General features: G+C 59.7%; 55 protein-coding genes and 2 pseudogenes (2 of these 57 running past the window's edge). 22 read left to right on the plus strand and 35 right to left on the minus strand.

Annotated features, from left to right (window positions below):
- Window positions 1-372 carry the 5' portion of a hypothetical protein gene (locus WMQ00_RS02385; RefSeq protein ID WP_340440632.1) on the minus strand. 27 nt of this gene lie to the left of the window's left edge, so only the first 372 of its 399 coding nucleotides appear in the window; its start codon is at window positions 370-372; the stop codon falls past the left edge of the window.
- Between the two features lie 36 nt (window positions 373-408).
- Here WMQ00_RS02385 and WMQ00_RS02390 point away from each other — a divergent pair, with 36 nt between their 5' ends.
- Both WMQ00_RS02390 and WMQ00_RS02395 read left to right on the plus strand, forming a co-directional pair.
- Window positions 409-1614 (plus strand): amidohydrolase, encoded by a 1206-nt coding sequence (locus WMQ00_RS02390; RefSeq protein ID WP_340440633.1) that lies wholly within the window; start codon window positions 409-411, stop codon window positions 1612-1614.
- Window positions 1615-1714: 100 nt separating this feature from the next.
- Window positions 1715-4105 carry a glycogen/starch/alpha-glucan phosphorylase gene (locus WMQ00_RS02395; protein ID WP_340440634.1) on the plus strand — a complete coding sequence of 797 codons (2391 nt, stop codon included), beginning with the start codon at window positions 1715-1717 and terminating at the stop codon, window positions 4103-4105.
- Between the two features lie 71 nt (window positions 4106-4176).
- Here WMQ00_RS02395 and WMQ00_RS02400 read toward each other — a convergent pair whose 3' ends face one another.
- Complete coding sequence (locus WMQ00_RS02400; protein ID WP_308767323.1) at window positions 4177-5436, minus strand: alkaline phosphatase; 1260 nt, start codon at window positions 5434-5436, stop codon at window positions 4177-4179.
- Here WMQ00_RS02400 and WMQ00_RS02405 point away from each other — a divergent pair.
- Complete coding sequence (locus WMQ00_RS02405) at window positions 5338-6681, plus strand: IS256 family transposase (RefSeq protein WP_023021258.1); 1344 nt, start codon at window positions 5338-5340, stop codon at window positions 6679-6681. The genes WMQ00_RS02400 and WMQ00_RS02405 overlap by 99 nt on opposite strands.
- A 36-nt stretch (window positions 6682-6717) precedes the next feature.
- Window positions 6718-7445, plus strand: a pseudogene (locus WMQ00_RS02410) (IS1634 family transposase); the annotation flags it as partial.
- Window positions 7446-7475: 30 nt separating this feature from the next.
- Here the strand turns inward: WMQ00_RS02410 and WMQ00_RS02415 are convergent.
- The 15 genes from WMQ00_RS02415 to hisD form a co-directional block, all read right to left on the minus strand.
- Window positions 7476-8366 (minus strand): cation diffusion facilitator family transporter, encoded by an 891-nt coding sequence (locus WMQ00_RS02415; RefSeq protein ID WP_005328806.1) that lies wholly within the window; start codon window positions 8364-8366, stop codon window positions 7476-7478.
- Between the two features lie 293 nt (window positions 8367-8659).
- Window positions 8660-10075 carry a pyruvate kinase gene (gene pyk / locus WMQ00_RS02420; protein ID WP_340440656.1) on the minus strand — a complete coding sequence of 472 codons (1416 nt, stop codon included), beginning with the start codon at window positions 10073-10075 and terminating at the stop codon, window positions 8660-8662.
- 159 nt (window positions 10076-10234) lie between these two features.
- Entirely contained in the window at window positions 10235-11188 is a 954-nt protein-coding gene (lgt, locus tag WMQ00_RS02425) for a prolipoprotein diacylglyceryl transferase (RefSeq protein WP_340440635.1), read from the minus strand.
- A gap of 45 nt (window positions 11189-11233) precedes the next feature.
- Window positions 11234-12064 carry an indole-3-glycerol phosphate synthase TrpC gene (locus tag WMQ00_RS02430; RefSeq protein WP_198491659.1) on the minus strand — a complete coding sequence of 277 codons (831 nt, stop codon included), beginning with the start codon at window positions 12062-12064 and terminating at the stop codon, window positions 11234-11236.
- 84 nt (window positions 12065-12148) lie between these two features.
- Window positions 12149-12787: a TIGR02234 family membrane protein gene (locus WMQ00_RS02435; protein ID WP_340440636.1), complete on the minus strand. Its 639-nt coding sequence runs from the start codon at window positions 12785-12787 to the stop codon at window positions 12149-12151.
- A complete protein-coding gene (gene hisI, locus WMQ00_RS02440; RefSeq protein ID WP_340440637.1) occupies window positions 12784-13146 on the minus strand; it encodes a phosphoribosyl-AMP cyclohydrolase in 363 nt (120 codons plus the stop codon). The genes WMQ00_RS02435 and hisI overlap by 4 nt, the downstream gene beginning before the upstream one ends.
- A complete protein-coding gene (gene hisF, locus WMQ00_RS02445; protein ID WP_239204304.1) occupies window positions 13143-13913 on the minus strand; it encodes an imidazole glycerol phosphate synthase subunit HisF in 771 nt (256 codons plus the stop codon). Before hisF ends, hisI begins: the two co-directional genes overlap by 4 nt.
- A 30-nt stretch (window positions 13914-13943) precedes the next feature.
- On the minus strand, window positions 13944-14726 hold the full coding sequence (locus WMQ00_RS02450; protein WP_023021251.1) for an inositol monophosphatase family protein: 783 nt from the start codon (window positions 14724-14726) through the stop codon (window positions 13944-13946).
- Window positions 14727-14729: 3 nt separating this feature from the next.
- Window positions 14730-15518, minus strand: a complete 789-nt coding sequence (gene priA, locus WMQ00_RS02455) for a bifunctional 1-(5-phosphoribosyl)-5-((5-phosphoribosylamino)methylideneamino)imidazole-4-carboxamide isomerase/phosphoribosylanthranilate isomerase PriA (RefSeq protein WP_340440638.1) — start codon at window positions 15516-15518, stop codon at window positions 14730-14732.
- 14 nt (window positions 15519-15532) lie between these two features.
- Window positions 15533-16165 (minus strand): imidazole glycerol phosphate synthase subunit HisH, encoded by a 633-nt coding sequence (hisH, locus tag WMQ00_RS02460; protein WP_340440639.1) that lies wholly within the window; start codon window positions 16163-16165, stop codon window positions 15533-15535.
- Window positions 16166-16168: 3 nt separating this feature from the next.
- The gene (locus WMQ00_RS02465) at window positions 16169-17419 is read right to left on the minus strand and encodes an MFS transporter (RefSeq protein ID WP_340440640.1); all 1251 of its coding nucleotides are present in this window, start codon (window positions 17417-17419) and stop codon (window positions 16169-16171) included.
- Complete coding sequence (locus WMQ00_RS02470) at window positions 17416-17583, minus strand: hypothetical protein (protein ID WP_005324605.1); 168 nt, start codon at window positions 17581-17583, stop codon at window positions 17416-17418. The genes WMQ00_RS02465 and WMQ00_RS02470 overlap by 4 nt, the downstream gene beginning before the upstream one ends.
- 5 nt (window positions 17584-17588) lie before the next feature.
- On the minus strand, window positions 17589-18191 hold the full coding sequence (gene hisB, locus WMQ00_RS02475; protein WP_340440641.1) for an imidazoleglycerol-phosphate dehydratase HisB: 603 nt from the start codon (window positions 18189-18191) through the stop codon (window positions 17589-17591).
- Window positions 18188-19318 (minus strand): histidinol-phosphate transaminase, encoded by a 1131-nt coding sequence (locus tag WMQ00_RS02480; protein WP_340440642.1) that lies wholly within the window; start codon window positions 19316-19318, stop codon window positions 18188-18190. Before WMQ00_RS02480 ends, hisB begins: the two co-directional genes overlap by 4 nt.
- Window positions 19319-20629 (minus strand): histidinol dehydrogenase, encoded by a 1311-nt coding sequence (hisD, locus tag WMQ00_RS02485; protein WP_340440643.1) that lies wholly within the window; start codon window positions 20627-20629, stop codon window positions 19319-19321.
- Between the two features lie 126 nt (window positions 20630-20755).
- Between hisD and WMQ00_RS02490 the strand changes: the two genes are divergently transcribed.
- The gene (locus WMQ00_RS02490) at window positions 20756-21652 is read left to right on the plus strand and encodes a YbjN domain-containing protein (RefSeq protein WP_239207542.1); all 897 of its coding nucleotides are present in this window, start codon (window positions 20756-20758) and stop codon (window positions 21650-21652) included.
- 9 nt (window positions 21653-21661) lie between these two features.
- Here the strand turns inward: WMQ00_RS02490 and WMQ00_RS02495 are convergent, their stop codons facing one another.
- Entirely contained in the window at window positions 21662-22174 is a 513-nt protein-coding gene (locus tag WMQ00_RS02495) for a hypothetical protein (protein ID WP_239207541.1), read from the minus strand.
- Window positions 22149-22934, minus strand: coding sequence for a hypothetical protein (locus WMQ00_RS02500; RefSeq protein WP_200288888.1), 786 nt, complete (start codon window positions 22932-22934; stop codon window positions 22149-22151). Before WMQ00_RS02500 ends, WMQ00_RS02495 begins: the two co-directional genes overlap by 26 nt.
- A 161-nt stretch (window positions 22935-23095) precedes the next feature.
- Between WMQ00_RS02500 and WMQ00_RS02505 the strand changes: the two genes are divergently transcribed.
- From WMQ00_RS02505 to WMQ00_RS02525, 5 genes are all read left to right on the plus strand, one after another.
- The gene (locus WMQ00_RS02505) at window positions 23096-23635 is read left to right on the plus strand and encodes a TetR family transcriptional regulator (RefSeq protein WP_023021240.1); all 540 of its coding nucleotides are present in this window, start codon (window positions 23096-23098) and stop codon (window positions 23633-23635) included.
- A gap of 21 nt (window positions 23636-23656) precedes the next feature.
- Entirely contained in the window at window positions 23657-25855 is a 2199-nt protein-coding gene (gene glgX / locus WMQ00_RS02510) for a glycogen debranching protein GlgX (RefSeq protein WP_232212598.1), read from the plus strand.
- A gap of 13 nt (window positions 25856-25868) precedes the next feature.
- Window positions 25869-27200, plus strand: a complete 1332-nt coding sequence (locus WMQ00_RS02515) for an exonuclease domain-containing protein (protein ID WP_023021238.1) — start codon at window positions 25869-25871, stop codon at window positions 27198-27200.
- A 76-nt stretch (window positions 27201-27276) separates the two neighbouring features.
- On the plus strand, window positions 27277-27894 hold the full coding sequence (locus tag WMQ00_RS02520) for a hypothetical protein (protein ID WP_023021237.1): 618 nt from the start codon (window positions 27277-27279) through the stop codon (window positions 27892-27894).
- A gap of 10 nt (window positions 27895-27904) precedes the next feature.
- Complete coding sequence (locus WMQ00_RS02525; RefSeq protein ID WP_023027873.1) at window positions 27905-28903, plus strand: GTP pyrophosphokinase; 999 nt, start codon at window positions 27905-27907, stop codon at window positions 28901-28903.
- Window positions 28904-28913: 10 nt separating this feature from the next.
- On the opposite strand, the gene WMQ00_RS02530 is transcribed toward WMQ00_RS02525, so the two are convergent.
- The 4 genes from WMQ00_RS02530 to ilvA are packed head-to-tail and all read right to left on the minus strand — an operon-like array spanning window position 28914 to window position 31455.
- Window positions 28914-29303 carry an RNA-binding S4 domain-containing protein gene (locus WMQ00_RS02530; RefSeq protein WP_023021235.1) on the minus strand — a complete coding sequence of 130 codons (390 nt, stop codon included), beginning with the start codon at window positions 29301-29303 and terminating at the stop codon, window positions 28914-28916.
- Window positions 29304-29546 (minus strand): hypothetical protein, encoded by a 243-nt coding sequence (locus tag WMQ00_RS02535; protein WP_200288887.1) that lies wholly within the window; start codon window positions 29544-29546, stop codon window positions 29304-29306.
- Window positions 29547-29548: 2 nt separating this feature from the next.
- The gene (locus tag WMQ00_RS02540; RefSeq protein ID WP_200288886.1) at window positions 29549-30187 is read right to left on the minus strand and encodes a YigZ family protein; all 639 of its coding nucleotides are present in this window, start codon (window positions 30185-30187) and stop codon (window positions 29549-29551) included.
- On the minus strand, window positions 30187-31455 hold the full coding sequence (ilvA, locus tag WMQ00_RS02545; RefSeq protein WP_023021232.1) for a threonine ammonia-lyase IlvA: 1269 nt from the start codon (window positions 31453-31455) through the stop codon (window positions 30187-30189). The genes WMQ00_RS02540 and ilvA overlap by 1 nt, the downstream gene beginning before the upstream one ends.
- A gap of 171 nt (window positions 31456-31626) precedes the next feature.
- On the opposite strand from ilvA, the gene WMQ00_RS02550 reads away from it, so the two are divergent.
- Window positions 31627-31956: a hypothetical protein gene (locus tag WMQ00_RS02550; protein ID WP_239207538.1), complete on the plus strand. Its 330-nt coding sequence runs from the start codon at window positions 31627-31629 to the stop codon at window positions 31954-31956.
- A gap of 114 nt (window positions 31957-32070) precedes the next feature.
- The gene (locus WMQ00_RS02555; RefSeq protein ID WP_023021230.1) at window positions 32071-32349 is read left to right on the plus strand and encodes a hypothetical protein; all 279 of its coding nucleotides are present in this window, start codon (window positions 32071-32073) and stop codon (window positions 32347-32349) included.
- A 49-nt stretch (window positions 32350-32398) separates the two neighbouring features.
- On the opposite strand, the gene WMQ00_RS02560 is transcribed toward WMQ00_RS02555, so the two are convergent.
- Together WMQ00_RS02560 and dnaE are read right to left on the minus strand one after the other, a co-directional pair.
- Window positions 32399-33589 carry a cobalamin-independent methionine synthase II family protein gene (locus tag WMQ00_RS02560; RefSeq protein ID WP_200288885.1) on the minus strand — a complete coding sequence of 397 codons (1191 nt, stop codon included), beginning with the start codon at window positions 33587-33589 and terminating at the stop codon, window positions 32399-32401.
- 72 nt (window positions 33590-33661) lie between these two features.
- Entirely contained in the window at window positions 33662-37234 is a 3573-nt protein-coding gene (gene dnaE, locus WMQ00_RS02565; protein WP_316326365.1) for a DNA polymerase III subunit alpha, read from the minus strand.
- Between the two features lie 45 nt (window positions 37235-37279).
- On the opposite strand from dnaE, the pseudogene rarD reads away from it, so the two are divergent.
- Window positions 37280-38130: pseudogene (gene rarD, locus WMQ00_RS02570) on the plus strand (EamA family transporter RarD).
- Here the strand turns inward: rarD and WMQ00_RS02575 are convergent.
- The 5 genes from WMQ00_RS02575 to lspA are packed head-to-tail and all read right to left on the minus strand — an operon-like array spanning window position 38117 to window position 41426.
- Window positions 38117-38386: a hypothetical protein gene (locus tag WMQ00_RS02575; protein WP_023021226.1), complete on the minus strand. Its 270-nt coding sequence runs from the start codon at window positions 38384-38386 to the stop codon at window positions 38117-38119. The pseudogene rarD and the gene WMQ00_RS02575 sit on opposite strands and share 14 nt — an antisense overlap.
- A 13-nt stretch (window positions 38387-38399) precedes the next feature.
- Window positions 38400-39422 (minus strand): HNH endonuclease signature motif containing protein, encoded by a 1023-nt coding sequence (locus WMQ00_RS02580; protein WP_340440644.1) that lies wholly within the window; start codon window positions 39420-39422, stop codon window positions 38400-38402.
- 60 nt (window positions 39423-39482) lie between these two features.
- Entirely contained in the window at window positions 39483-40019 is a 537-nt protein-coding gene (locus WMQ00_RS02585; RefSeq protein WP_200288883.1) for a hypothetical protein, read from the minus strand.
- Window positions 40016-40942, minus strand: coding sequence for an RluA family pseudouridine synthase (locus tag WMQ00_RS02590; protein WP_086587410.1), 927 nt, complete (start codon window positions 40940-40942; stop codon window positions 40016-40018). The genes WMQ00_RS02585 and WMQ00_RS02590 overlap by 4 nt, the downstream gene beginning before the upstream one ends.
- A complete protein-coding gene (lspA, locus tag WMQ00_RS02595; RefSeq protein WP_034655419.1) occupies window positions 40935-41426 on the minus strand; it encodes a signal peptidase II in 492 nt (163 codons plus the stop codon). The genes WMQ00_RS02590 and lspA overlap by 8 nt, the downstream gene beginning before the upstream one ends.
- A gap of 41 nt (window positions 41427-41467) precedes the next feature.
- Between lspA and WMQ00_RS02600 the strand changes: the two genes are divergently transcribed.
- Window positions 41468-42409 (plus strand): hypothetical protein, encoded by a 942-nt coding sequence (locus WMQ00_RS02600; RefSeq protein ID WP_200288882.1) that lies wholly within the window; start codon window positions 41468-41470, stop codon window positions 42407-42409.
- Here WMQ00_RS02600 and WMQ00_RS02605 read toward each other — a convergent pair whose 3' ends face one another.
- On the minus strand, window positions 42410-43060 hold the full coding sequence (locus WMQ00_RS02605; protein ID WP_200288881.1) for a hypothetical protein: 651 nt from the start codon (window positions 43058-43060) through the stop codon (window positions 42410-42412).
- 108 nt (window positions 43061-43168) lie between these two features.
- Between WMQ00_RS02605 and WMQ00_RS02610 the strand changes: the two genes are divergently transcribed.
- Window positions 43169-44056, plus strand: coding sequence for an asparaginase (locus WMQ00_RS02610; RefSeq protein ID WP_200288880.1), 888 nt, complete (start codon window positions 43169-43171; stop codon window positions 44054-44056).
- A gap of 4 nt (window positions 44057-44060) precedes the next feature.
- Here the strand turns inward: WMQ00_RS02610 and WMQ00_RS02615 are convergent, their stop codons facing one another.
- On the minus strand, window positions 44061-45449 hold the full coding sequence (locus WMQ00_RS02615; protein WP_340440645.1) for a DNA polymerase IV: 1389 nt from the start codon (window positions 45447-45449) through the stop codon (window positions 44061-44063).
- A gap of 158 nt (window positions 45450-45607) precedes the next feature.
- Here WMQ00_RS02615 and WMQ00_RS02620 point away from each other — a divergent pair, with 158 nt between their 5' ends.
- The 6 genes from WMQ00_RS02620 (at window position 45608) to WMQ00_RS02645 (ending at window position 51879) form a co-directional block, all read left to right on the plus strand.
- Complete coding sequence (locus tag WMQ00_RS02620) at window positions 45608-46588, plus strand: ABC transporter ATP-binding protein (RefSeq protein ID WP_200288878.1); 981 nt, start codon at window positions 45608-45610, stop codon at window positions 46586-46588.
- Window positions 46589-46597: 9 nt separating this feature from the next.
- On the plus strand, window positions 46598-47659 hold the full coding sequence (locus WMQ00_RS02625; RefSeq protein WP_200288877.1) for an ABC transporter substrate-binding protein: 1062 nt from the start codon (window positions 46598-46600) through the stop codon (window positions 47657-47659).
- A 3-nt stretch (window positions 47660-47662) separates the two neighbouring features.
- Window positions 47663-49327 carry an ABC transporter permease gene (locus WMQ00_RS02630; RefSeq protein ID WP_200288876.1) on the plus strand — a complete coding sequence of 555 codons (1665 nt, stop codon included), beginning with the start codon at window positions 47663-47665 and terminating at the stop codon, window positions 49325-49327.
- Entirely contained in the window at window positions 49317-49940 is a 624-nt protein-coding gene (locus WMQ00_RS02635; protein WP_200288875.1) for a metallophosphoesterase, read from the plus strand. The genes WMQ00_RS02630 and WMQ00_RS02635 overlap by 11 nt, the downstream gene beginning before the upstream one ends.
- Window positions 49941-50005: 65 nt before the next feature.
- Window positions 50006-50650, plus strand: a complete 645-nt coding sequence (locus WMQ00_RS02640; RefSeq protein ID WP_200288874.1) for a GntR family transcriptional regulator — start codon at window positions 50006-50008, stop codon at window positions 50648-50650.
- A complete protein-coding gene (locus WMQ00_RS02645; protein WP_023021214.1) occupies window positions 50647-51879 on the plus strand; it encodes an MFS transporter in 1233 nt (410 codons plus the stop codon). The genes WMQ00_RS02640 and WMQ00_RS02645 overlap by 4 nt, the downstream gene beginning before the upstream one ends.
- Before the next feature lie 69 nt (window positions 51880-51948).
- Here the strand turns inward: WMQ00_RS02645 and ileS are convergent, their stop codons facing one another.
- Complete coding sequence (gene ileS, locus WMQ00_RS02650; protein ID WP_239207531.1) at window positions 51949-55119, minus strand: isoleucine--tRNA ligase; 3171 nt, start codon at window positions 55117-55119, stop codon at window positions 51949-51951.
- Window positions 55120-55407: 288 nt separating this feature from the next.
- Here ileS and WMQ00_RS02655 point away from each other — a divergent pair, with 288 nt between their 5' ends.
- Window positions 55408-56409: an HNH endonuclease signature motif containing protein gene (locus WMQ00_RS02655; protein WP_200288872.1), complete on the plus strand. Its 1002-nt coding sequence runs from the start codon at window positions 55408-55410 to the stop codon at window positions 56407-56409.
- A gap of 49 nt (window positions 56410-56458) precedes the next feature.
- Here WMQ00_RS02655 and WMQ00_RS02660 read toward each other — a convergent pair whose 3' ends face one another.
- Together WMQ00_RS02660 and WMQ00_RS02665 are read right to left on the minus strand one after the other, a co-directional pair.
- Complete coding sequence (locus WMQ00_RS02660) at window positions 56459-56680, minus strand: zinc-binding dehydrogenase (RefSeq protein ID WP_200288871.1); 222 nt, start codon at window positions 56678-56680, stop codon at window positions 56459-56461.
- A 99-nt stretch (window positions 56681-56779) separates the two neighbouring features.
- Window positions 56780-56954, minus strand: partial view of a DivIVA domain-containing protein gene (locus WMQ00_RS02665; RefSeq protein WP_200288870.1) — the 3' portion only. The gene runs 1001 nt beyond the window's last position; only the last 175 of its 1176 coding nucleotides appear in the window; its start codon lies beyond the right edge, outside the window; it ends in the stop codon at window positions 56780-56782.

Raw genomic sequence — 56954 nt, forward strand, 5'->3', positions numbered from 1 at the left:
GAAGATAGCTGGCCGTTCATGCGCTAGCTCATCTTCCAGCAAGACGTGGTCTTTCGGCAGCACGGCATGCGGGGTAAGAAGGCGCGAGAGCACCATACCTAGCTGGTTAACCGAGCCGCTAACCCCCGTTACCGCAATGTCGTAGCGGTGCACGCTCGCGTCCTCAAGGTCGCGGTCCTCATGCTCATCGCGATAATTTTGCCGCAGCTGTTCTTCCAACCCCTCTGGAAACTGCGGTGCATCAGGGCGAGTAACCTCAGCGGAGGCTAATGAACCGCTTTCTACCAACTTGTTGGTGGCAGTGGTAAAGATATCCGCGACGCGCTCTGCTTGTGCGTTGGGAACCAAAACATCAAATTGAATAACCGGCATAGCGCTAACCCTACCCAATTCCTAAGGTGTGAAACCATGTCTGATTCTGCCCGCATCGCCCAGCTCGTCACTTCCCAGCAGGCCGATCTGGAGTGGCAGCAGGACTTTTATGAGGACCTGCACCGCCACCCCGAGCTTTCCCACGAGGAAGAGCGAACCGCCGGTCGCATCCGCGCCAAGCTCGCCGATTTTGACTGCGAGGTAGTAGAAAACATTGGTGGCTTCGGAATGGTCGCCATCTTCCGCAATGGCGATGGACCCACCGCTTTGCTGCGCGCGGATTTCGATGGTCTGCCGGTAGAGGAGGCCACCGGTGTTTCCTATTCCGCTGCCAATGGAAATATGCACGCCTGCGGACACGACATGCACACCACCGCGCTGCTAGGTGCCTGCGCGCTTCTCGACGCCTCCCGTAGTTCCTGGTCCGGCACCTTCCTCGCCCTTTTCCAACCGGCCGAAGAGTCCTCCATGGGGGCTAAATTCATGCTGGCCGATAACCTCATCGAACGCGTCCCGCGCCCCGATATTTGCCTTGGCCAGCACATCATGCCCGGCCGCGCCGGCACGGTTCGCCACACCGCCGGCCCGATCATGGCCGGATGCGACTCCCTGCGTATCCGCATCTTTGGCAAATCCGCCCACGCCTCCATGCCCCATAACTCCATCGACCCGACCTACATCGCGGCTATGATCGTCACCCGCCTCCAAGCCATTGTGGGCCGCGAGGTCGCCCCGCACGAGTTCTTTGTCATCTCCGTAGGCGAGCTTCACTCCGGCGATAAAAACAACATCATCCCCGACTCCGCCGAGCTGGTACTCAATACTCGCTACTATGATCCCGCGTTGGCAGAAAAGGTCTACCACTCCCTCGAACGCATGGTTAAGGCCGAGTGTGTCGCCTCCGGAAGCGAGCAGGACCCTACTTTTGAGTACTACGCCCACGGCGAGGTCACCGATAATGACGCCGCTGCCCATGCCCCAGTAGGCGAGGTTTTCGACGCCGCTTTTGGCTCCGACTCAGTCATCGCGGCCCCCTCCACCGCCTCCGAGGACTTTTGCTACCTGCCGCAGGCGTGGGGGGTACCTTATGTCTTTTGGCACATCGGCTGCACCCCGGAAGATGAGTTGCAGGATCCTCCGGTCAACCACCAAGCAACCTTCCTGCCTGACTATGCCCCCACCGTTTATGCCTCCACCCGGGCGGCATATGGTGCGGCAATGACCTACTTGGCCACGCCCTAGGTGCCCGAGACGCGTATTCTCATTCCCCCGCCTGCGGCGCAGGGCCAATGCTATTAAGCTGGCAGGCGTTTCGTGACTCCCCACAAACTTAAGGTTGAAAATGAGCCAGCCACGGCATTCTGCTTTCGAATCCACTGTTCCCTCCCATGTCCGCGCGGCCTCTGGCGTGAGCCCGCACAGCGCTTCCAACCGTAAGTTCTGGTCGGGCCTCTCCGGTGCCGTCATGGAGCAGATTGCCGATAATTGGGAGCGCACCCGTGCTGCCTACGCGGAAACGCGCCAACAGCACTACTTCTCTGCGGAATTCCTGCAGGGACGCGCGCTGCTCAATAACCTCACCAACTTGGGTCTTGTTGACGATGCCAAGACCGCGGCCAAGGCAACCGATCACGAGCTGAGCGATGTCCTCGAAGCCGAGCATGATGCCGCGCTCGGCAACGGTGGCCTCGGACGCCTTGCCGCCTGCTTCCTCGATTCCGCTGTCACTCAGGACTACCCCGTAACCGGCTATGGCCTTCTCTACCGCTACGGCCTTTTCCGACAGTCCTTTGAGAATGGCTTCCAGAAAGAACAGCCAGATGCGTGGATGGAAAACGGCTATGACTTTGTCATTCGCCGTGCCTCTGAACAGCGCCGCGTCCACTTCGATGACATGGACGTGCGCGCAATTCCCTATGACATGCCTATCACCGGCTACGGGACCGATAACGTAGGCACCCTGCGCCTATGGAAGTCCGAGCCCATCGATGACTTCGATTACGATGCCTTTAACTCCCAGCGCTTTACCGAGGCCATCGTCGAGCGCGAGCGTGTTATGGACATCTGCCGCGTGCTCTACCCCAATGACACCACGTACGAGGGCAAGGTATTGCGCGTGCGCCAGCAGTACTTCTTTGTCTCCGCATCCCTGCAAACCATGGTGGATAACTACATTGCCCAGCACGGCGAGGACCTCACCGGTTTTGCGCAGTACAACTCCATCCAGCTCAATGACACTCACCCAGTGCTCGCCATCCCAGAGCTCTTGCGCATATTGCTCGATGACCATGGTCTGAGCTGGGATGCGGCGTGGAAAATCGTCACCGAGACCTTCGCCTACACCAACCACACCGTGCTCGCAGAGGCACTGGAGAGCTGGGAAGTGTCCATCTTCCAAAAGCTGTTCTGGCGCATCTGGCAGTTGGTGGAAGAAATCGATCGCCGCTTCCGCGAAGATATGGCCCATCGCGGCCTGGATCAGGGTCGCATTGACTACATGGCGCCGGTGTCCAACGGACAGGTTCACATGGCCTGGATCGCCTGCTACGCCGCTTACTCCATTAACGGTGTCGCCGCCCTGCACACGGAAATCATCAAGGCCGATACGTTGGCCGAATGGCACGAACTCTGGCCGGAGAAGTTCAATAACAAGACCAATGGCGTCACCCCGCGCCGCTGGCTCAAGATGTGCAACCCCCGCTTAGCAGAACTGCTCACGCAGCAGGCTGGCTCCGATGCTTGGGTCACTGACCTCACCCAACTGGCCAACCTCGCTGATAAGGCCGAGGATAAGAACCTGCTTCGCGAACTCATCGCCATCAAGCAGGCCAACAAGCGCGACTTTGCTAACTGGGTAAAAGACCACCAAGGCGCCGAGGTTAATCCCGACTCCATCTTTGATGTACAGATTAAGCGCTTGCACGAGTACAAGCGCCAGCTGATGAATGCCCTCTACGTCCTCGACCTCTACTTCCGCATCAAAGACCAGGGCGAGACGGTGCCGAAGCGCACCTTCATCTTTGGTGCCAAGGCCGCACCGGGCTACGAGCGCGCCAAGGCGATTATTAAGCTCATCAACAGCATCGCGGAGCTAGTCAATAAAGACCCAGATACCAAGGACATCATCCGCGTCGTTTTTGTGGAGAACTACAACGTCTCCCCTGCCGAGCACATCATCCCCGCCGCTGATATCTCCGAGCAGATTTCTGTGGCTGGCAAGGAAGCCTCCGGCACGTCCAATATGAAGTTCATGATGAATGGTGCACTGACCTTGGGCACCATGGATGGAGCAAACGTAGAAATCGTCGAGGCGGTTGGCGAGGACAACGCTTATATCTTCGGCGCCCGCAATGAGGAGTTGCCGCAGCTGCGCGCCGAGTACAACCCGGGCGAGCTTTACCAGAGCGTGCCAGGCTTGGCCCGCGTACTGGATGCGCTTGTCGACAGCACCCTGGGCGCAAACAATGCCGGTATCTTCGGCGATCTGCGCGCCTCGCTTCTCGACGGCTTCGGGGAGCACGCCCAAGACCAGTACTACGTCCTAGGTGACTTCGCCGACTACCGCGAGACCCGCGACCGCATGGCCGCAGAGTATAAAGAGGACGAGCTTGCGTGGGCAAAGAAGGCGTGGCTAAATATCTGTTATTCCGGTCGTTTCTCCTCGGACCGAACCATCGCGGACTACGCGAACGAGGTGTGGAAGATCCAGCCGACCCCGATTTCCCAGCGCTAAGAAAAGGTCCTGCCCTTCGCTTCCACGGCGAAGGGCAGGACCTTTAGGTAAGGCGGTGTGCCTGATTCTGTTTAGCGCAGGTCCACGCGCTTGAGCTGCTCATAAATGGGCTTCAAGTCAATGTTAAGCACGCCCATCTGCGTAGCTAGGAAACCGAGTCCACCAACGACAGCGCCCAAGATTCCTAGGCCTGTAGCTAGGCCTGCGGCAAATTCCTTGCTGCTGCCTTCCTTGCCGGCGTCATCGGACGGGTTGGCAGCGTCTTCTGGCTGCTCTGGGTCGTCTGCTTGGCCGGTGCCATCGTTCCACCACTCATCAAAGGTCAAGTTGGCTACCAGGGTGTTGTCGATGTAGTCACCGCGGACCGAATCGGTCCCAAAGATACGGGCCATGATGTCCCCGGAGCCGGCGCCCTTGAAGAAGAACGGCACCAACTGGTTGGTGTGCTGACCGGAGTACCAACCGTGGCGAGCAACCTTGCCCTTCTCACCTTCCATAGCGTTGAAGCGGTTATCCGCCTCAGGGTTATCCTCAGTCGGAGCCTCGTTCGCACCGGAGAGATAGCCGGTTTCGTGGTCTGCGGTAACAACCAGCAGGGTCTCCTCCCAGGAAGAATTCTCCTCGACCCATTTGATGGCGGCATCGACCGATTTGTTGAAGTCCTGGGTTTCTTCGATATCGCGCACCGGGTTATTGCCGTGTCCGGCCCAGTCGATGGCACCACCCTCGATCATGACGGAGAATCCATCTTCATCCTGTCCCAGTGCGTTGAGTGCGCCGGTGGTCATGGTGGGGAGATCCACGACGTCGTTAAGCGGATCAGAGTACGGCTCCTTCGCCTCGCCAGAGCGGGAGTTCTGCAAGGTGGATCCTACCTGTGCGATACCCCAGTACTTCTGATCCGGCTTGACGTCGCCTTCCGCCATCTTCTTGAAGTCATCGTTGGACTCAAAGTAGTTCCAGTCGGTCTCGCCAGCGGAAAGCTTGGCGTAGTCCTCCTCATACATGAAGCTGTAATCCGGAGTATCGACCTTTTGGTGGTCATTGTCGTAGAACGGGTGACCAGCTGCCATGACCACGTCGAGGTCGCTGCCAAGCATCTCGCGGCTGATGTCCGGCAACTTATTGCGGTCCATGTTGTGCGCGGCCCACGCCGCCGGAGTGGCTTCGGAATAGAGAGTGTCTGATGGTTTGTGTGTGGGTTCCCAACCTGCATAAGGAGATAAGCCAGAATGACTACTGTGACAAGACGAGATCCGGCTGATAAGGCCAAGATTGATGCGATTGAAAAGAAGTTGCTTGCTAACCCAGAAATCGCGAAACTGATTGATGACCTAGGCACGTCCACGACGGATGCCAATGACCTGGTTCGCGGCATGTTACAGGCCTCGATTACCAGAGGCCTCAACGCTGAAATGGATGCCCACCTGGGCTACGAGTCTGGCGACAGGAGCGCTAAAGCTGCTGCTGGGACAGACAATCACCGCAACGGGTCGTATCCAAAGACTGTGGATTCTAACTACGGGCCAGTTGCCGTTGATGTCCCGAGAGATCGGGCTGGAACATTCTTGCCAACTATGGTCCCTAAAGGTTCTAGGCGCTTGACTGATGTCGATGACATGATTGTCAGCTTGTACGCCGGTGGGATGACAATTAGGGATATCCAGCATCATATGGCAACGGCGATGCGTGTTGATATTTCTCATGAGACGATTTCCGCAGTCACCGATGCCGTCCTCGATGAGGTCATGGTCTGGCAAAACCGCCAGCTAGACGAGTTCTACCCGGTCATTTTCCTGGACGCGCTGCGCATTAAAATCCGCGATGGCGGTCTAGTGGTCAATAAGTCCGCGTACATGGCAATCGGCGTGGCTCTCGACGGTATCAAGCACTTTTTGGAATCGTGGATTGCCAAAGAAGAAAGCGCTTCATCCTGGGCGCAAGTATGCGCCAATCTTTCTAACCGTGGGGTTAAAGACGTCTTTATCGTTTGCTGTAACGGGTTCAAAGGCTTGCCGGAAGAAGTAAAGGCAACCTGGCCGAACTCTATGGTGCAAACCTGTATCGTGCACCTGATTCGTGCCGCTAACCGATGGGTAGCCTACAGGGATCGCCGGGGCGTATCGGCCGCGTTGAAAAAGATTTACACCGCCACGGACGAGTCCACAGCTCAGGCTGCCTTAGACGAATTTGAAGCCTCTGAATTGGCAGAAAAGTATCCACGCTCAGTCAAAGTCTGGCGAGATGCATGGGCGCGTTTCGTACCGTTTCTCCAGTTCCCACCAGCAGCCAGCAAGGTCATTTACACGAAGAATTCGATTGAATCATTCAACAATGAACTGCGGAAAGCTACCCGCAACAGGGTGCAGTTCACTAACAATGAATCAGCGCTCAAGACGCTATGGTTGATGATCTGCAATATCGAAGACAGACGAGCTGCCAAGAGAGCGAAGCAGGGCAAACGAGTCTCAGCGACAACCGGCAGACTCATGGAAGGGACCCGAGTTTCCGGCTGGAAACAAGCCATTAACCAAATGGCCGTGGCCTACCCCGACAGCTTCGACAAATACCTATAAACCTAGCCCCACACACAAACAACTTGACACCCTCCGAACAAGCAAGCATTGATAGATGCAGGTCTGCACTACATTTTGTCGGTGAAACCCCACCGTGCCTGAGGTGATTGAAACCTGGCGGCGGGAAATCCCTGGTGAAGCCTACGCCCACGGCCAGATCTGGACACAAGCCTCGGCAAGCGATGCGCGCAAACACACAACCCCGAATACGGTGACCCACTTCCAGTACTCCTATGATCGGGCCAGACGCGGCCTGCGCGGAATCAAAGAGCAAGTCGCAAAAGCCAAACGCGCTGTTGACGGCGAAATCGCCATTAAGCGCAACCGCTATTTCGATCTTTCCACCCCGAACAAGAAGGTCAACTACGCTCTTGCTGCCAAACACCGAGCCCTAGCCGGAATTAAAGGCTATGAAACCGACCTGACCGCTCTTCCCGCCCAGGAGGTTATCGGGCATTACCGCAGGCTATTCCACATTGAAAATGTCGTATCGGATGTCGAAATCAGACCTGAAAGCACGCCCAATCTATGCGAGGAAACAAAACTCGATCACAGCACATCTCAATATTGTGATGGCAGCACTAGCCGTGACCCACCTGATGGAGACCCGCAGTGGTCACTTCATCAAACGCCTCGTGAGAACACTCAAGAAATACCGCAGCTTTCAACTCGTCGTTGGCGGCGAAACCATTCACGCCGCCGTACCATTCCCGCCCGACCTCACTGCCACCATCCAAGTAATCACCGGCCGCGAACTTCCGCACAAAATTGGCCTAAGTCAGGTTAGAAGGGAATCAGCACACCGTCTCGTGGGATTCGTGCTCTGGGTGCTCAATCTGGATGGTGGAGTGCTCGATACCGTGTTCGCGCAGGGCCTGCTGGGCGGCATCCAACAGCGGGCCGGTGCCGACGGTGCCGTCGCGCACGATATGCACGGTCGTGAGCACGTTCACGCCGTCCAGGCTCCACAGGTGCAGGTCGTGGATGTCAGCAACGCCCTCGACCTGCCGCAGCGCGGGCTCGATCGCACTGGCGTCGAAGTCCGCCGGGACTTGCTCGAGCAGCACGCTCGCCGAAAGCCGCATGAGCTGCCAGGCGCGCGGCAGCACCATCGCCGCGATCGCTAGGGAGGCGATCACGTCCGCCGCCACAAACCCCGTGGTCAGTACCACGATGCCGGCTACGATTACTGCGACCGAGCCGAGCATATCCACTAACACGTGCAAGAACGCGCCCTCCACGTTGATCGAGGATTTGCGGTGCCGGTGCAGAACCCACGCCGATAGCGCATTCGCCACCAGGCCGATCACCGCGATGATCAGCATCGTTTTTCCCTGCACTTCGGCCGGGCTCTGCAGGCGGCGCACCGCCTCGACGACAATCCACACCGAGATCGCCAGCACCATCACTGCGTTCGCCAGTGCAGCAAGCACCTCCACTCGTCGGTAGCCGTACGTGGCCTGAGCCGATGCTTGTCGGCGCCCAACCAACACCGCTAACACCGCGATGATCAACCCCGCAGCGTCGGAAAGCATGTGCATCGCATCCGCCATCAGCGCCATCGAACCCGCCAACCAGCCGCCGATCAGCTCCGCAAAGAAGACGGTGCCGGTAATGCCTAGCGCAATCAAGAGTGCGCGCAGCGGCGTGCTGGAGTGATCGTGGTCGTGGTGCTCGTGTGCCATGCACTCAGCCTATCCCCGTCGACGCTTATTGACAATTAAATGAAAATGGATGGCGGTAAGCGCAGCCACTGAGGCCAAGTCGGCCTGATTTAGGTCATTGTGCAGTTGTCCTTTGAATGTGTAGAGAAGCTGAAACATGAACAACCAAAAAGTACTGCAGCCGCATGTCAGGAAAGCAACCGCTGAGTGTACTCGAGGTAAATATAAATCTACATTTGTATAAATGTATATAGAAAAGCGCCGCGACCCGTGGAACGTGTTAAAGGGTGGGTCGCGGCGCTCGTGCCAAAAATCTACTTCTTGGTTTCACCCAACAAGTGACACTGAATCATGTTGGTATTGCCGGCAATTCCTGGAGGGGTACCAGCAATGACGACAATCATGTCACCTTCTTCGTACTTATCCATCTCCAGCAATGCGTCATCGATGGCTGCCATCATGTCATCGGTGGACTTAACGTGCGGACTCAAGAAAGTCTCAGCACCCCAGGTCAACGCCAGCTGGGAACGAACGGCCGGATCCGGGGTAAACGCCAACAGCGGCAGGTGGGAATGCAGGCGGGCTACACGCTTGGCAGTATCACCGGAGGTAGTGAAGGCCACGATGGCCTTAGCATTAAGGCGCTCTGCAATATCGCGAGCGGAGTAGGACACCACACCACGCTTGGTGCGCGGAACGTGGGTAAGCGGTGGAACCTTGCCGCCGTCTTCAGCATTAGCCACAATCTTGGACATGGTGCGCACAACGTTCTGCGGGTCAATGCCCACGGAAGTCTCACCAGAGAGCATGACAGCATCGGCGCCATCGAGCACGGCGTTGGCCACGTCAGATGCCTCTGCACGGGTCGGGCGCAGGTTGGAAATCATCGAATCCAGCATCTGGGTAGCCACGATGACCGGCTTAGCGTTTTCACGCGCAATCTGGATAGCGCGCTTCTGGAACAGCGGCACACGCTCCAGCGGCACCTCGACGCCGAGGTCACCACGGGCAATCATGATGGCGTCGAAGGCCAGCACGATAGACTCGAGGGCATCGACTGCCTCCGGCTTTTCCAGCTTCGCAATAACCGGAACGCGGCGACCTTCTTCATCCATAATCTCATGGACCTTATCCACGTCAGCCGGGGAGCGAACGAAGGAAAGCGCGACAAGGTCTACGCCAAGCTTCAGAGCGAAGCGCAGGTCGGCGATATCCTTCTCCGACAGGGCCGGCACGGAGATATCCATGCCAGGAAGGGAAACGCCCTTGTTATTGGAAACTGGGCCGCCCTCGGTAACCTCACACACGACGTCATTGCCGTCGACTTCCTTACAGACAACGGCGACCTTTCCGTCGTCGATAAGCAGGCGGTCACCCGGCTTGGCGTCCTTGGCCAAGCCCTTATAAGTGGTAGATACTCGGTCGTGGGTGCCTTCGATATCGTCCACGGTAATGCGGACGATTTCACCGTTATCCCACTGCTCCTCGCCGTTAATAAAGCGGCCAAGGCGAATCTTGGGGCCCTGCAGGTCCGCCAAAATACCGACGGCGCGGCCGGTCTTATCAGTAGCCTGGCGCACCCAGTTGTAATTCGCCTCGTGGTCCGCGTGCTCGCCGTGAGACATATTCAAGCGGGCAACGTCCATGCCGTCTTGAACGAGGCGCAAGATGCCATCCTCGCTAGCAACGGCAGGGCCGAGAGTACAAACAATCTTCGTTCTTCTATCCAGCATTATTGGCCTATTCCGTCGGGGGAAATTGAACACTCCCCAACCTACTCCTTCGAAAGGATTGGGGCCACAATTTCTCGGGTTCAGTTTCTGAACGGACACCCCAAAATGCCCTATTTCCCACAAAACCAAACCCACCCGGACACACTTGGGCAGTGTTTACGTCGATAAAGAACCCGGTTGTTGCCCGTCAGATACGGCGTGCTCATGGCTGTGCCCATCAGTATCCCGGCGCTCCGCCCAATACTTAGGATCCACCTCTTCGGGGGACTCTGGGCCCTGGCGGTGCCTATCAAGCACGAAGAAGACAACCGCGGCGATGATAAAGATCACTAGGGAGACGATGAGATTCACGCGGACTCCAAAGATATGGGTCGCCTCATCGGAACGCATCCCTTCAATAAAGAAGCGGCCCAATGTATAGCCCATGACATAGAGGGCAAATACGCGCCCGTGCCCCAACTTCCATGCTTTGTGAGCCCACAAGAGGAAAAGGCAGACTAGGACATTCCACACGAGCTCGTACAGAAAGGTCGGGTGCACCGAGGTCATGACCTCCCCCGTGGAGTGTCCGGAAACGGGAGCATAGCCGCCATTTTCATTGACTCGGTAGTAAATATCTAAAGCCCATGGAACGTCGGTCGGGCGCCCGTAGAGTTCTTGGTTAAACCAGTTGTCTAGCCGCCCAATCGCCTGCGCGAGGACCAGGCCCGGGGCCACGGCATCAGCGAAGGGGCCGAGTGGCACCTTCTTCACTTTGAAAAGTATCCACAAAGCCAGCGCGCCGAGAGCAACAGCACCCCAGATGCCAAGGCCGCCATTGGTAATCTTTAGCGCGTCCGCGGGATTGCAGCTATCGCAGAAGTACTTCTGGTTATCGGTAATGACGTGGTAGAGCCGCCCGCCAATGATGCCGGCTGGGATGACCACGATGGCGGCATCCCATACTGTGTCTGGGTTACCGCCGCGTGCGGTATAGCGGCGTAAGGTCATTCGCAAGGCGACGATAATACCTACGATGATGCATAGCGCATAGGCACGAATGGGAATGGGCCCCAACTGCCACACGCCCTGCGGCGGAGACGGAATATTTGCAAGAATTTCTGTGTGCACGTAGCCAGTGTGCCTTATCCCCCACCCCACCAGCTAGTTGGGGCCTTATTCTATCTTGCGCGCGGGACACGCTGGATGCTGCCCGGCAGCCACCAAAGAGCGCGCCAGCGCCGTAGGATCCTGGGCAGCCATGACTGATTCGCCCACCAAAACTGCATCGGCGCCGCGTGAAGCATAGTGAAATAGGTTGCGCGCGTTGTTTACCCCGCCTACTGCGATGCGCAGGATCGATTCTGGCAGGCCTGGAGCAATATCGTTAAACGCCTCGCGGTTAATGGCATCCGAAGCCAACGACCATGCATTAATGGCGATGATGCTACTTCCTGCCTTGATTGCTCGGTCGACCTCGGCGCAGTTGCGCACCTCAACGATGGCGGCCATCCCGAGCGATTCCACCCGGTCCAAAAGTGCTTCCAGGCGAGCTTGCTCTAAGAGTTCAACCTGCAGCGGAATAGCATCGGCCCCAAAGCACCGGGCTTCATGAATTTGATAAGGGTCCACGATGAGATCGCGCGACATCATGGGAATATCAATCGCAGCACGGGCAGCTGCCATGTCTTCTAAAGAACCGTGGAAGCGGCGGAAATCAGTCTGGCATGCCATGAGATGTACACCGCAGTGTTCAAAAGTGCGAGCCCATTCCGCCATCTGTTCCGCAGAGCCAACATGAGCGATTTCGCCGCCGTAGGGTACGGCGCGCTTGAGCTCCGTGATAACCGAGCAGCCTGTGCGCAGCAAAGCCGCGCGGGCATCCCGGGGAGGTTCCATGTCACGCGAGCGCGCCTTCACCTCTTTAAAAGACACGCGGGCTTCCCGCGCAGCGACGTCCTCCAAGACTCCTGCAACTAGGTGGTCAACGGCAATGGGCGTAGGCATCAGCACCTCCCTCCACGGGCGATTAAAATCACACTTAGGTTAACCCGCGCAGGTACAGTTGCGGAAATTGCACAGGCAGCGGGGCTATTTTTTGTCCATATCGGTGGGATCAATATCACTATCAAGGGCGTCCCACATCACGCGCCCAGAGTCGGAAGAGGTTTCCAAATCCTCCTCCAACTTTGCCTGCCGTGCCGCTGGGGTTTCGTATTTGCTAGACGCCTTCGCCTTATCCACGCCTGGATTGCGCGCAAGCATGACCGCACCGAATAGGGCCGCTGCCGCACCTATTAGGGCCAGAATTGGTCCTAGGGAATGCACCTCGGTGGAAACGACCGTGGCCCAGTCAGAAATCTGGGCAGAGTCTACGGCGTTTTCATTGGCCGAGGCTCCCTGCAAGATCTTCTGCGCGCGCTCGGCGTCCGCGCCCGCCGTCAGTAGATTTACCGGGGTCCATGCACTAGCCGCGGCCGCGAGGGCGCACACGATGCCCACTACTCGCCTACCTATGCGCCGCAGCGCCATCCCCGCGACGGCACCGGCTACCAGAACTAGGGTCAAGGCCATGATTTCCAGCGACCAGGCCGAGCCGATGATGTCATTGGCCGCAGAGCCGGCTTTGTCGTCCTCGCTGGCGGCTCCCACCCACGTAACACGGGAGGACAGCCACACTACGATGGCTCCTACAGCGATAAGTAGTGGTCCAAGGCGTCTAGCCTTCACGGTTGCCCTCCTAGGAGATCGGTGGCGTCAAAGCAGGTGCGGTCACCGGTATGGCAGGCGCCGCCGCGCTGCCGCACGGTCAGCAGAATAGTATCTCCATCGCAGTCAAGGCGAACGCCCAGCACCTCTTGGGTATTTCCAGAAGTTTCTCCCTTGACCCAATATTCATTGCGCGAGCGCGAAAAATACGTTGCCTTGCGGGTGGCGAGGGTACGGGCCAAAGCATGGTCATCCATCCATGCCATCATCAGCACCTCACCGGACTCAGCCTGGGCAATGGCCGGCACCAAGCCTTGGTCATTGCGCTTGAGCTGCTTGGCGATGTCCCCGTCAAGTTCATAGTCGGCCGGGTTACTCATCGGCGCACCTCGTAACCTGCGGCATCTAGGGTGTCCTTTACGTCGCAAATTTCTACCTCACCAAAATGGAAAATGCTTGCGGCCAAAACGGCATCGGCACCGGCCGCAACGGCCGGTGGGAAATCCGCGGCGCTGCCCGCACCGCCAGAAGCGATGATGGGAATAGTCACTGCCTCGCGCACGGCATACAGCAGGTCCACATCAAATCCTTGCTTGGTGCCATCGCCATCCATCGAGTTGAGGAGAATCTCCCCTACTCCGAGTTCCTCGCCACGGCGAGCCCACTCAATGGCGTCTATTCCGGCCGACTTCGTGCCACCATGCGTGGTGACCTCGTAACCAGAGGGCGCAAACTCCTCCCGGCACCGGCGGGCATCAACGGACAGCACGATGCATTGGGCCCCGAAAACCTCGGCCATTTCGCGCAGCACTTCCGGATTCTTAATCGCTGCAGTATTTACGGAAACCTTATCTGCACCGGCGCGCAGTAGCTCCCGGACGTCGTCGACGCTGCGTACCCCGCCGCCGACTGTTAGTGGGATAAATACCTGGTCCGCAGTGCGGCGTACAACCTCTAGCATGGTTGAACGCCCTTGCTTTGAGGCAGATACATCCAAAAATGTAAGTTCGTCAGCGCCTAAGGAGTCATAACGCGCGGCCAACTCCACCGGGTCACCGGCATCGCGCAGGTTTTCAAAGTTAACGCCCTTGACCACCCGGCCTTGGTCCACGTCTAGGCAGGGGATAACACGTACGGCTACAGCCATATCGGCCGCCTCCTTTGTGAGAATGAAGTCTTAGCGGTGAAAGGAACCGCTATGACGGGACAGGATGTCCACGATAGTGGCATGGACCTGCGGGGTACCTGCGACCAAGCCACGCGACTGCGCAGTCCACGGATTTCCTTCCGGATCAGTCACTACTCCGCCGGCGGTTTGAATTTGCAGTGCACCAGCGGCGTTATCCCACGGGTGTGGGGAGAAGTTAATCGCGCCATCAAATACGCCCTGCGCAACAAAGGCATTATCCAGCCCCACTGAACCGGTCATCCGCGGGCGCAGGCCGGTTTCGCGCAGCTCGTGGAAGATCTCAGTGGGCAGATGAGAAGAGCAGCCCACGTGTCCGCGCGCTTCATCGAAGCCCATCGCGTCCTCCCCACCGCCGAAGCCAGTAGCAGGCCCGCCTACTGAGCGCAGAGGAGAGCCATCGCAAGTGACCAAACGTCGCCCCAATAATGGGAAATCAGACACCGCTACAACAGGTGCGCCCTTATGGATGAGCGCCACCAAGATGCCGGCTAAAGGGTTTCCAGCGGAGTAATTTGCGGTGCCATCAATCGGATCTACTACCCAGACGGTATCTAGCACGCTGCCGCCGGATTCTTCTCCATAGACCGGGATGCCGGTCATTTGAGTCAAAATATCCCGCAGCTGTTGCTCGATGACGAGATCTACCTCGGTGGCAAAATCTCCCTGCCCTTTAAAGCGGGCGGGCTGCGCACCGAGGCCGGAACGAAAAATGGGTTCTACTTGGTCTACGGCCGCCTCCGCGAAGGCCACCAACTCGCGGGGTTCCATCATGGCTTAGTTGTCCTCAGGGTCGAACGGGTCAATGGTTTCTTCCGCCGGCAGCGGCTCTACCTCGGCCACTGCTGTGAGAGCTTCTTCGAGGCTGAATTTCCCCTCGTAGAGGGCTTTTCCAATAATGGCGGAATCAATGCCCTCATTTTCATAGAGAGCAAGCTCGCGCAGGTCTTCCACGCTAGAGATACCACCGGAGGCGGTGATTTTAGCTTCCGTAGCCATGGCGACCTCGCGCAGCAGCTCGATATTCGGTCCGCTTAGCGTGCCGTCTTTAGATACGTCTGTCACCACAAAGCGCTGGCATCCGGCAGCATCGAGGCGCTCGAGCACCTCCCACAGGTCGCCGCCATCGGAAACCCAACCATTGCCCGCAGTGCGCCACTCGCCGCCTTCCTCGCGCACGGCGAGATCCACGGCAACCTTATCGCCATAGCGCGCAAGGATATCTTCTATCCATTCCGGCTGTTCAAGAGCAGCGGTGCCAATATTAATGCGCTGCGCACCGGTAGCCAGCGCGCGCTCCACCGCGGCATCGTCCCGAATGCCACCGCTAAGCTCCACATTTACCCCCAGATCGCGAGTAATCATCGCCATTTCTTCGTGGTTGGAGCCCCGGCCGAAGGCCGCATCCAAATCCACAAAATGCAACCAGTGCGCACCCTGGGACTGCCACTTTTGTGCGGCATCGCGCGGGGAACCATACGAGGTCTCGGTGCCTGCTTCGCCTTTATCCAAGCGCACGGCTTGGCCTTGAGATACATCGACTGCTGGCAAAAGCGTAAAAGTCATATTCTTCATCCTACCTAGAGCATGCGCATCCAGTTTTCCAAAAGCTGAGCACCGGCGTCCCCGGATTTCTCAGGGTGGAATTGAGTCGCCCACAGGGCACCGTTTTCTACCGCCGCGACGAACCTATCGCCCGCGTGCTCCGCCCAGCTCACCTGCGGCGGACGGGTAATTTCCGTTTCCAATTCCCAACGGCGAACGCCGTAGGAATGTACGAAGTAGAAACGTTCGTCTTCCGGTAGTCCGGCAAACATATCGCTGCCGACGGGTACTTCCACGGTATTCCACCCCATGTGCGGCAGCACCGTAGAGTGCAACTTTTCCACGGTGCCGGGCCACTCGCCGCAACCGATGGAGTTGATGTTGTGTTCCACTCCGGCGTCGAAAAGCACCTGCATGCCTACGCAAATGCCCAACACCGGCCGCTCTCCTGCCAAGCGCTGGCCGATGACCCGAGGGCCCTGCACCGCCCGCAGCCCGCGCATGCAGGCAGCAAAGGCACCCACCCCAGGGACAAGCAGACCGTCCGCTACCACCGCTTCCTTGGGGTCCGCGGTAACGGTGACGTCCGCGCCCACCCGCTCCAGCGCACGCTGGGCTGAGCGCACATTGCCCGCGCCATAATCCAATAATGCGACCGTCTTTGCCATGGGCTATACCTTACGCATGCGACGCAGACGCGTCCGGATATCGTTGGTTTCGCTCACGCGGGTGCGCCCAAGGACAAAATCTGCCGACGTCATCACAACGCCTGCGAGGAGGATGACCACGCCGGCCCCAAAAGCCCCCGCATAGCCGTAGCCGGCAACCAAGGCACCCAAGAGGGTCGAGCCCAAACCGGTGCCGCCGTCATAGAAGATATTCCAGATGGCAGAAGCCTCCGAGACCCGCTCGCGCGGCAGGCGATCAAACATCGACAGCAGCGCCTCATTTTGGGCAATACCGAACGCACCACCGAACAGGAAGGCACCAAGCACGAGCCACCATACGGAACCATCGAGATAAAGAGGAACGGCAATGGCAAGCACGCCCACGATAGCCATTACCTGGCCGGGGATGTAGAGCCGGCCGGGAGTGCCCACGCGGTCTGCCACCATGCCCGCGAGGTAGCGGAAAATCATGGCGGCGCCGCCCACAATGGATAGCATGATGCCGGCCAAGCTGGCGCCGCGCTCTGCATCGAGTTCTTGTACCGCCGGCGGCAGGAAGGATGATACGGCGCCATAGCTCATAGAAAACGTCGTTAGCGCCAGCGCAGGAACGAGCACTAGCTTCCACGTAGGAACGCGGATAAGGTTCGGCTCTTCTTCGGTATCGGAGGCGAGCGTGACCTTGATCTTGGGAATGCGCAGGCACAGGCCAAAGCCCACGAACCCAATGACTCCGGCGGTGATATACGTCGAGGCATAACCCAGCTTTTCCGCCATGGACAATCCCAGTGGCAAAAAGACCATTTGGCCTAGGCCAGTGAAAACACCAATCATGCCGGTGGCCTTGCCCAGCAGGCGTACCGGCGCCAGTTCCGCAATGAGCGCGGACTCAGAAACAGTCAGCGCGCCAAAGCCCACGCCGCGCAGAGCAGAAAAGAGCAGGACAACCCAAGCATCGGTACCCAAGAGGTGGCCAAAGGCAGGTACACCCAGGGTAAAAGCGGACAGTGCCATCACGCGGCGGTAGCCCCACCGGCGTAGGAGCCACGGGGAGATGATCTGGGTAAGCACGGTGAAGGCCATGAAGATGCCCGTGGATGAGCCCGCCAAGGTAGCTGAGCCGCCGGAGTCAATAACCGCTAGCGGCACCACTGGAAGGAGGATGGACCAAGCACCGAAGGCTGCGGCGATGGCCAACATGGTCGCGGTATAACCCGGAACCTTCCAGATATTAGTTTCTTGGGTATTGCTCATTTACCGAACGCTCCTACCATCCACGAGATTGCTGCCACCACGGTGATTGCGGCCAATAAAGAGGCTACTACTGTCATTGCCTTCGATCCCTGTTGGTAGGCAGACCACGCACCGCCCACCAACATGCCGGCGACGAGGAAGAGGACCAAGATCATAAAATGCATGCGTTCTAGAGTGCTCCCTTCGTCGAAGGAATGCCAGTCTGGCGCGGATCGAATTCCACCGCACCGCGCAACGCACGCGCTACGGCTTTATACTCCGCTTCCGTAATGTGATGCGGATCGCGACCATAACGCACGTTGAGGTGGAGCGTTACCGCAGCATGGGTGGCAAGCGTTTCAAAGAAGTGGCGGTTGATCACCGTGGCGTAATGCCCACCGATGGTCTGCCACTGCAGGTGCTCTGGTTCGCCGTTCATTACAAAATAGGCGCGCCCAGAAAAATCCACCACCGCTTCCACTAAGGCCTCATCCATGGGCAAAAGCTGGGAGCCAAAGCGGCGAATGCCGGCCTTATCCCCCACCGCCTTACGCAGCGCGGTGCCGAGCACGATGGCGGTATCTTCCACAGTGTGGTGGGCATCTACCTCCACATCGCCCTCAGCCTGCACAGTGAGATAAAAGCTGCCATGAGTAGCAAAGGCCGTGAGCATGTGGTCAAAGAAAGGCAGTCCGGTGGAAATATCGCTTTGTCCCGTGCCATCGAGGTCAATGACCACAGAAATCTGCGATTCCGACGTCGCCCGCTGGGCGCGCCCTACGCGGTTGCTCATGCTTCGCTCCTTTCTCCTGCGACCGGGAAATCAGCCACTACTGTATCCGCAAGGTCCTCAGCTACGGCCAAAAAGGCCGAATTTTCTTCTGGCAGCCCCACGGTCATGCGCAGGTGGCCTGCGATGCCAACATCGCGAATGAGCACTTCCTTATCCAAGAACTGTTGCCACACGCGGTGTTGGTCAGCAAAGCGGCCGAAGAAGAGGAAATTGGATTCGCTGGGTAAAACGGTATAGCCCAATTCGCGCAAGCGAGTGGCCACCCGCTCGCGCTCGGCGGCAATCTTTTCCACGGTGGCGAGCGTATCCGCACTATGGCGCAGCGCCACCGTCGCCGCCGCTTGGGATAGCACGGAAAGGTGATACGGCAGCCGCACCAGCATCACGGCCTCCACAAAGGCCGGGTCCGCCACGAAATAACCGAGGCGGCCGCCGGCAAAATCGAAGGCCTTAGACATGGTGCGCGAGACCACCAGCTTCGTGGGGTATTTCTCCAGCAGCGTCACCGCAGATGCCGAGGAAGAAAATTCGCCATAAGCTTCATCGACGATGAGGATGCCCGGGGCGGCGTCGGCAAGCGCGGCAATATCGTCCACGCTGGTCACCCCACCGGTGGGGTTATTCGGCGTAGTCACAAAGATGATATCCGGCTGGTGCTGCGCGACAGCTGCGAGCGCCCGGTCCATATCGATGCGGAAATTCTCATCGCGCGGGCACTCCAGAAACTGCGTGTGAGTCCCATCCGCGAGGATAGGGTGCATGGAATAAGACGGGGTGAAACCGAGCGCGCTGCGGCCTGGACCACCGAATGCCTGCAACAGCTGCTGCAAAATCTCATTCGAGCCATTGGCCACCCACACCTGCGCATAGCCCACGCGCACGCCGGTTTGTTCAGATACGTAGTCCGCCAAGGATTGGCGCAGCTCCACCGCATCGCGCTCCGGATAGCGATTGAGTGTGGTGGCAAGGCGGCGGGTTTCCGCGACTAGGTCATCAACCAGCGCCTGCGAGGGAGGATAAGGATTTTCGTTGGTATTGAGCTGGTAGGCCACGTGGAGTTGCGGCGCCCCATAGGCAGACTTGCCGCGCAGCTCCTCGCGCAGGGGAAGATCATTCAAGTGCGTCATTTAATTCTCCTCGAATCGGGCGCGGATAGCCTCACCGTGGGCAGGCAACCCCTCGGCCGCCGCAAAAGCGATAACGTGCGGGGCAATCTCTTCCAACGCAGCTCGGTCATAATCAATAAGGTTGACCGGCCGCATAAAGGTATGGGTAGAAAGGCCGGCAGAAAAACGCGCCGTACCGGAGGTGGGCAATACGTGATTGGAGCCGGCCGCGTAATCTCCGAGCGGCACTGGAGCAAAGTCCCCTACAAAGATCGCACCGGCGTGCTTAATCCGCTCGGCCACCGCGCCGGGCTCTGCGGTGTGGATCTCCAAGTGCTCAGCAGCATAGGCATTGGCCACCGCCACCGCTACATCCAGGGAATCGACCAGCACAATTCCGGATTGCTCGCCGCCTAGGGCTTCGGCCGCTCGCTGCGCATTTGCGGTGGCGCTGTAGCGCGCTTCTACCTCGGCATTCACACGCTGAGCTAAGCTGGGCGAAGCCGTAATGAGCACACTCGCGGCCATCGGATCATGCTCAGCCTGGGAGATAAGGTCATAGGCCACATACACCGGATTCGCGGTGTCATCAGCGATAATGGCGATTTCGGTCGGCCCGGCCTCAGCATCAGTACCCACCACGCCGCGCACCAACCGCTTGGCCGCGGTGACGAAGATATTTCCAGGGCCGGTAATCATGTCAACCGGAGCTAGTCCGGCGTCATCATCTCCGTAGGCCATCAGCGCGACGGCCTGGCCGCCTCCTACCGCCCAGACCTCATCCACGCCCAGCATCTGGCACACGGCCAGCACCGTGGGGTGCGGCAGACCGCCGAATTCTTTTTGTGGCGGCGAGGCTACCACTAAGCTTTCTGCGCCGGCCGCCTGCGCCGGCACCGCGTTCATGATCACAGACGAGGGATAGACGGCCTTGCCTCCCGGCACGTACAAACCGACGCGCTCGATGGGGCGAAAGACCTCGGTCACCGTGGCGCCCCGAGCCAGTTCGGTGGTATGTGCGGTCGGCTTTTGTTCGAGGTGGACCTTGCGGACGCGCTCAATCGAGGCCTCAATTGCTCGGCGCACCTGCGGGTCTAAGCCAGCGACGGCCTTGTCCAATTCCGCTTGCGGTACCCGCAGGTGGAGCGGGCGCACGCCATCAAAAAGTTCGCTGTAGTCCAGTGCCGCCGCGGCGCCTTCTTGACGGACGCGATGAACCATTGGCGCCACTTTGTCCACTACAGCGGCGACGTCGGTGCCGCCGCGTGGCAGGACTCGCCGCAGCTGGGCAGGGCGCAGCTCTGTGCCGCGCAAATCGATGGTTCGAAGCATTTCCGGCTCCCATTATTCTTATCGGATTTCTATTATTAAACCAATATCCTAATGTCCAAATGCCAGCGAGGGGGCGGGTTTGGACGATAGACTCGGACTCAACACAGCTTTAAGGTGGTGGCAGTGATGAGCGAGAGTGATCCTTCCCTTCTGCTTGCGCATGTCCGCGCCATCGCCCGCGAACATGGCTTGTCCTGCTGGGCGCTACCCTCAGGCGAACTTTTAGTACCCCACTCAGCCGGCGGATCTACCTTCATCTTTATAGACCAGCTAGAAGAACCGGTACTCCACCTACACACCAGCCCCCGCGGCGGCGTAAATCTCAGCGAAATATCCGAACTAGCGCGTGTGGCCAACGAGTGGAACCACGATTGCCTCTCACCGGCGGTAGTGGTTGATTTTGACCAGCCTGAGTGCGTGAGCGTATCCGGTCATAGTTATCTACCTGCGGATATCTCCCCGAGCCGGGAACAGCTCGCGACGTTTGTCTTACCGGCGCTGCGCAATGCCGAGGTCCTCATGGACTTGCTTGCCCAATCCCGTCCAGGCCTCGTGCGCGAAGCCTCACCGGAGCTAGACCCGCTTGCCGACGCCCCCTTAGAGCCCTTCACCCTCGATAGCCTGGCCGAAATCCTGCCGCTTATCGGAATCCAACGCTTCCAAAGCGACGGCGCCACGGCTATCTACGCGTGGGTCAATGATGTTCTCTTTTCCTTCGCTTTAGACAACGGCCCCAGCCTTATCATCAAGGGACATTGGGACCCTAGCTTGGAGGAAGCGGAATTTACCCGCCTATTCCTCATTTGCAATGACTGGAATCGCGCCCATCACGGCGCCGTTGCATATTGCCACCACACCGCCGAAGGCCTGCAGGTGCGGATGGATGCCACCACCATTGCCGCCGCCGGCCTAACGCGGCCCCAACTCTTTAGCGCTATCGGCCGCGGCCTTAAACACATCCTGCACGGAATCGATGACATCGCGCAGGAAGTTACCGGCGCCTCCCCCGTGGAATGGCCCTAGGCGCGCGGCTTACCAATCATCATCGGAACTCACAAAAGCCGTGGACCAGTAGGAAAACATCGCCATGAATGGCGCCACCGCCCAAGAGATGGCCGGGGAGAATTTCGGTGCAAATTCTACGAACTCTCCTGGGTTTTCGGGCGGATGCGTGGCGGTGACCCCGCCAAATACGTAAAACGAGGCCGCGCCTGCCAAGGCGCACACGCCGACCCACAAGAGCATCGACAAGCCCCGCCCTTGCCGTCGCAGATATGCACCCAAGCCCAAAAGCAGTCCGAGTAGGCCAGTTATGAGGGCAAAGGTAATGAAGGCGATGAACTGGGCGCTGCCCATCGCTTCGATGGCATAACCGCCATCGTCTACCTCATGGCCGGCAAGTGTCGGACGGAAAAGCCCCCACAGCGCACCTGCCACGCCAAAGACCAAGAGCGCACACGCGAGTAACCCCGCACCAAAACCTAGGGTGCGGGGTAAGCGGCGCTGGGAAAGAGACAATTTAGTTGCAGAAGGTCCAGTTGCCATTCTCGCGACGGAAGCGAACCGTAGAGGTCTCATTGCCCTCAGAGTTGGACACGCTCACGGTTGCAGAAGCATCGTCACCGTTGACCACAATGTCGTTAACAGACTGCAGCTTGGTCGACTGCGGGATGGACTCCAGCTGGCTAGCGAACTTCTCTACCTCACCGTTGCCTCCGCCCTGCTGGCGCATGGTGTTGGCGTACTCAGCGAAGGACTGGTTCGGCAGGCTATCGACGTACTGCTGGTACTGGCCAAACTCCTTGGCCTGGCCTTCACGCACGGCTTGGCAGGCGTGCTGCGGCATGTAGTTGAAGTATTCCTTCACATTATCGATTTCGTGCTGGCCGCGGACCAGCTGCTCGATGGCCTGCTTGTCAGCATCATTTGCGTCCTGGCCACCTTCAATCGGCTTGATGTCCTTCGCCCCAGCGAAAGGATCCTCGCCATTATTTAGCGGGTTGGCCATCTGATCTGGGCCCTCGCCAGGGGCGCCCTCGCCGTCTTGGCCCTCTGCACCAGCAGCGCCGTCCTTGTTTTCGCCGTCCTTGTCTTTATCCTTATCCTTGTTTTTGTCCTTGTCCTTATCGGCGTCTTTGTCCTGGGACTTGTCTGCAGACTTATCCTCAGAAGACTTGGAGGCAGTGGTGGCGGCAGCCTTCTTAGAATCGTCGTTGTTGTCATCCGAACCACATGCAGCCAGCGCCAAGGGGGCAACCAGCGCTACTGCGATAAGGGACTTCTTAGCAGGGGTCAAAAAGGACAAGGGAAAACTCCTGAATCAATCTTGCGAATGTGAAGCGCCTTAAGGCAGCTTCTTTTTGTCTTCGCAATACTAACAACACCACGATGGAAATGACATTGATACTCCATTAAAGGAACCTGTGAGCTACCGCCCCGCTAGTCCTAGTCCGTACAATCACCAAGGTGCATATCAATCGCGAGAGTATTATCGACGCCGCTATTTCCTTGCTTGATACCTATGGGCTGGGCGACGTCACCATGCGCCGCGTTGCATCCTCCCTCGGCGTTGCCCCCGGCGCGCTTTACTGGCACATTGCCAATAAACAGGCGCTCATTGCGGCTTTGGCTGAGTACATTATCTCCCCCGTTTCTGGGGAGTCGCTCGAGGAGCTCAGCCTCAGCCTGCGCGATGCGCTACTTGCCCACCGCGACGGCGCTGAGGTAGTCATTGCCGGTCTCTCCCTGCCTCAGGCCCCCGCCTGGGACTACCTCTTATCCGTCTTTTGCTCTGCCGCAGCGCGTGGTGCCTATGAAGCCGACAGTACCCACCGCGCCGCCGCCCTATCGGCTATTCACCTCGTACTCGGTGCCACCTTGATGGAACAGTCCCAACGCCAGCTTGCAGAAACCACCGGCGAGGCTCCTGGCTCTAATTATCGCGACGACCTCCATCGCGGCATTCGTATTATTCACGCTGGGCTTACGCACGGCACTGGAGACTAAAAAGTGGTTATGCTCGTGAGCATGAACACTCCCGCCATGGACGCAGTCCCCACGCCCACCGAGCGCTACGGCCGCCAAATCTGGCCTGGCAAACCTACCCCACTGGGATCCACCTTTGACGGATCCGGCACCAATTTTGCCCTATTTTCTGAGGTTGCAGACAAGGTCGAGCTCTGCCTCATCGACAAAGAAGGCAGTGAAGAGCGCATAGAAATGTCAGAGGTCACCGCCCATGTGTGGCATGTCTACCTCCCCAATGTCACCCCTGGCCAGCGCTATGGCTACCGCGTTTATGGCCCCTATGAACCTGAAAACGGCCTGCGCTGCGATCCTTCCAAGCTCCTCGTAGATCCATATGCCCGCGCCTTCGACGGCGAATTCGACGGCGATGCCTCCCTATATTCCTATGACATCCACGCCGAAGAACCTGGCACCGGCCGCAACGAAGAAGATTCGCTGGGCCACACCATGCTCTCCGTGGTCATCAACCCTTTCTTTGACTGGCGCAGCGACCATCGCCCGCACATTCCAGACAACGAGAAGGTCATTTACGAAACCCACGTCAAGGGCATGACTATGACCCACCCAGACGTGCCGGAAGAACTGCGCGGTACCTACGCCGGCATGGCGCACCCCGCCATCATTGACTACTTCAAGGAGCTCGGCGTCACCACCGTCGAGCTCATGCCCGTCCACCAATTCTTGCAAGACGATCGGCTGCGCAACTTGGGCCTGCGCAACTACTGGGGCTATAACACCTTCGGCTTTTTCGCCCCGCACCATGACTACGCCTATGCCAAAAAGCCAGGCGAGGTGGTCTCCGAATTCAAGACCATGGTCCGTGCCTTCCACGAGGCAGGCATCGAGGTAATCCTCGACGTGGTTTATAACCACACCGCCGAAGGCAACCACATGGGGCCCACCATTGCCTTCCGCGGCATTGACAATGGCGCTTACTATCGCCTCGTCGAAGGCGATGAAGCCCACTACATGGACTACACCGGCACCGGCAATTCCCTCAATGTCCGCAACCCGCACTCGCTGCAACTGATTATGGATTCCCTGCGCTACTGGGTCACCGAGATGCGAGTCGACGGCTTCCGCTTCGACCTGGCGGCGACTTTGGCGCGGGAGCTTGACGACGTCGATAAGCTCGCTACCTTCTTCGACCTTGTCCAACAAGACCCCATTGTCAGCCAGGTCAAGCTCATCGCCGAGCCCTGGGACATTGGCCACGATGGCTACCAGGTAGGCAACTTCCCACCTATTTGGAGCGAATGGAACGGCAAGTACCGCGATACCGTCCGCGATTTCTGGCGCGGTGAGCCCGCTACCCTGGGTGAATTCGCCTCCCGACTGACCGGCTCTTCGGATCTTTATGCCGATAATGACCGCCGCCCCACCGCTTCTATCAACTTCATCACCGCCCACGATGGCTTTACTCTGCGCGACCTCGTGTCCTATAACGACAAGCACAACGAGGCCAATGGCGAGGACAACCGCGACGGCGAGTCCTTCAACCGCTCCTGGAACTGCGGTGAAGAAGGCCCCACCGATAACGAAGAAATTCGCAAGCTGCGCCGCCGCCAGGTGCGCAACTTCCTGACCACTCTCCTACTCTCCCAAGGCACTCCGATGCTCTCGCACGGCGATGAGTTCGGCCGCACCCAAGACGGAAATAATAACGTCTACTGCCAGGACAACGAGCTGGCATGGATGGACTGGTCCATGCTGAAAGAAGAAAAGTCCGCCGCCATGCTGGGATTTACCAAGCGCGTGCTGGCCATTCGCAACCACCACCCCGTATTCCGCCGCAAACGCTTCTTGGCCGGTGGCCCGCTAGGCGCGGATGTAAAAGAACGCGATATCGCCTGGCTGGTCCCCTCTGGTCGCCTGATGACCCAAGACGACTGGGACCACGATTTCGGCCGCGCTCTTATGGTCTACCTCAATGGCAATGCCATCACGGAGACCACCTCCCGCGGCGAACGTATCACCGATGATTCCTTCATCATGATATTCAACTCCCACGACGGCGAAATCGAGTTCACCCTGCCTACCAAGGATCTCGGCGCCACCTGGCGGCTGATGGTCGATACCGCCGATTCCGGCGGCTACCCCGCGGAGGAAACCCTCATTGAGGCAGAGGGTACGATCACGGTGCAACCGCGTTCAACGCTGATCTTGCGTCAGGTTGAGCCGCCCGTTTTTGACTCCTAGAGAAAGGCCCCTCGTGTCATTTCCCGCGCACGGCGTACTCATCGATGTCACAGCGGATAAACTCGTGCTCCACCGCACGCTGCTGGCCACCAGCCTTGGCGCCCCCGCCACGCAGGATATCCCGCTCGATTCCATCGACACTGTGCGCGTGAATGAACCGACCGCCACCGGCTTTGGCGCCCTCGACCTTGGCGCCGCCGGTTCCATCGCTTTCGCCCCGCACCAAGACCCGCAGGCCGTCGCCCGCGCCATCGCCGCCGCCCAGCGCGGCGAGGCCCCCTCCGCCACCGCCACCATCCCGGGGCTCGATTTCACCGCCGTGGATGTAGAAACGGCCAATGATAACTGGGGCTCTATCTGCCAAATCGGCGCGGTTCGCTTCCGCGATGGCCAAGAGACCGACTCCCGTTCCTGGCTGTGCACCCCTCCGCCGGGCCTAGAGCACTTTGCGGATATCAACGTCTCCATCCACGGCATAACCGCGAGCGATGTGGAAGGGGCGCCAGCTTTTGCCGACGTCGCCAAGGAGCTCTTCGACTTCCTCGGCGGCGACGTACTTGTCGCGCACAACGCCCAATTCGATTCCACCGCACTGCGCTCCGGCCTGCTTGCCGCCGGCGCCGAGGTACCCACGGTGCCGCTGGCATGCTCCCTCGCGCTAGCCCGCGACGCCTCTAAAGCCAAGGTAATTTCGGTGCGCAATCACAAGCTGCCCACCGTCGCAGCCCACCTTTCCGCTCCGGATTTTAGCCACCACGACGCCACCGAAGATGCCCGCGCAGCCGGCGAAATCATCGCCCGCTTGGCAGAGCGCTTCGGACACACCGGCAGCATCCGCGATCTATTCACCGCCCGCGAGTTCACCCTTGGCCGCCTCGAGTCCACGGCCGTCCTTCCCGTCCTGCGCGCCCACACGGCCCCGACCTCCGGCGCCGACCTCGGCGCAGGCACCGACTTCCGCGACCAAACCCGTGCGGCCGGCTCGGCAAAAAAGAAGTCCGGTGGCCCCGCCCCCTGGCAGTCTGTCGCCACGCCGGATACTATCCCCGAGCCCAATCCAGACGCTGATCCGGAAGGCGCACTTTATGGCAAGCATGTCACCCTCACCGGTGATTTCGAGCCCTATGACAAGGGGGTGCTGTGGCAGGGCATCGCCGAGCGCGGCGGCCAGGTAGCCAAAAACGTCACCAAAAAGACCACGCTGCTTATCGTGGGCGAATGGGCCAAGAAAACCTCCAAGGAAAAGCGTGCGGAGGAACTGCAGGCCAAGGGCCAAAAAATCGACATCTGGCCGGCCGATAAGCTCTTTGCCGAACTCCAACTCGACGCCGAGCCGCCCTTTTAATTTTCCCGGGAACCAAACGGCGGTTTCTCCAGTCCAATAAAGGCGACTGCACCCTACCCCACTGGAGAGCCCCGTCGTGACCGTCGCCCTGCGTTCGCCGCGTCCTACCACCGCAAACCTGCTGCCTGCCCTCTTTGCCCGTTCCTGGCTGAAAGAACAGCGGCTTTCCGACGACGGCTTTTGCGATTCCCTTGCCACCATCCAGCTCTCCCCCAGCCTGTCCATGGCGCTTGTCTTTCCAGGCAAGCGTAGCTTTCGCCGACTAAGCCACCGCGGCTTGGCAGACATGGACATTTCCACGCGCCGGGCGTGGAACCACGCCTCACATAACCTGCAACGCGCCGCCCTCGATTCGCAGGGACTGCGTTTCTGGACTCGTCCGGCTGCCTGCGAGCTCCCTTCCGCCTCCCACCTCGGGGGCCTACAGGTTCGCTCCCACGGCGCACCGATTTCCTCCTGGATCGCTCACCCAGAAACATTTACTGTGCTGGACAAGCACATGCGCCGCCTCCTGCGTTCGCACTCGCTGACCTACCTTGTCCCAGACTCCGCCACCCTCTTCGTTTTTGCCCGCCTGCCGGACACCTATGCCTGCCAGCTGGCTGCCGATGCCGTCGCGCGCGTGCCCTACCATCGCACCGTGCTCCACCCGCGCCCGCTAGTATGGTCTAACGGATTCCCGCGGGAGTTATGAAAGGAGCACCATGCCGGAAAGTAGGATGTCGCGGCTAAGCAACCAGTACCACGACTGGGCGCGCAACCACCCCACCGCTGCGGGGGACTTCCGCACCGCCATCGAGGATCTCCTCAACGACGCCGGCATCATCTTCGACCGCGTTTCTACCCGCGTCAAGACTTGGCCCTCGCTTAAGGCAAAGGCCAAAAAGCGCCGCGAGAACGGCGATTTTGTCTACCCCCAGCCGTGGCAGGAGATCCACGATGTGATGGGGGTGCGGGTCACGCTGTTTCACTCCACCGCGATTCCAGAAGCGCTGAGCGTTTTTGGTGAATCGTTTAAAGTCGAGCGTTCCGTTGATAAAGCAGCCGAGACCCGCATTTCCGGCGGCTTTGGCTACGGCTCCCACCACCTCGTGCTCACCGTGACCGAAGATAGCGCTGCCGCAATGGAAGAGCTCGCGAACTACGTAGGTTGGACCTTTGAGGTGCAGATTCGCACCGTTCTGCAGCACGCATGGGCGGAGTTTGAACACGATATCCGCTACAAGCAAGGGCCCAACCCACCCTCACCTGAAGTGGACCGCCTCTTTACCTTGGCCGCGGGGCTTATCGAGCTTGCGGACCAGCAATTCGACGAGATTGCTGCACTCAAGGCCCCAGGTACGGAAACCGATCGGGACGTCGAGCTTACCGCCGAGACCCTACCGGGCGTGCTGGCCATTATCCTGGGCAACCGTTTCCCGCTCTCGCGCTCGGAGCACTACCGATTCTTGGCGGAGTTATTGGAGCAAAACGGCGTGCGCCACTTGAGCCAGCTCGAGCAGCTGCTTGACGATACTGCCATTGCCCACGTCCACGACGCCATGCGCTACCGCTTTCGTCCCGGCCAGGTGCGGCTTATCGACGACTTGCTGCTCAACAAATTTGGCAAGCAGCATATCGAGGCCACCGCCGAATCCGGCGACCGCCCGGGCCGCAAGCGTCGGCTTACTGCGCGCCTGAAGGCCTTGCGCGCTGCCCACTAGTTTCGGCTGATTATCGGAAACCGCCGCGGAATTTCTCCATATCGCGTCGTTCCTTCTTCGTCGGTCGGCCCGCCCCGCGTGGGCGCACGGGTACCGACGGCATAAACTCCTTGGGTGGAGGCGGCGGCGCATGGTCCGTGTAGCACGTACGCGCCACGGGTGCGCCCACGCGCTTGGCCACAGTCGCTAAGACCTCAAGGTCATGCTCGTGGTGATTGCGCCACACGCGCACACGGTCGCCCGGCACCACCTGCTGGGAGGGCTTGACAGCCTCGCCATTTATCTTGACATGCCCGGCGCGCACGGCCGTCGCGGCCGCCGAACGGGTCTTAAACATGCGCACGGCCCACACCCAGGCATCAATCCGGACGGGGCGGCCGCTAGGTTGCGGTGCCGGCATCTAATACTGGTTGTGGTTCTCGTTGACGATTTTCTGGATCTTCAGCCAGTTATAGCCGCCACCGACTACGGCGACGATGGCACCCACCAACATCCAGGCCCAGAAACTTGCCGCAGATAGCACGCCCAGCACTGCTCCCACGCCGAGGCCGCCAACCACGCACACAACGGCGTTGCGGGAGTGCTTGCGCACCTGCTGCTTGCGCTGCGCAATGGGGTTATTCGGTCGCTGCTGCATACTCATGTTCAGGATCTTACCTCAACCCACGCGCTGCCAGCTTCTGCCGCCGCGAGCTGGCCCTGCGAGATCGCTGCCAGCGTTGCTTCCAGCTCTTCCAGCCCACCTGGGCGCACGGCCACGGTAAAGGTTACTGCGGCCGCGTAGGCGGTATCGGTTATCTCATAGCCGCGCCCGCGCAGATCCGCCTCCACTCGCCCGGCCGTTGCATGTGGGCACTCCACGGCATAGAGCTCCCGGCGCGCCCGGGTTACCGCACGCACCTTTTCCATGGCCTCACTCACCGCACCACCATAGGCGTGCACGAGGCCGCCGGCTCCTAACTTGATGCCACCAAAGTAGCGCACTACCACTGCGCAGACATCGAGCATGCCGGAGCCTTTGACCACATCCAGCATGGGTTTTCCGGCGGTGCCGGAGGGCTCGCCATCATCGGAGGAGCGCTCCACCGGATTCGCACCGTCGACGTGATAGATGTAAGCGGAGCAATGGTGACGGGCGTCGGGAAAGCGGGTGCGGGCGGCGTCGATAAACGCGCGGGCCTCTTCCTCATTGGTGACGCGACCGATCAAAGTAATAAATCGGGAACGCTTGATTTCAATGTCGTGTTCAACCTGGCCTACGGGGCGACGATAAGAATTTTGCATTAGGCTACGAGGAATTCATACTCGGGGGTGCCGGGCTTGAGGTACTGCACCGAAATCTTGGATTCACCCATGCGTTGCAGCAAGCCGTCGAGGTCCTCGGCGCGGCTAAGCTGCAGGCCCACTAGCGCCGCACCGGTTTCCCGGTTATTGCGCTTGAGATACTCAAAGAGTGTGATGTCATCGGTCGGACCCAAAATCTCGTGCAAAAAGTGGCGCAGCTGCCCGGGCTCCTGCGGGAAGTTCACCAGGAAGTAGTGCTTGAGGCCCCGGTGAACTAGGGAGCGCTCCATGATTTCTGCATAGCGCAGCACGTCATTATTGCCGCCTGAAATCACGCATACCACCGTCGAGCCCGGTTTCAGGTCCAGCTGATGCAGGCCCGCCACCGACAATGCACCGGCCGGCTCGGCAATGATGCCCTCATTTTGATACAGGTTGAGCAAGTCCGTGCACACCGCGCCTTCGGACACGGTGTCAAAGCTCAGGCGCTCGCGATTGGCGTCCAAAATCTCATAGGGCAGCGCGCCCAAGCGCTTTACGGCCGCGCCATCAACGAAGGGGTCGACCGCATCCAGCGTGACCGGGCCCCCGTGGTCAAATGCCGCTCTTAGCGACGCCGCCCCTTCCGGCTCCATGCCCACCACCCGAGTATCCGGTGCCATATCCGCCAGATAGGAGGTGATGCCAGAAATCAGGCCACCGCCTCCTACGGGAACGACAACGGCATCGGGCGACTTGCCCTTGGCCGAAAGCTGCGCGAGAACCTCTGCGGCTACGGTGCCCTGCCCGGTGATGGTATCGCGGGCGTCGAAGGGCTCGATGAAGGCGGCGTCGCGCTCGGCGGCGTCGGCATGCGCAGCTGCGGCTGCCTCATCGAAGTTGGAACCAACTACCACCAGTTCTACTTGGTCGCCGCCGTGAACCAGGATGCGGTCGCGCTTTTGCATTGGCGTGGGCTCTGGCACAAAAATCTTGCCGGCGATTCCCATTGTGCGGCAGGCATAAGCCACGCCCTGCGCATGATTGCCGGCCGAGGCCGTAACAATTCCCCGGTGCCGCTGCTCTTGCGGCAGATTCGACATCCCGTTTAACGCGCCACGAATCTTATAGGAGCGCACGTCCTGCAGATCCTCCCGCTTGAGGTAGACCTCGCAGCCCGTCTCGGCCGAAAGCCGGGCGCAATACTGCAGCGGAGTCGGGGCGATTTCCGAGCTAATCCGTGCCTGCGCCTGCTGGATATCGGATGCATGGATGGTCGAATCAGTCATGTCTTGACAGTCTACCCATTCACTGGAAATTCACTGGCCTTTAGTTGCACCGTTACCTACGTAGGCAATAGTGGACATAACCACAAGAAAGGAAATCTATGCTCAAACGCATCTCTCTGCGTTACCTCCTCGCTCGTCCTCGCCTGCTCCCCTGCCGCGCATGCCCACGTCGTGGATAACGTGCTGGAGCATTCCGCGCCCACCGCTGCGCTGCAGCTTAACCCCATCGGTTCTCATGAATCGGGTGTGCTGGGCAAATCGGCCGCCGAAATCGTCGCTTATCACGCAGCGTCCCAGCGCATCCTCACCGTCAATGCGCGCTCCGGCGAGGTCGATATCTTAGATGGTTCCGATCCCTCCCACCCGCACAAGATCGGCGCCATCTCCGCCGGTGGTAACAGGGAGATTAACTCTGTGTCCGCGCGCCCCGTTGGCCTGGCCGCCACCGCCGTGGCAGCAGGCCTCGTCGCACCAGCTACAGCTTCTGCCACAGAAGAGTAGCCAAAGCAACTTTCGGCTGAGTGCCAGGCCGAGGTCGACAACGCCAAGAAAAAGCACCTCAAGAAGATCGAAAACGGCGAATTCGGTTCTTCCGCCCGCACCCCGCAGGAGCTTATGCAGGGCCTTGCCAATGGCTACGGTTCTTCCGGAATGCCCAAGGAGCCGGACTGCGTAGCCAAGGAGGCGGAGCAGCACCAGATCGAGGCACTTGAGCGTCTGCCTATTTGGGGCTCTTCCACCCCCGAAAAGTTCCTCGAGGTCATGAGCTGGGTGACCGTGGCCGCCAGCCTCGTGGCTGCGCTGCTGCAGGCCTTCAACATGGTTGCCACGGTAAACCCGGCTGTGCTGGAGCCGATGAAGAACGCCCTCAAGCAGCTGGGCGTGCGCTTCTAAACGCCACAGATTAAGCCGCTCCGAAGTTTCGGAGCGGCTTTCGGCGTTTTTAGAACAGTTCGCGGGTAGCGATGTCAGCGCCTTCTACCAAAGATTGCAGCTTCGCCCACGCAATCTGGGGGTGCAGGCGACCGCCCAAACCGCAATCGGTCGACGCGATAACATTTTCAGGGCCTACTACCTCGGCGAATTGGATGATGCGATCTGCCACGAGGCGCGGATGCTCTACCGCGTTGGTGGAGTGCGAAACCACGCCTGGGTAAATCACGGTGCCTTCCGGCAGCGCGTGGTCCTGCCACACGCGCCATTCGTGCGCGTGACGCGGTGACGCGGCTTCGAAAGAGAATCCGCCGACCTCGGCCCGCAAAATTTCCTCGATGATATCTGCAAATGGGACGTCGGTTACGTGCGGGCCGTGCCAGGAGCCCCAGCAGATGTGCAGGCGCGTTTGTTCCTTGGGCAGGCCGGCGATGGAATCATTAAGGACGTCGATGCGCTCACGAATGAAGCCACGGAAGTCCTCTACGGTTGGCTCCGGGTTGATTTGGTCCCAGGCCTCGGCCAGGTCGGGTGCATCGAATTGCACAGTGAGCCCGGCATCGGTGATGGCTTGGTATTCAGTGCGCATGGCACGGCCGACGTCGGCAAGCAGCTGGTGCTCATCGTCGTAGTAACGATTGTTAAGGCGCGCAGCCGAACCGGGGGAAAGGGCGGCGATGAAGCCTGGGGTGCCGGAAGGTAGGGCGTCGGCAAGCAGGCGGACATCGGCGGCGACCTCATCTTGTCCAATGTAGGTTACCGGGCCGGTAAATTCTGGGTTTGCCACCTTGGCTCGGCCGGTGAAGATGCCAGAATCCGGGTCATTGTAGGCCTCCGAAAACAGCGCGCGGTCGCGGCGATCAATGAACGACGTCAGCCGCGGCTCCCCCGGTTTCGAGCGCACTACCTCAGCCGATTCCCAGCGGTCGGTATCCGTCATCGTCAGCCCGCCCAGGCGGCTAAATGAGTAATTCCACCATGCGCCATAGTCCACAGCGCCCGAGGTGATATGGCCGTATTCGCCCTCGTTAATGATATCGAGGCCCAGATCAAGCTGCCGCTTGACGACGTCCGCCACCGCAGCCTCCAAAATCCCCTGGAACTCCGCGGCCGGCAGCTCCCCGCGCTTCAGGTTGGCCTCCAGGAGCTCCGGGGTGCGCGGCAGCGAGCCGACATGGGTAGTGCGAATCTTACAAACCATCAGGTTTCCTCCATCAAAATAGACTGTGCTGTCTATATTAGTGGAGGGGGTCGCCGGCCACCGAAATTAGATTCAGCCTAAGATGCCCGCGCCCATAGTGGCTTTGAGATCGCCCATGAGGTTGCCGGAGCGTTCCACGCGCAGGTGGTCGCCGAGGATCATGGTGGTGGACTCGGAGCCGTCGACAAGCTCGAGATACACGTCCGACTCGCCCTGGTTTTTGAGCAGAACCTGCTTGAGCCGGGCAATATTTTCCATGGTGCACTGGTCCGTGCGCATAGTCAGGCGCAGCGGCAGGCCCGCACCCCCGCCCGGGCCGAGGTCTGGGACGCGAATATCGGAGCAGAACAGGGAACGCCGCTCATCACGAATCTTGACGTTCACGCGTGCCAAGATGATGTTGTCCTCCACAATCTGCGGGGCGACGAGAGAGTAGACCTTGTTGAATACCAAGATTTCCACCTGCGCGCCGTTGTGGTCTTCCACCGTGACAATGGCCCATGGGGAGCCATCGCGCTTGGAGAAGCGGCGGTCCACGCCCGAGATGATGCCACCGATGATGAGCTCTTGGCCGTTGCGCACCTCATCGTTGAGGATCTTAGTCAGCGGGGTATCCGTTTGCGCGGCCAGCGCCTCTTCGAAGCCATCGAGCGGGTGGCCGGACACGTACAAGCCAAGCATCTCGCGTTCGAGGGCAAGCTCGTGTTTTCGGTCCCACTCATCTTCTGGGATATCCATGGCAAAGGCATTGGCGACCTCGTTATCTTCTCCTCCGCCGATTCCGGCGAAGAGATCGAACTGGCCCTTATCAGCGGCCTTCTTGGTGGTTTGCACTGCATCCACCGCGTCCTCATGAATGAGCATGAGACCCTTGCGCGGGTGGTTCAAGTCATCGAAGGCACCGGCCTTGATGAGCGCTTCTGTTACGCGCTTAGTACAGGCGGTCAGCTCGATCTTGTCCAGGTAGTCACCAAACGAGGTAAACGCGCCCTTGTCGTGGCGCGACTTAATGATGGATTCCACCACTTCCGAGCCGACGTTGCGGATAGCGCCCATGCCGAAGCGGATATCCTCTCCCACCGCCTGGAAGTCTTCTTCGGACTCATTGACGGAAGGCGGGAGCACCTTAATGCCCAGGTGGCGGCAGTCCGAAAGGTAGATGGCAGACTTGTCTTTCTTATCGCCCACCGAGGTCAACAGCGCGGCCATGTATTCCGGTGCGTAGTAGGCCTTGAGGTAGGCCGTCCAGAAAGACACCAGGCCATAGCCCGCGGCGTGGGACTTATTAAACGCGTAGGACGCGAAGGGCTCGATGGTGCCCCAAAGCGCATCCATGGCGGACTTTGAATAGCCGTTTTCTTGCATGCCGCCCCAGAACTTGTCGTACTGCTGGGCCAACACTTCGGGCTTTTTCTTACCCATCGCCTTACGGAAGCCATCTGCCTCGCCGGCCGTGTAGTTGGCGACCTTCTGCGAGATACGCATGATCTGCTCCTGGTAGACGATGAGGCCGTAGGTCTCATCCAGGATTTCCTTCAGCGGCTCTTCTAGCTCCGGGTGAATCGGGGTGATTTCCTTCCGGCCGTTCTTGCGGTCCGCATAGTCCCAGTGGGCGTTCACACCCATCGGTCCCGGGCGGTAGAGCGCAAGGGATGCCACAATATCTTTAAAGCCGGTAGGCTTCATGCGCTTGAGCAGCTCTTGCATACCACCGGAGTCGAGCTGGAAGACGCCCAGCGTATCGCCGCGCGAGAGCAGGTCATAGACCTTGGAGACTTTGGGGTCGTCGGCATGCAGCTGCTCCAAGTGAACTTCTTCGCCGCGGTTGCGCTTGATGTTTTCAATCGCATCGCCGATAACGGTGAGGTTGCGCAGGCCCAAAAAGTCCATCTTCAGCAGGCCGATGGCCTCACACGCCGGGTAGTCCCAACCAGTAATGTAGGCGCCGTCGGCTGGGCGCTTCCACATGGGGATGTGGTCCATGAGGCGGACCGAGGCCATAATCACCGCACAGGCGTGCACGCCCGCCTGCCTGACGACGCCTTCCAAGCCCCTAGCCGTGTCATAAATCTTTTTCACATCCGGGTCGGATTCCACCATCTGGCGAACCTCGGTGGCCTCAGAATAGCGCTCGTGATCCGGGTCCGTGATGCCCCTAAGCGGAATATCCTTGGCCATGATCGCAGGTGGCAACGCCGCGTTGATGCGGTCGGCCATCTGGAAGCCAGGCTGGCCAAAGTGCACCTTGGCGGAGTCTTTAATGGCCTGCTTCGTCTTCACCGTGCCGAAGGTAATCACCTGCGCCACCTTGTCCTCGCCCCAGCGCTCGGCCGCGTAGGTGATCATTTCGCCGCGGCGGCGGTCATCGAAGTCGATATCGATATCGGGGGCGGACGGGCGCTCGGGATTCAAGAATCGCTCGAAGAGGAGATCATGTTCCAGGGGGTCGATATTGGTAATGGTCAGCGCGTAAGCGACAAGCGCGCCGGCCGCCGAACCACGGCCTGGCCCCACACGAATGCCCACCGAGCGCGCGTGCTTGATGAGCTCGGCCACGATAAGGAAGTAGGACGGGTATCCCTTCATCTCAATAACGGAAATCTCATACTTCGCGCGCTCGATGTACTCCTCCGGAACATCCTGACCGGGGAAGCGAGCTTGCAGGCCCTCCATAACCTCGTGGGTGAGCCAGGAAGTTGGGGTGTGGCCCTCGGGGACGTCGGCAATAGGCATGCGATCGTGGGTGTGCTCTTCCCAAATCTCGCCATAGTCTTGTACACGCTCGGCAATCCACAGCGTGTTATCGCAGCCATCTGGAATCATATCGTCCCAGGTCTCGCGCATCTGCGCGGCCGATTTAATGTAGTAGCCGGTGCCGCCGAACTTGAAGCGATCAGGGTCCATAAAGGTCTTGCCGGTCTGCACGCACAACATCGCCTCGTGCGCCGGCGCCTGGGATTCCAAAACGTAGTGGCAGTCGTTGGTCACCAGCGGCGGCAGGTCCAGCTTGCGGCCGATCTCTAATAGGCCATCGCGCGTGCGCTTTTCGATGTCCAGCCCATGGTCCATCAACTCCAAAAAGAAGTTATCTTTGCCGTAGATGTCTTGCCACATGGCCGCAGCCTCAAGCGCCTCATTGAACTGGCCTAGGCGCAGTCGGGTCTGGACATCGCCCGAAGGACAGCCGGTGGTGGCAATGATGCCGTCAGCATGCTCCGCGATGAGCTCAGCATCCATGCGCGGCCACTTGCCCAGCTGGCCCTCATAGGAGGCCAACGAGGACAGGGTAAAAAGGTTGCGCAGGCCGGTCGCGTTTTCCGCAATCATTGTCTGGTGGAGGTAGGCGCCGGAAGCGGAAACATCGTCGCGCTTTTGGTCCGGTGTGCCCCACAGCACGCGCTTTTTATTGAAGCGAGACTCCGGTGCCATATACGCCTCGATGCCGATAATGGGCTTGATACCGGCGCCGGTCATGCGGCGGTAGAAGGCATCGGAGCCGTACATATTGCCGTGGTCGGTCATGCCTACGGCCGGCATTTTCTGGCGGACCACCTCGTCTGCCAGCATATCGACCTTGGCCATGCCGTCCAGCATGGAAAACTCGGTGTGGTTGTGCAGGTGGACGAAGGAGGAGTTTTTGGCCATGCGGCTCATCATAGCGGGGCGGTCAAAATGGGCTATTATTTTGTGATGCTCTACACGCTGGCCGCCTACATCATGTGGGGATTTTCCCCGCGTTCTTCCCTCTCTTGTTGCCGGCATCGCCTTTAGAAATCTTGGCCCACCGCGTGCTGTGGACCGCGGTGTTGGTCACGGGATTTTTGTGCCTCGCCGGCCGATGGCGCGAGTTAGTGCGCATGGACAAGCGCACGTGGGGCTGGCTCGCGGCCGCGGGAGTATTCATCACGGCTAATTGGGGCACCTACGTGGTGGCGATTAATAGCAACCACGTAGCCGATGCGGCGCTGGGGTACTTCATCAATCCCCTCGTATCAGTTGCCCTCGGCATGGTGTTTTTGAAAGAGCGGCTGCGGCCGTGGCAGGCCGGCGCGGTGGGGGTTGCGGCCATCGCGGTGCTGTATTTGACATTCTTTACCGGCCAGGCGCCCTATATTTCGCTGTTATTGGCCTTCAGCTTCGGGATTTATGGGCTGCTCAAAAAGCAGGTGCGGGTATCCTCGGCCGTCTCGGTGGCAGCGGAGGCGCTCGTGATGTCACCACTAGCGGTGGGCTACATCCTGTGGCTAGAAAGTAGCGGCCAGGGCACCTTCGCTAGCGAAGGAACCGGCCACGCGCTGCTTTTGGTGAGCGCCGGCTTAATCACCGCACTGCCGCTTCTTTGCTTTGCAGAGGGCGCGCGGACGCTACGCTTATCGACGATCGGCATGCTCCAATACCTCACCCCCATCATGCAAATGCTATGGGCGCTTTTCGTCACCCACGAGCACTTTTCGACCCACCGGTGGATCGGTTTCGGCATCATCGGCTTAGCCGTAGCAATCTACGTGGTCGACCTAGTGCGCATGGCTAGGAGCGCTTGAGTTCCTCGCGGGCAGCGCGAGCACGGCGTCGGGCGGCCTGCTCTTCCTCCGCTTTTAGTGCCCAGCGGGGCATCACTGCGATAAGGAAGATGCCATAGGCACACACGATCCCCGAAAACACCAGCGTCATCGGGGTGCCGCCGGAAACGAGGCCAATAAGCAGTGCGATGCCGGAGACCACCGCCGCAACCCAGGCGGCGATATAAGCAAACTTGTAGTTGGGCATCCACTGCGAAAAAGGCTGCTGCGAGAACATAGGTCTAGCCTACCTAGGTAGGGCTAGTGTCAACCAGATCCGGCGGGGGCTCTTCCCAGGGGTTGACCCAGCGCACGCCGCGGGCCGTGCGCTCGAAGCGGCCGTTGCGCGGCGGGCCGGTGCGATGATCGTCATTGCGGCCATTGTGATAAGCGCAGGCGGTGGTGAGGTTCTTCGCGTTCGTCCACCCGCCGCCGGCCCAGCTGAATATGTGGTGGACTTGGCACTCATCGGCAGGCTTGTGGCAGCCCTTAACCGGGCAGGTGGGGTTTTCCGCCGCAGCCATCATAAACTGCTTCCAGGTCGCCCCGCGGCGCATGCGGTACAGATTCACCGGACCTTCCACGGGATGCAGCAGGGTGACAAACCCCTCCTCTGCCAGCGCGCGCTGGGCCAATTCGGCACCGGTTATCTGCGCGCCGTTGGTCATAGTCAGCACCACATCATCACTGCCATGGGCCACGCCGACCAATTTATCTAGTGGCACCACAACATTAGTGCGCACGGTAGAGGTAGAGGCACCGGTGCGGAAGAGGGAGGCGACGTCGGCAAGCGAGCTGGCATGCTGGTGAAGTTCCGCAATGAGCGCGGAAGGACCGGTGATAGAAAGCGTCCACGGCTTTCCGGCGGCGCGGCGCCGCAGCCGCACGCCAGGCTTGGGTTCACGTGGCGCGCGCATCCTGCGCAGCTTGGTGCGGGCACGCCTTTCCATCTCCCGCGTATCGCAGGCAAGGTGGGTGAGCTCGGCGCGCAGGGCCCAGGCGCGAGCTTGGGTGGGCGCGCGACGCGCATGCTTTTCGATGACCTCCAGCGTCGGCAGTGAATGCCTGTTAAGACGCGCCCCATCCACCACGCGCCGTTGGCGGCGGCGAAAGCTGGTGGGGCCGAAGTAGACCTGCGCGAGCTGCGCAATAGAGTCCGCTGCGGCATCGGGCATGCCGGCGGCGGCAAGGTCGGCAGCAGAAACGGAGGCGGCCTCGGCGAGGATATCCATTGCCGAGTTCAGTGCCGCGATATAGGCCCGAATATGTTCCATGCCCCTGATGCTAAAAGCGCTGCGGGGGCACTGCGCGCTGCGGGAGCACAGAAGGCGAAATTAGCTGGGAGGGCGGATGGCGAAGCTGCCCCAGGCGGCGTCGGCAGGCGCGGGTTCGACGGCGGCAACGGAGGGGGTGGAGGCGACGTCGGCAAGCTGGGCGCCCGATCCCCACACCACAACTGCGCTAACCGCGCTGGGCCGCTGCCCATAGGAAGCATCGATGCGGTCGAAGGCGCGCTGGATGACGCCGGCACGGTCCTCACCAGCTCTCGGTTCGGGGACGTCGATGGGGGCGGTGGAGCCAATGAGGATGGCATCCATGCGCGGGGCCGCTGCAACGGCGGCCGCGGCGGCTACGGGCGGTAGTTCCTCGTCAAAGGTAACCAGGGCGTAGGCAGGCTCATTGGGAATGTCGCTGCCCGCCACGCGCGCAATATACTCCCCGCGCGATTCCCCATCGGGGCCCAGCTGGTCTCCTTGCACCTGCGAGGTAGCCTGGGTCCCCAACGCGCCGCAGAGAGCCAGCGCCGCCAGAAAAAGCACCGCGAGCACCGCCAACGCCGCTAGCCGACGCCGCCGGTAGACCTCCCTCATCCCCGCAGCACCTCCAAGGCATGGTCAAGATCGGCTGGATACGGTGCCTGAATCTCAAACCATTTGCTGGTGCCGGGGTGGGTAAAGCCGAGTTTTACCGCGTGGAGCCACTGCCGCTCGAGTCCAAGGCGCTTGGCCAGGTTCGGATCGGAGCCGTACATGGGATCGCCCACGCACGGGTGGCCGGTGGCAGACATGTGGACGCGGATTTGGTGGGTACGGCCGGTCTCTAGGTGCACCTCGATGAGGCTGGCCTCGCGGAAGGCCTCGATAAGGCTGTAGTGGGTAACGGCCGCTTTGCCGTCATCAAGCACGGCGAATTTCCAGCCCGACTTGGGGTGGCGGCCGATGGGGGCATCGATGGTGCCCTCAATGGGATCTGGTAGGCCTTGGACCACGGCGTGGTAGGTCTTTTTCACGCTGCGGTACTTAAAGGCATGCTTGAGCGCAGAGTAAGCGCGCTCCGAGGAAGCCACGACCATCACCCCAGACGTACCCACATCGAGGCGGTGCACGATTCCCTGGCGCTCAGTCGGCCCGGAAGAAGCCACCGTATAGCCGGCTGCGCGCAGCCCGCCGATGACCGTTGGCCCGTCCCACCCCACGCTCGGATGCGCGGCCACGCCCACCGGCTTATGCACGCAGATGATATCGGCATCGCTGTAGAGCACGTCCATGCCTTCCACGAGCTCTTCGCGCGGCAACAGCGGCTTTTCTGGCTCAGGTAAAAGCACGGAAACCACGTTGCCGGAGGTCAAACGCTCGGATTTGCCCAATTCTTGGGAATCGATGGTGACGCTGCCTTCGGCACATAGCTGCGCGGTGGCGCTGCGGGAGAGGCCAAGGAGCTTGGCCAGGGCGGCGTCGGCACGCATGCCTTCTAGCCCTTCGGGGATGGGGAAGCTGCGCATCTGCCTATTCATGCTCGGCCTTCCTTTCCTCCAGCACCATGGTGATAATGAAAAGCACCACTCCGCAGGTGATAGCCGCATCTGCGATATTGAACACGGCGAAAGAGCCAACCGAAATATAGTCCACCACGTGCCCGAACCAGAAGCCGGGGGCGCGGAAGATGCGGTCGGCAAAATTACCCAGCGCACCGCCAGCAATGAGCGCTAGGCCTACTGCCTGACCGGAGTGGGTAATGCGCGGGGCGGCTACGGCCACGCCGAGCACAAAGACCAATTGGATGGTAGTAAACAGCCACGTAGATCCCTCCCCGCCCATGGAAAAGGCGGCACCAGGATTAAAAAGCAGCGTAAAACGGAACCAGTCCCCAATCACCGGCAGGGGTTCGCCCTCGTTAAGGATGGAGAGCATTACCTGCTTCACGGCTTGATCCACCAGCGCCACGGCAATGACTACTGCGGCGATAAGTCCTGTCTTGCTCCTTCGTTTTTGACTCACCCGGTCTATTCTAAACGGGAGCGTCCGGTATTTTGGTAAGCGTGTTTCGAGTCAAAGTTTTTGCAGCCCTGACCACAGCCGCCGTAGCGCTTACGGCGTGTTCCTCTGAAAAGCCAGGCCCGGCGGTGGAACAACCCGTAGGCCTGACCATCGACGCCCCGCGCGTCACCGTGGATAATCCCGGAACCGGAGAGAAAAAACTCCTGGAATACCGCGATATCGACTCCACGCAGGACCTAAACTACCGCGTTACCGAGGGCTTTGCGCAGGACCTGCTCAAAAAGTCCGCAGCTGAGAAGTTTCAGGCCGCCGACGTCGATTCCACCACTACTACCCTGCCGTTATCGGCCAAGGTAGAAAAGGCCAGCGAGGACGTCGAAGACCAGCTACCAGCCAGCCGCAATGCCTTCGTCACGGCCGGAACTCCAGAATCTACCGGAGATAAAGACGTCTCCTCGGCGGAGGGATTCCAATTCGGTTGGCGTGGCCAGGACACCGGCCAGATGAATTCGCTGCGCCTAGCTGCGCCCCAGAATGCCACGGATGATGCCCGCGGCTCCGTCGAACAGGCGATTATGAAGCTGACGGCCCTACCCGTAGTTTTCCCTACCGAGGAGGTGGGCAAGGGCGCGAGCTGGTCGGTGGATTCGCGTGTGACCGGCGAGTCTACCCTGCTGCAGACCACGCGCTATACGGTCGATTCCATCGATGGCGACCGAGTGAAACTAAACGTAGAGGTAGAACAGCGGCCCTCGCTAGGCGCACTGTCCTTTGCAGGCCAGGCCCAGGGCACGGAGCTGGAGAACAAAGAGCTCAAGGTTTTAGATTCCAGCACCAAGTCCAAGGGCAGCATCACGGTGGATTTGAGCAAGCCGCTGCCCGTAGACGGTGACGTGTCTTTCGACACTAAGGTCATTTATGGTGCCGCCGGCTCGGAGCTGCGCGTGGTGCAGTCGAGCCTGACGGAGCTGAACTTTTCCTAGTTACTCGGCCGGGGCTTCTACAGGAGCCTCTGCCGGGGCCTGCTCGGCACCGGCAGCGGGGGCATCGCCTTCCGCGGGTGCACCGTCGCCCTCGGCCGGAGCCGGGGCAGGTGCGGAGGCACCGGCGCCAGTGTCCGCACACATTTCTGGAACCTGCTCTGGCGGCACCGTATTTTGAATAAGCGTGCAAGCCCAAGCCTTGGAAAGCTTCCAGGTGCCATTTTCATACACAAACTCCACCTGTTCTGCGGTCTGCTGCTGGCCGTCAGCGGTGGTGAAGTTCACGGTGGTAAGCACGGACTGCGGGTCATAGCCCGGCAGTACGGGATCCACGACCTCAAACTCGGCGCCGGACTCCGCCTTGGATTTTGCCATGGTGTCAAAGATTTCCGGCGCGGTCTCGCCGCCTTGCACGGTGGAGGTCTTTTCTTGCTCGGAGGCATTGGGGTCGGTGGCCTTGGCCAAAATTGCGTTTAGGTCAGCCGGGGACGGCAGCGCGGGGGCGGCGGAATCGCCGTCCGAGGAAGCGGATTCCTTTGCCTCGGTGTTGGCGGCGGCGGAATTGTCCTGCTCATCGTCGGAAGAGCAGGCGGCCAGGGCGGTAGCCGCGGTCAGTGCGAGGCACGCGGCACTAAACTTGCGGAATTTCAATTCTAACTCCTCACGTGTGGGTTCCAAACTCCCATCAGTTTACAGCTGCACCACCCTTTTCCGGATTGCGCCCGCCGCGTGGACGCAGATTTCTTTAACCTTAGGTACATGACCCGAATTGCTTTGATCGCCACCGGCGGCACAATAGCGTGTACCACCACAGCCGATGGTTCCCTTGTTCCCACCGTCTCCGGCGCGACCCTAGCCGCCGATATCGACGCCGAGGTAGTGGAGTTTCGGCAACTCGACTCCTCCTCTATCACTTTGGCGGACCTCGATGAGCTCATCGCGGTGGTTAACGCCCAAACGTCGCGGGAGGACATCGACGGTGTAATCATCACCCATGGCACCGACTCGATGGAAGAGACCGCGTTGGCACTGGAGATTTTCTGTAGCGGTGCAAAGCCCATCGTGCTCACGGGGGCGCAGCGTTCCTACGATCACCCCGCGGCGGACGGCCCTAGCAACCTGCGCGATGCCCGCGATCTTGCAGCCAGCGGGCGCGCCGGGGTGTTTATCTGCTTTGGCGGTGCGAGCATTCCGGCGCGCGGTGCGCGCAAGCGGCACACCAGTGACCTGCGCGGATTCGAGTCTCTGGGTATCCCTGGCACCACGCCGCGCCTAGCTCCTGCCCCGCTGGCGCCGCACCCAGTGGAGATCATCCCAGCCTATCCGGGAGCTGGCCGCCTGCTGGTTGATGCTGCCGCCAATTCCCCTGCCAGCGGCCTCATTATCGAGGCCATGGGCTCGGGCAATATGGGCGAGGACATGGGCCGCGCGCTTGCCGACGCCCTCCGCGCCGGCCTCCCCGTCGTCATTTCTACCCGCACGCCCTACGGCCCAACAGCGCTGGCCTACGGCGGCGACGGCGGTGGCGCGAGCCTTGGGAAACTGGGCGCTATTAACGCCGGGTCTTTCCGCCCGAGCCAGGCGCGAATCCTGCTGGCAGCGGCACTGGCCACTGGCACCGACCCAGCTGAGCTATTCCGACAGTAAATGCTTAGTCTTCGGTGGTGAGCCAATCCTGCCAATCAAGCGAGTCGAGCGGATCCGCCGGCGCGAGCGCGGGTTCATCGGCCGCGAATGACTTGGTACGGCCGGGCCCCGTGGCACGGGTTTCAAAGCGCACGCTCACTACCCCATGCCCGACGCCCTGAATCCAGCCGTGGCCGTATTCGGGGTGGAATACGTCTTGCGTTGCGTGCCACTGGCTATCGGTTTCTTCTTCCACCGTCACCGTCGGTGTCGGTACTGGCGGCGCAACGTCGTCGCTCACCCCGGTTTCATAGTCCGTATCTGCCGGCGCGGGCCGCACGATTTCACGGTCCAGTTCCGGGAAGAGCACGTCTTGGCGGGCGGTTTCTAACCCGGAATAGCTCACTCCCACTAGGCGAATGGGCCCGAGCTCATCGGGATAGCGGGCGAGCTTGAAGGCGGCGGCGGTGAGCACGGCGGCGTCGTCAGTCGCGTACGGCAAGGTAGTTGAGCGCGACTCGATGTGAAAGTCCGCCATGCGCAGCTTCACCGTCACGGTGCGTGCGCCACGCCCGTCCTTGAGCAGCCGGCGGTGTGCGCCCTCCGCCGCGCGGGCTATAGCTGCATCGACCTCCGGCACGGTTAGCAAATCCTTCGGGTAGGTGTGCTCGGTAGAAATCTGCTTAGAAATAGCGCGCGGCGCTACCTCTCGGTCATCAATACCGCGGACCAGCTGCCACAGCTGCAGACCTACCACGCTGCCGATAGAAATCTCCACTTCCTTGCGCGTCATCGCCGCGAGCTGTCCAATGGTTTCCACCCCAATGGAATTCAGCTTCGCGCCGGTCACTGGGCCGACTCCCCATAGCTTGTTCACCGCAAGCGGGTGCAGCATTTCAAGCTGGCGCTCGGCCGGGATTACGAAGGTGCCATCGGGTTTCGCCTCGCCTGAGCCAATCTTGGCAAATTGCTTACCCGAACCCGCACCGATGGAGCACGGCAGCCCCGTTTCCTTACGGATGAGCGCGCGCAATTCATCCGCCCAGCGCTTGACCTCATCCGCGCTCGCGCCTTGTAGGGCGGCGGGTTCCATAAAGGCCTCATCGATGGAAAGTTGCTCGATGACTTCCACGTGTTGCGCGATGATGTCGAATACCCGGCGCGAGGCCGCCGAATAGACCACCCGGCGCGGCTGCACCACCACCGCGCGTAGCCCAACGAGCTGCTGCGCGCGGTACATCGGCATGGCCGAATGCGCACCGTACACGCGCGCCTCGTAGGAGGCGCCTGCCACCACGCCGCGTCCGCTGGTTCCGCCCACCAAAACCGGACGCCCCCGCAGCGTAGGCCGGGTCAGCTGCTCGACGGAGGCGAAAAACGCGTCCATGTCGATATGTAAAACCCAGCGTTGCATGCGGCCCAGTCTAATAGGCGTACCTCTACATGCACTCCTGGGTGTTTGCGTGCCGTTAATTAAAGCTTTAATCCCCTTCCATCTTCACGTCACCCACATGCAATATTACGGCCTTATCTTTTTCGAGGTTATTTCTTGAAGAAAGTATTTCGCTGATTATGGACTCACCCCACGTCATCTTGCGCGGCGTTAAGCGCGAATTCGCCGATAATACGGGCCTCCACGAGACCGATCTGAGCATCAACCGCGGTGAATTCGTCTCTATTCTCGGACCTTCCGGCTGCGGCAAGTCCACCCTGCTGCGTTGCATAGCCGGATTAGAAACGCCTGACGCGGGAACCATCTCCTTCGGAGAGATGGAGGTATTTGGCCCACGAACCAACGTAGCCGTCAATAAGCGCCGGCTTTCGATGGTCTTCCAGGACCTCGCACTGTGGCCACACATGACGGTGGAAAAGAACATCGAGTTTCCGCTGACCACCCCAGGCAATAAGGTGGCGGCAGGCCAACGGGCCGAGAAGGTCCGAGCCTGCATGGACATGGTGGGTATCGCTTCCAAAGCGAAGGCGCGGCCAAACCAACTTTCCGGTGGCCAACAGCAGCGCGTTGCCATCGCCCGCGCGTTGGTTTCTAATCCAGATGTCCTGCTTATGGATGAGCCGCTGTCCGCCCTCGACGCCGCGCTGCGCGTGCAAATCCGCGCAGAGCTCACCCAGCTGGCACAGGAGCTGGGGCTGACGGTCATCTACGTCACGCACGACCAAGCCGAGGCACTTGCCATGTCGGATCGCGTCGTAGTTATGACTCAGGGCCATATCGAACAATTCGCGGATCCAGTCACCCTTTACGAACAGCCGGCCACCGATTTCATCGCTGGCTTCGTAGGCACCATGAACCGCCACCCACAGCTACCCAGCGTACGTCCAGAAAATCTCACCGTCACCACTGCGGAGGAGGACACCGGCGCCTCCCCGCGCCGGGTCGAGGCGCAGGTTCTTGGCGCTCACTACATCGGTGGGCGCTACGAGTTGCGCTGCAATGTTCCCGGGGCCGAGGAGCCGTGGGTGGCATATTCACCGCGCCGCATCGCTCGCGGCGAGACCGTCCACCTCAACTATCCATCTTCTCTTTCTGCATAGGAGCCACACATGTTCACCAAAAAGTTTACTGCCGTTATCGCTACCACCGCTGCTGGAGCGCTCGCCTTGACCGGTTGCGGGTCCGTTGAGGACAGCACCGAAACCGCCACCGACGAGTCCACCTCTTCTGCTGAGAAGTGGAAAGCGCCTGAAGGTCTATCCGGCGAGGTGGATTACTACTCCGCTAACCCACAGGGTCTCACCGACGCCCTCGTGGAGGCCTTCGAAGAAAAGACCGACGTCCACGTCAATGTTTTTGCCGACACCACCGGAAAGATCACCGCCAAGCTCAAGGCAGAGGAGGCAAACCCGCAGGCTGACGTCGTCTACCTCGCCTCGTGGGCGGCAGCTAGCAAGCAGGACAAGTCCGGCGCCCTTGAAAAGTACACGCCGGAGGGAGCGGACAAGATTGAGTCAAAGTGGGCGTCGGAAAGCGGCACGTTTACCGGCCGCGATGGTTCGGCTCTAGCACTGGTAACCAACACCAACGTCGTGGACGAGGCCCCGAAAGACTGGGAGGACCTCACCGATGAGAAGTACAAAGACCAAATCATCATGCCGGACCCGCGCGAATCCGGTACCGCAGCCGACCTCATCGCGGCCATGGTGGACCAATGGGGCGAGGAGAAGACCTGGGACCTCTTTGACAAGCTCTTTGACAACGGCATGATCGTCCAAGGTGCCAATGGCCCAGCGCTCGACCAGGTCACCTCCGGTTCCCGTGGCATCGTCCTCGGCGGCGTTGACTACTCCGCATACTCCGCGCAGAAAAAGGGTGAGCCGCTCGAGGTCGCCATCCCTACTTCCGGTACCACGGTCACCCCGCGCCCAGTCATGATCCTGAAGTCCTCCGATAACAAGGAAGCCGCAGAGGCCTTCGTGGACTTCATGTTCTCCGAAGAGGCACAAGAAATCTCCGCCTCCAAGAACATGATTCCGGCCAATAAGGACATCGCTCCAAAGAATGGCCCGAAGCTGGATGAGATTAAGACCCTCAACGATGACCTCGATGGCCTGGTTTCTCAGTCCAAGGACATCAAGGAAACCTTTGCCAAGCGCTATTTGAAGTAACCAATGAGCTCCACCACCACTCCCCGACGTCGCCTTGGGATATACGGGGTCCTTCTCATCTTGCTCGCCCTCGTCGCCGCACCACTGGCTTCCGTGTTGGTCAACGCGGCCGTGGGCTACCACGATGAGCCCTCAGCCCTAGGCAACATTGTCCAACCGGGCATGCTGCACATCCTTGGCAATACCATCTTGTTGTCCGTGCTGGTCGTGGCTTTTGCCACGCTCATGGCCGCCCCGCTCGCTTTTCTACGTGCGTGGACGCGCTTTAGCTCGGCCAACTGGATCGAGATCGCCGTCATGATCCCGTTTATGACTCCGCCCTTTGCGGCGGCAATGGCGTGGATGGATTTCACCCGCCGCGGTGGTGTCGCAGAGATGCTTCTCGGCCACGGCGCTGGCAAACTCGCCCACGATGTCATTTACTCGGTGTGGGGCATGGCCTTCATCATGGCCGTGGAGCTTTTCCCTTTCTTATATCTCATCCTGCGCACCTGCCTGAATTGCATTCCAGCGTCAACGTTGGAGATGGCCCAGGTAGCCGGCGCGAGCCGCTGGCAACAGGCCGTGCGCATCATCGCCCCAAATGTTATTGGGCCATATTCCCTTGGTGCACTCATCATCTTCATCAAGGCCGCCGGCGAGTTTGGCACCCCAGTTACGCTGGGCAATGCCATCGGATACAAGGTGCTCGTCTCCTCTATTTATGAAGACGTCACCATCGACCCCCTCGACTTTTCCAGCGCCGCCGCGTCCTCTTCGGTTCTCTTTGCCATTGGCGTGGCTGCGTGGGCATTCCAACAGTGGATTTCGCGCCACGATCTCACTGGCGGCGGACGTGTAAGCCGCCCCGTGCTCATCCGCCTCAGCCCAGTCGGCTCTATCCTCGGCGCACTCATTGCCGCAGTCATCCTCTTGGCTTCGGTGGTCATTCCCTATCTTTCCATCACTTTGTCCGCGATGACCATCCTGCGCTCGGCCCCACCTACGCTCAATAACCTCACCTTCGATTACTTCTCCATCGTTGTGCAGATGCCCACCGCACAGGAAGCGCTGATTCGCTCCATCGGCTTGGGTGCCCTTGGCGCCACCGCTGCCGTAGCACTAGGTGTCCTCGTCACGGTGCTCACCCGCCGCCAAAGCTTCATAGGCGCAAAGCTGAGCGATTTCTTGGCCGTCGCCCCCGATACCGTGCCGGGCATCGTGCTGGCCATTGGCTTTATTTTGCTGTGGAACTCTCCTTGGCTGCCCTGGTCTCCCTACGGCACGATGGGCATGCTGGTCATGGCTTTTACGGTGCTCTTTTTGCCCATGACCATTCAAAATATCAAGACTTCAGCCGAGTCTATCTCCCCCACCATGTACGAGGCCGCCGCGATTTCGGGATCCTCAACTCTGCAAACTTTTGGGCGCATTACCCTGCCCTTGCTTGCTCCTGGCATCTTCGCTGGCTGGCTCCTCGCCTTCTTCGTAGGCATCCGCGAGCTGGTCATGTCCTCGCTCATTCGCCCCAGCCAGGTCAACCTCTTGGCTCCGTGGATTATGAACCAATTCGATCAAGGACACCGTGCCGAGGCCATGGCTATGACGCTCATCGGTGTCGGAACGTCCACAATTGTCTTGGTAGCTATCACGTGGTGGCAAAACCGAAAGGCCGCACATGCCCGCTAGCATTTTTGTCTTTGCCGATCTGCACCTAGGCCGCCCGGGCGCCCCCGGCTTGGACTGGGCCCTGCAGGCACTCGAGGTTGCCGCCAACAGAGGGGCCACAGCGTGCGTGTGCTTGGGCGATATCATTGACCGCAACGCTAACTCGGCCGAGTTTATGCCTCAGGCCCGCACCGTTATGGCCCATGCTGTCACTTTGTTCAGCGAAGTCCACTTCATTTCCGGCAACCACGATACCCACCACCACCTGGACTTCCCGCCCGAGGTGACAGTCCACGGCACGCAGGTGCATACCTTTCGCATAGGAAACACCACGGTCCTAACCGCAGCGGTGGCCACCGATCCGGACCCGCGCCGCCTCCAGCTTCCTCCCCGCCGCAGCAACGGCCCCGTCCTCGGCCTCCTACATTCTTCCGTCACCGGTGAGTTTTCTAAAGGCACCTGCCTACCACTTTCTGTAGACCAGCTACAGGCCTGCGAGGCCGATGCCTGGATCCTTGGGCACGTCCACACCCCGCACACGCTTGCCGACGCCCCCTTCATCGGCTGGGTCGGCATGGGCCACGGCTTACTCTTCGACCCCGATACGTGCCACGTCACACGATTGCCTAACTAGATTCGTTCCCCACAAAGTACACCTTCACGCTTGCTTGCATGCAAGCTTGTATGCAAGATGGATGCATGTCCAATGAACGAATGCAGCCCGCCGCGGAGCGCGCCTATGACTTCGTCAAAGAGAAGATCATCGACGGCTCCTTCGAGCCCTCGCAGATGCTTTCCGAGGCCTCACTCGCTACCGAGATGGGGATTAGCCGCACCCCGATGCATGAGGCCTTTTTGCGCCTAGAGGTCGAAGGCTTTCTACAGCTCTACCCCAGGCGGGGTGCGCTCATCGTGCCGATCAGCCCGCAGGAAATTCACGAGGTCTATGAAGCACGCTTGCTCGTAGATAGGCACTGCGCTGAGAAAATCTGCGCCATGCCTGATGCCGAGCGCGCGGACATTGCTGATCAGCTGGATGCGACCATCGCGGAACAAGACACGGCGTTGGATGGCGCAGACCTGCATGCCTATACGCATCTTGATGCGCGTTTCCACCAGATCATCATGGATGGCGGGGCGAATAGCCTGCTGGCGGGACTGGGACACCAGTTGCGCGAGCGCCAACAGCGTTTTACCGCCACAGCCATTGGCCGCAATGTGGCCCGTGCCCGCACCTTCGTGGACCAGCACCGCACGCTTGCCGATGCCCTCCGCACCGGCGACCTCGACGCCTACCTCTCCACATTGGACACCCACCTAACCAACTCAAGGAATCAACTATGACCGAAAAGTTTGCCCAGCACTCATGGTTTCCCGTCGCCGGCAGCATGGTTGCCGTGGCGTGGGGCGGCAATGAGTTCACCCCTCTCCTAGTTATGTACCGCGAGCAATCACACTTCTCGCAGGTCACTGTCAACGGGCTCCTAGCCGCTTATGTGCTCGGCATCGTGCCGGCGCTGCTCATCTCTGGCCCGCTTTCGGACTACATCGGGCGCCGCCCCACAATGCTGCCTGCCGCACCCCTATCACTGCTGGGTTCATTCCTACTCTCCATCGCGCCGAATGAGCCCCTCGTCATCGCCGTGGGCCGCATCATGTGTGGCTTGGCTCTAGGCATCGTCATGGCGGTCGGCTCCACGTGGGTGGCGGAGCTTATCACCCGCGCCGGCGGCGACCCCGCTGCTGGCCCGCGCCACGCTTCGATGTGCCTAACCCTAGGCTTTCTCATCGGCGCTGGCCTCGCATCGGTGCTGGCCCAATGGGGCCCGTGGCCAACCCATCTGGCCTATATCCTGCACATTCTCCTCACCGTCGCCACCGCCATCTGGTTGATGAATACCCCGGAGACTCGCCCACCACGTGGCGCCACGGTAAAAGATACCTTCCTCGACCTGAGCATCCGCGACATGCTGCGCATGCTGCACATTCCCTCCGCAGCCCACCGCCGCTTCGTGCGCATCGTCTTGCCGGTAGCACCGTGGGTCTTCGGCTGCGCTGGTGCCGCCTACGCGCTCTTGCCCCAACTTTTGTCCAAGTCTGCCAGTGAAGCACCCATTGCTTTCTCCGGCCTCATGACTGTTATCACCTTGGGCTGCGGCGTTGGCGTCCAAATGCTCGGCAAGGTCATTGACACCAGCCGGTCCGCCCGTGCTTCCGCGGTGGCAATGGGAGTTATCACCGTAGGCACCATCCTCGGTGCGGTTGCCTCTAGTACCCGTTCGCTGCCGCTCGGTATCGCCGGCGCAGCCGTCATGGGTGCAGGATATGGCCTAGCCCTTGTCGCCGGTCTATCCGAGGTCCAGCGCATCGCCCGCCCTGAAGAACTCGCTGGCCTCACCGCCGTGTACTACTCGGTGTCCTACACCGGCTTCTTTATCCCCATGGCCTTCAGCGCGCTCGCCCCGCTGCTCGGCTTTACCACCCTATTCCTCATTGGCGCCGTGCTTGCACTGTGCTGCCTAGTTAACGCGGTCCTCGGCTGGCGCGCTCACCTGCCCGGTCCAGTCCGCTAAGTCCTATCACTCATGAAAATTGCCCAGCCACGCCGGCTGGGCAATTATTTTTAGGTGGCAGCTAGCGCGCTACTGCTTGACGACGGTAGCGCTAACCCCCTTAACCACCTCGTGCACGCCCTCGCCATCAAGCGCCTCGGTGGTCACTTGGAAGTCGGTGGCGAGTACTTCACCGGCTATATGGTCGGCGTGACGCTCAGCCCATGCCTTCTTCGCCTCCGGTACGGCAAGTACGGCCGCGATGCGATCCGAAACCTCGAATCCAGAAGCCTTGCGGGCGTCCTGGAGGCCACGGATAACGTCAGCAGCCCAGCCTTCGGCCTCGAGCTCTTCGGTCACCTCAGTATCGAGTACCACAAGGCCATCGAGCCCGTCGATACGCGCGGTCGACTTCGGGTTCGCCGCCTGCAGGCGCTCCGTGTACTCATCCGGACCAAGCACAATATCGCCGTCAACTACTACCTCATCGCTGCGGCGCTCATAGTTGCCCGCCTTAAGGTTCTTGATGGCGCGCTGCACATCCTTACCCAAGCGCGGACCAGCGACCTTGGCATTGCAGACTACCTGGAAGGTGCCCACCGAATCGACGTCATCGGTAAGCTCAACTTCCTTAACGTTGACCTCGTCGCGAATGATATCGGCAAAGCCCGCCAAACGCTGTGCCTCTTCAAGAGCCACCGTCAGCTTCGGCAGCGGCAAGCGGTTGCGCAGTTTATTGGACTTGCGCACCGACGATGCCGCCGAGGCCACCGCACGGGTCGTATCCATCGCAGACACCAGATCTGCATCGGCTGGGTAATCCGCGGCCTGCGGGAAGTCCGCCAAGTGGACGGAACGCTCGCCGGTTAGCCCGCGGTAGATAACTTCCGCCACGTGCGGCAAAAGTGGCGCGACCACGCGAGTCACGGTTTCCAACACGGTGTACAAGGTATTGAATGCCTCAGGATGGGCTTCCTCTCCCTCCCAGAATCGCTCGCGCGAGCGACGCACGTACCAGTTGGTCAAAACGTCTGCGAACAGGCGCACCTCTTCGGTTGCCGTAGCGATATCGGTATCGGCAAGCGCCGCGTCCACCTTAGCTACGACATCGTGGGTTTTAGCCAAGATATAGCGGTCCAGAACATGCGTAGAGGTGGTGTCGAACTTAGCTTCCTTTTCCGCGTAGAGCTGCAGGAACGTATAGGCGTTCCAAATAGGCAAGATAGCCTGGCGCACGCCCTCGCGGATGCCCTGCTCGGTCACGATGAGATTGCCTCCGCGCAGAATAGGCGAAGACATAAGGAACCAGCGCATGGCATCCGAACCGTCGCGGTCAAAGACTTCATTGACGTTTGGATAATTGCCCTTGGACTTGGACATCTTGAGGCCATCGTTGCCCAGCACGATGCCGTGGGCTACGACCTTCTTGTATGCCGGACGATCAAACAGCGCGGTGGACAGCGCGTGCATCACATAGAACCAGCCACGCGTTTGACCGGAGTACTCCACGATGAAGTCAGACGGCGAGTGGGTTTCAAACCACTCTTTATTCTCGAAGGGGTAGTGCTTCTGCGCGAACGGCATCGAGCCGGACTCGAACCAGCAGTCCAATACGTCCGGCACGCGGCGCATCATAGACTTGCCGGTTGGATCGTCCGGGTTCGGGCGCACCAACTCATCGATGTGCGGGCGGTGCAGGGACTCCGGGCGGACGCCGAAGTCACGCTCCAGCTCATCCAAGGAGCCGTAGACATCCATGCGTGGGTAATTGTCATCATCGGACATCCAAACCGGGATTGGCGCACCCCAGTAGCGGGTACGCGAGATATTCCAGTCGCGCGCCCCCTCGAGCCACTTGCCAAACTGACCGTCCCGAATGTGCTCCGGCAGCCACTCGATCTCATTGTGGTTGAGCTCCACCATGCGATCGCGGAACTCGGTTACCTTCACAAACCAGGCTGGCAGAGCCATGTAGATTAGCGGCTCACCCGAGCGCCACGAATGCGGGTAAGAGTGCTCGATGGTCACGTGGCGCACCACTCGCCCAGCGGCCTTCAAGTCCTTGATGATGTCCTTATTGGCATCAAAGACCAGCTGTCCCTCATACGGCGGTACCTGCGAGGTGAACTTGCCGTCCTCGTCCACTGGGATAACCAGCTCGATATCGTACTGGTTAGTGGTATTCATATCGTCTTCACCAAACGCCGGAGCCTGGTGAACCACGCCGGTGCCGTCCTCGGTAGTGACATAATCAGCGACCAATACCTGGTAAGCATTGCGCAAATCCGGGAAGAAACCAAAGATCGGCTCATAGGTAAAGCCCTCGAGCTGCGCGCCGGTGAAGGTCTCCAGTACCTCGGCCTCACCTAGTTCCTTTTCCAAGGTAGCCAGCAGGTTTTCCGCCATGATGAAGGTACGACCGGAAAAATCGTCCTCGGTGGCCCTAAAGAGCACGTAAGAGACCTCTGGGTGAACCGCCAATGCCTCATTAGAAGGCAAGGTCCAGGGGGTGGTGGTCCAGGCGAGGAAGGAGGCGTCGGCAAGCGCGGGGTGCTCCGCCAGTGTCTTTTCTGCCGCGCTTCCCTCACGAGCGCCGTCCACAGGGAAGGTAACCGTCAGGGTCGGGTCCTGACGCATCTTATAGGAGTCATCCAGTCGGGTCTCCTGGTTGGACAGAGAAGTATGCTCTGCCCAAGAGTAAGGAAGGACGCGGAATCCCTTGTAGATCAGGCCTTTGTCATAAAGCTCCTTGAACGCCCACATGACCGATTCCATGTAGTTGATGTCCATGGTCTTGTAGCCGTTGTCAAAATCCACCCAGCGGGCCTGGCGGTTGACGTATTCTTCCCACTCGTCGGTGTATTCCAACACGGACTTTGCGCAGTATTCATTGAACTTTTCCAAGCCCATGTCCTCGATCTGCGCTTTATCAGTAATACCCAGCTGCTTTTCCGCTTCCAGCTCGGCGGGCAGACCGTGGGTATCCCAGCCGAAGACACGAGGCACGTAATTGCCAGCCATGGTGCGATAGCGCGGAACGATATCTTTTACATAACCGGTCAACAGGTGACCATAGTGCGGCAAGCCATTAGCAAAGGGAGGGCCATCATAGAAGATGTATTCTGGGCAATCCTTTGTCTTTTCTAGCGAAGCCTGGAAGGTATCATCCTGCTTCCAGTACTTCTGAACTTCCTCTTCCATATCCGGGAAGCGACTTGAGCCTCCGGTCATGTCAACCTTGGGGTAAATCTTTTTCGCCATTACAATCCTTCACTCATCACTCGGTGCAGGGACGCGCCTGTCAGGCTCGCGGTACCACCCTGCTTGAGCCCGAAGGCTCCGCTTCGTTTCGGTGAAGGAGTTGACGGTCCCACCCGTTCAGTTCTACTAGGCCGCACTGGCTGTTCTTCTGAATTGCTCCCCGGTGATGGCCGGATCACTGCATGTAGCACAAAGTATAGCGCCCCAGAATCTTCGTGCACAATAAGTTATCCACAGGCTAAAAATTTTCCCTTGTGGGGGCTTGCGCGGGGCAATAAATTGTGAGTCGTGAACGCGCTAGATACTTACCTCGCAGCCATGGCACCTGGGATGGACATCGTCCTTGGGTGCGCAGGCATGTCTGAGGACGACCTCTGCGCACGGGGCGCTGCCGAAAAGACTGCCCGCGAGCTGGCCTTGTTAAAGGAAGCATACTGCGGCACGACCAAGTTCACGGGGAAACGTCGCCGCGCTATCGAAGGCGCCCAGCACAATGGGCATTCCATTGTTGCCTTATCCATCATTGAAAAGTATGCGCGGAAAATGCCTACGCTTTTCGACGCCTGGGTTCTCCGCGAACAACTCTGCACCACCAAGGCCACAGCAGGGGCGCTGGAGAAGCTGGCTCAGTCCAAAGTCCCGAAGAAAAAGCGCACTGTGAAACCGGGCGTGCGCATCATCCGACGCAAAGATGCTCCGTGGACGCTTGCGATCGATGGATCGTCTTCGTTTATCGCGGATTTGCACGCAGCGGTAGAAAACCAGAATAAAAAGCCGCTAGAGGTGGTGGAAGATACCTTCTTCGGGGACGATAGCGCGCAACGGAGCACCGTAGTAACCAATGTCATCGTGCGACTGGAAGATTACGTACGCATCGTCAACGGTGACGGTGAGGAAATCACCCTGCAGATGACAAACGGGGCAACGCTTTCGGGTGCGCAATACTTGCGCCGCACGTTAAAGGAACATGGACTCATCACGCTGGTCAGCCCCTACGAAGGCGCGGTGAACCTGTATCGCACGGAGCGCTTCGCCAATGCTAAACAGCGATTGATGGCGGGTGCAGAAAATCCTGTGTGCCCGTGGCCGCGGTGCGCTAAGCCAGCCGACGAATGCCAAATTCACCATTTGGAACCCTGGCTACACGGTGGATTGACCAATATCGCAAACTTATCCACAGCCTGCGCCTACCACAATGGAGCCAACGATGACGATCCCAATGCCCCACCGCTACGCGGGCGACTTAGCCGCACGAATGGGCAGATTCGGTGGCAGCCCCCTGACTGCTAAGACAAGACCGCGAAATAAGGCGCCTCGAGCGCCTTTTTGGCGTGCTATTTTAGTTCTCGCGTAAAGCCTCGCGCAAGGAATCTTGCTCAGGGTGTTGTGCTGCCCGGGCTTTATCGCTGCGATGCTTATGCGCCCAATCCAGAATAAAGCACACCAGACCGAGGCCAGCGGCGGCGAAGACGATATACAGCGACCAGTCGGCACCCGAGATGACGAAGTTGACCAAGGCTACGAATGCCACGAGGGCGAGAACTAAGGCGGCAACAAGCACAATGGTTCCTTTCGGTTAGGTCGGGATAGGGCACCACGGTCTAAAACAACAATAGCGCCCCCGCAGCGGTGGCGGGGGCGCTAGAGAGAACGCGGTGGCTTAGTTATTGCCAGCTTCGCCGTTCGGTGCGGCGGTGCCGCGAGTAGCCAGCTCTTCCAGCTGAGACTCGAGCAAGGTCTTCAGGCGAGTGCGGTACTCGCGCTCGAAGGTACGCAGCTCGGAGATACGAGCCTCCAGTGCGGTCTGCTGCTGCTTGACCGTGTTCATAACCTCG

The organism is Corynebacterium sp. KPL2825 (assembly GCF_037908445.1).
Taxonomy (GTDB): domain Bacteria; phylum Actinomycetota; class Actinomycetes; order Mycobacteriales; family Mycobacteriaceae; genus Corynebacterium; species Corynebacterium kefirresidentii.

Coding starts and splice junctions, on each gene's coding strand:
- WMQ00_RS02390 (WP_340440633.1), top strand. CDS start 409: ATGTCTGATTCTGCCCGCATCGCCCAGCTCGTCACTTCCCAGCAGGCC.
- WMQ00_RS02395 (WP_340440634.1), top strand. CDS start 1,715: ATGAGCCAGCCACGGCATTCTGCTTTCGAATCCACTGTTCCCTCCCAT.
- WMQ00_RS02405 (WP_023021258.1), top strand. CDS start 5,338: ATGACTACTGTGACAAGACGAGATCCGGCTGATAAGGCCAAGATTGAT.
- WMQ00_RS02415 (WP_005328806.1), bottom strand. CDS start 8,366: ATGGCACACGAGCACCACGACCACGATCACTCCAGCACGCCGCTGCGC.
- WMQ00_RS02430 (WP_198491659.1), bottom strand. CDS start 12,064: ATGCCTACGCCCATTGCCGTTGACCACCTAGTTGCAGGAGTCTTGGAG.
- hisI (WP_340440637.1), bottom strand. CDS start 13,146: ATGAGTAACCCGGCCGACTATGAACTTGACGGGGACATCGCCAAGCAG.
- hisF (WP_239204304.1), bottom strand. CDS start 13,913: ATGGCTGTAGCCGTACGTGTTATCCCCTGCCTAGACGTGGACCAAGGC.
- WMQ00_RS02450 (WP_023021251.1), bottom strand. CDS start 14,726: ATGATGGAACCCCGCGAGTTGGTGGCCTTCGCGGAGGCGGCCGTAGAC.
- priA (WP_340440638.1), bottom strand. CDS start 15,518: ATGACTTTTACGCTTTTGCCAGCAGTCGATGTATCTCAAGGCCAAGCC.
- hisH (WP_340440639.1), bottom strand. CDS start 16,165: ATGGCAAAGACGGTCGCATTATTGGATTATGGCGCGGGCAATGTGCGC.
- WMQ00_RS02465 (WP_340440640.1), bottom strand. CDS start 17,419: ATGAGCAATACCCAAGAAACTAATATCTGGAAGGTTCCGGGTTATACC.
- WMQ00_RS02470 (WP_005324605.1), bottom strand. CDS start 17,583: ATGCATTTTATGATCTTGGTCCTCTTCCTCGTCGCCGGCATGTTGGTG.
- hisB (WP_340440641.1), bottom strand. CDS start 18,191: ATGAGCAACCGCGTAGGGCGCGCCCAGCGGGCGACGTCGGAATCGCAG.
- WMQ00_RS02480 (WP_340440642.1), bottom strand. CDS start 19,318: ATGACGCACTTGAATGATCTTCCCCTGCGCGAGGAGCTGCGCGGCAAG.
- hisD (WP_340440643.1), bottom strand. CDS start 20,629: ATGCTTCGAACCATCGATTTGCGCGGCACAGAGCTGCGCCCTGCCCAG.
- WMQ00_RS02490 (WP_239207542.1), top strand. CDS start 20,756: ATGAGCGAGAGTGATCCTTCCCTTCTGCTTGCGCATGTCCGCGCCATC.
- WMQ00_RS02495 (WP_239207541.1), bottom strand. CDS start 22,174: ATGGCAACTGGACCTTCTGCAACTAAATTGTCTCTTTCCCAGCGCCGC.
- glgX (WP_232212598.1), top strand. CDS start 23,657: ATGAACACTCCCGCCATGGACGCAGTCCCCACGCCCACCGAGCGCTAC.
- WMQ00_RS02525 (WP_023027873.1), top strand. CDS start 27,905: ATGCCGGAAAGTAGGATGTCGCGGCTAAGCAACCAGTACCACGACTGG.
- WMQ00_RS02530 (WP_023021235.1), bottom strand. CDS start 29,303: ATGCCGGCACCGCAACCTAGCGGCCGCCCCGTCCGGATTGATGCCTGG.
- WMQ00_RS02535 (WP_200288887.1), bottom strand. CDS start 29,546: ATGAGTATGCAGCAGCGACCGAATAACCCCATTGCGCAGCGCAAGCAG.
- WMQ00_RS02540 (WP_200288886.1), bottom strand. CDS start 30,187: ATGCAAAATTCTTATCGTCGCCCCGTAGGCCAGGTTGAACACGACATT.
- ilvA (WP_023021232.1), bottom strand. CDS start 31,455: ATGACTGATTCGACCATCCATGCATCCGATATCCAGCAGGCGCAGGCA.
- WMQ00_RS02555 (WP_023021230.1), top strand. CDS start 32,071: ATGCAGGGCCTTGCCAATGGCTACGGTTCTTCCGGAATGCCCAAGGAG.
- WMQ00_RS02560 (WP_200288885.1), bottom strand. CDS start 33,589: ATGGTTTGTAAGATTCGCACTACCCATGTCGGCTCGCTGCCGCGCACC.
- dnaE (WP_316326365.1), bottom strand. CDS start 37,234: ATGGCCAAAAACTCCTCCTTCGTCCACCTGCACAACCACACCGAGTTT.
- WMQ00_RS02575 (WP_023021226.1), bottom strand. CDS start 38,386: ATGTTCTCGCAGCAGCCTTTTTCGCAGTGGATGCCCAACTACAAGTTT.
- WMQ00_RS02580 (WP_340440644.1), bottom strand. CDS start 39,422: ATGGAACATATTCGGGCCTATATCGCGGCACTGAACTCGGCAATGGAT.
- WMQ00_RS02585 (WP_200288883.1), bottom strand. CDS start 40,019: ATGAGGGAGGTCTACCGGCGGCGTCGGCTAGCGGCGTTGGCGGTGCTC.
- WMQ00_RS02590 (WP_086587410.1), bottom strand. CDS start 40,942: ATGAATAGGCAGATGCGCAGCTTCCCCATCCCCGAAGGGCTAGAAGGC.
- WMQ00_RS02610 (WP_200288880.1), top strand. CDS start 43,169: ATGACCCGAATTGCTTTGATCGCCACCGGCGGCACAATAGCGTGTACC.
- WMQ00_RS02615 (WP_340440645.1), bottom strand. CDS start 45,449: ATGCAACGCTGGGTTTTACATATCGACATGGACGCGTTTTTCGCCTCC.
- WMQ00_RS02620 (WP_200288878.1), top strand. CDS start 45,608: ATGGACTCACCCCACGTCATCTTGCGCGGCGTTAAGCGCGAATTCGCC.
- WMQ00_RS02625 (WP_200288877.1), top strand. CDS start 46,598: ATGTTCACCAAAAAGTTTACTGCCGTTATCGCTACCACCGCTGCTGGA.
- WMQ00_RS02630 (WP_200288876.1), top strand. CDS start 47,663: ATGAGCTCCACCACCACTCCCCGACGTCGCCTTGGGATATACGGGGTC.
- WMQ00_RS02635 (WP_200288875.1), top strand. CDS start 49,317: ATGCCCGCTAGCATTTTTGTCTTTGCCGATCTGCACCTAGGCCGCCCG.
- WMQ00_RS02640 (WP_200288874.1), top strand. CDS start 50,006: ATGTCCAATGAACGAATGCAGCCCGCCGCGGAGCGCGCCTATGACTTC.
- WMQ00_RS02645 (WP_023021214.1), top strand. CDS start 50,647: ATGACCGAAAAGTTTGCCCAGCACTCATGGTTTCCCGTCGCCGGCAGC.
- ileS (WP_239207531.1), bottom strand. CDS start 55,119: ATGGCGAAAAAGATTTACCCCAAGGTTGACATGACCGGAGGCTCAAGT.